General features: G+C 38.0%; 50 protein-coding genes, 1 other RNA gene and 1 pseudogene (1 of these 52 running past the window's edge). 19 read left to right on the forward strand and 33 right to left on the reverse strand.

All coding sequences use genetic code 11. From position 1 onward, the window contains the following. Both tnpA and GWI58_RS01485 read left to right on the forward strand, forming a co-directional pair. The coding region (gene tnpA, locus GWI58_RS01480; RefSeq protein ID WP_161768849.1) for an IS200/IS605 family transposase at positions 1-366 on the forward strand (366 nt) is incomplete at its 5' end. A gap of 56 nt (positions 367-422) precedes the next feature. Then, a pseudogene (locus tag GWI58_RS01485) lies at positions 423-614 on the forward strand (zinc metalloprotease HtpX); the annotation flags it as partial. 92 nt (positions 615-706) lie between these two features. On the opposite strand, the gene GWI58_RS01490 reads toward GWI58_RS01485, so the two are convergent. From GWI58_RS01490 to GWI58_RS01505, 4 genes are all read right to left on the reverse strand, one after another. Continuing rightward, positions 707-889 carry a DUF2526 family protein gene (locus tag GWI58_RS01490; RefSeq protein ID WP_110229786.1) on the reverse strand — a complete coding sequence of 61 codons (183 nt, stop codon included), beginning with the start codon at positions 887-889 and terminating at the stop codon, positions 707-709. A gap of 88 nt (positions 890-977) precedes the next feature. Next, positions 978-2207 (reverse strand): MFS transporter, encoded by a 1230-nt coding sequence (locus tag GWI58_RS01495; RefSeq protein WP_036894246.1) that lies wholly within the window; start codon positions 2205-2207, stop codon positions 978-980. Between the two features lie 189 nt (positions 2208-2396). Next, entirely contained in the window at positions 2397-3167 is a 771-nt protein-coding gene (locus GWI58_RS01500; RefSeq protein ID WP_004245036.1) for an ABC transporter permease, read from the reverse strand. Then, positions 3164-4105 carry an ABC transporter ATP-binding protein gene (locus tag GWI58_RS01505; RefSeq protein WP_004245037.1) on the reverse strand — a complete coding sequence of 314 codons (942 nt, stop codon included), beginning with the start codon at positions 4103-4105 and terminating at the stop codon, positions 3164-3166. Before GWI58_RS01505 ends, GWI58_RS01500 begins: the two co-directional genes overlap by 4 nt. Before the next feature lie 846 nt (positions 4106-4951). Here GWI58_RS01505 and can point away from each other — a divergent pair. Then, complete coding sequence (gene can, locus GWI58_RS01510) at positions 4952-5605, forward strand: carbonate dehydratase (protein WP_020945227.1); 654 nt, start codon at positions 4952-4954, stop codon at positions 5603-5605. Between the two features lie 59 nt (positions 5606-5664). On the opposite strand, the gene hpt is transcribed toward can, so the two are convergent. Then, a complete protein-coding gene (hpt, locus tag GWI58_RS01515; protein ID WP_004245039.1) occupies positions 5665-6207 on the reverse strand; it encodes a hypoxanthine phosphoribosyltransferase in 543 nt (180 codons plus the stop codon). 158 nt (positions 6208-6365) lie between these two features. Beyond that, on the reverse strand, positions 6366-7946 hold the full coding sequence (cueO, locus tag GWI58_RS01520; RefSeq protein WP_110229785.1) for a multicopper oxidase CueO: 1581 nt from the start codon (positions 7944-7946) through the stop codon (positions 6366-6368). 212 nt (positions 7947-8158) lie between these two features. Here cueO and GWI58_RS01525 point away from each other — a divergent pair, with 212 nt between their 5' ends. Then, complete coding sequence (locus GWI58_RS01525; RefSeq protein WP_004247264.1) at positions 8159-8509, forward strand: YacC family pilotin-like protein; 351 nt, start codon at positions 8159-8161, stop codon at positions 8507-8509. A gap of 84 nt (positions 8510-8593) precedes the next feature. On the opposite strand, the gene GWI58_RS01530 is transcribed toward GWI58_RS01525, so the two are convergent. Continuing rightward, a complete protein-coding gene (locus GWI58_RS01530) occupies positions 8594-9634 on the reverse strand; it encodes an AbrB family transcriptional regulator (protein WP_161768850.1) in 1041 nt (346 codons plus the stop codon). A 113-nt stretch (positions 9635-9747) separates the two neighbouring features. On the opposite strand from GWI58_RS01530, the gene GWI58_RS01535 reads away from it, so the two are divergent. Next, a complete protein-coding gene (locus tag GWI58_RS01535; protein ID WP_004245043.1) occupies positions 9748-10158 on the forward strand; it encodes a GNAT family N-acetyltransferase in 411 nt (136 codons plus the stop codon). 21 nt (positions 10159-10179) lie between these two features. Here GWI58_RS01535 and GWI58_RS01540 read toward each other — a convergent pair whose 3' ends face one another. The 3 genes from GWI58_RS01540 to GWI58_RS01550 form a co-directional block, all read right to left on the reverse strand. Next, positions 10180-11991 (reverse strand): hypothetical protein, encoded by a 1812-nt coding sequence (locus GWI58_RS01540; RefSeq protein WP_161768851.1) that lies wholly within the window; start codon positions 11989-11991, stop codon positions 10180-10182. A gap of 211 nt (positions 11992-12202) precedes the next feature. Continuing rightward, the gene (locus GWI58_RS01545; protein WP_004245045.1) at positions 12203-12835 is read right to left on the reverse strand and encodes a helix-turn-helix transcriptional regulator; all 633 of its coding nucleotides are present in this window, start codon (positions 12833-12835) and stop codon (positions 12203-12205) included. A 63-nt stretch (positions 12836-12898) separates the two neighbouring features. Then, positions 12899-13534 (reverse strand): TetR/AcrR family transcriptional regulator, encoded by a 636-nt coding sequence (locus GWI58_RS01550; protein WP_094959386.1) that lies wholly within the window; start codon positions 13532-13534, stop codon positions 12899-12901. Positions 13535-13769: 235 nt separating this feature from the next. On the opposite strand from GWI58_RS01550, the gene GWI58_RS01555 reads away from it, so the two are divergent. Together GWI58_RS01555 and GWI58_RS01560 are read left to right on the forward strand one after the other, a co-directional pair. Beyond that, positions 13770-14981, forward strand: a complete 1212-nt coding sequence (locus GWI58_RS01555; RefSeq protein ID WP_004247258.1) for a Tm-1-like ATP-binding domain-containing protein — start codon at positions 13770-13772, stop codon at positions 14979-14981. Positions 14982-14997: 16 nt separating this feature from the next. Continuing rightward, positions 14998-15825 (forward strand): phosphoenolpyruvate hydrolase family protein, encoded by an 828-nt coding sequence (locus tag GWI58_RS01560; protein ID WP_004247257.1) that lies wholly within the window; start codon positions 14998-15000, stop codon positions 15823-15825. 84 nt (positions 15826-15909) lie between these two features. On the opposite strand, the gene GWI58_RS01565 is transcribed toward GWI58_RS01560, so the two are convergent. After that, positions 15910-16809, reverse strand: a complete 900-nt coding sequence (locus GWI58_RS01565) for a diaminopimelate dehydrogenase (protein ID WP_110229782.1) — start codon at positions 16807-16809, stop codon at positions 15910-15912. 198 nt (positions 16810-17007) lie between these two features. Between GWI58_RS01565 and GWI58_RS01570 the strand changes: the two genes are divergently transcribed. Further along, complete coding sequence (locus GWI58_RS01570) at positions 17008-18348, forward strand: MATE family efflux transporter (RefSeq protein ID WP_161768852.1); 1341 nt, start codon at positions 17008-17010, stop codon at positions 18346-18348. Between the two features lie 123 nt (positions 18349-18471). Here the strand turns inward: GWI58_RS01570 and GWI58_RS01575 are convergent, their stop codons facing one another. Further along, on the reverse strand, positions 18472-19116 hold the full coding sequence (locus GWI58_RS01575) for a hypothetical protein (RefSeq protein WP_161768853.1): 645 nt from the start codon (positions 19114-19116) through the stop codon (positions 18472-18474). Positions 19117-19517: 401 nt separating this feature from the next. Between GWI58_RS01575 and pepT the strand changes: the two genes are divergently transcribed. The 3 genes from pepT to GWI58_RS01590 all read left to right on the forward strand — a co-directional run bounded on the left by pepT (position 19518) and on the right by GWI58_RS01590 (position 24088). Beyond that, a complete protein-coding gene (gene pepT / locus GWI58_RS01580; protein WP_094959390.1) occupies positions 19518-20771 on the forward strand; it encodes a peptidase T in 1254 nt (417 codons plus the stop codon). Then, positions 20768-22135 (forward strand): C4-dicarboxylate transporter DcuC, encoded by a 1368-nt coding sequence (dcuC, locus tag GWI58_RS01585; RefSeq protein ID WP_017827767.1) that lies wholly within the window; start codon positions 20768-20770, stop codon positions 22133-22135. The genes pepT and dcuC overlap by 4 nt, the downstream gene beginning before the upstream one ends. A gap of 630 nt (positions 22136-22765) precedes the next feature. Then, complete coding sequence (locus GWI58_RS01590; RefSeq protein WP_094959391.1) at positions 22766-24088, forward strand: L-cysteine desulfidase family protein; 1323 nt, start codon at positions 22766-22768, stop codon at positions 24086-24088. A gap of 172 nt (positions 24089-24260) precedes the next feature. Here the strand turns inward: GWI58_RS01590 and yjiA are convergent, their stop codons facing one another. From yjiA to apt, 7 genes are all read right to left on the reverse strand, one after another. Then, entirely contained in the window at positions 24261-25238 is a 978-nt protein-coding gene (gene yjiA, locus GWI58_RS01595) for a GTPase (RefSeq protein ID WP_004252542.1), read from the reverse strand. A 22-nt stretch (positions 25239-25260) separates the two neighbouring features. After that, positions 25261-25467 carry a YbdD/YjiX family protein gene (locus GWI58_RS01600; protein ID WP_004245057.1) on the reverse strand — a complete coding sequence of 69 codons (207 nt, stop codon included), beginning with the start codon at positions 25465-25467 and terminating at the stop codon, positions 25261-25263. A 64-nt stretch (positions 25468-25531) separates the two neighbouring features. After that, positions 25532-27682, reverse strand: a complete 2151-nt coding sequence (locus GWI58_RS01605) for a carbon starvation CstA family protein (protein WP_004245058.1) — start codon at positions 27680-27682, stop codon at positions 25532-25534. Between the two features lie 451 nt (positions 27683-28133). Then, complete coding sequence (gene recR / locus GWI58_RS01610) at positions 28134-28739, reverse strand: recombination mediator RecR (protein ID WP_094959392.1); 606 nt, start codon at positions 28737-28739, stop codon at positions 28134-28136. Continuing rightward, entirely contained in the window at positions 28739-29068 is a 330-nt protein-coding gene (locus GWI58_RS01615; protein WP_004245060.1) for a YbaB/EbfC family nucleoid-associated protein, read from the reverse strand. The genes recR and GWI58_RS01615 overlap by 1 nt, the downstream gene beginning before the upstream one ends. A gap of 54 nt (positions 29069-29122) precedes the next feature. Further along, positions 29123-31099: a DNA polymerase III subunit gamma/tau gene (gene dnaX / locus GWI58_RS01620; RefSeq protein ID WP_161768854.1), complete on the reverse strand. Its 1977-nt coding sequence runs from the start codon at positions 31097-31099 to the stop codon at positions 29123-29125. Positions 31100-31326: 227 nt separating this feature from the next. Then, entirely contained in the window at positions 31327-31878 is a 552-nt protein-coding gene (gene apt, locus GWI58_RS01625; protein WP_012367485.1) for an adenine phosphoribosyltransferase, read from the reverse strand. A gap of 137 nt (positions 31879-32015) precedes the next feature. Between apt and priC the strand changes: the two genes are divergently transcribed. After that, positions 32016-32558 (forward strand): primosomal replication protein PriC, encoded by a 543-nt coding sequence (priC, locus tag GWI58_RS01630; protein ID WP_004247249.1) that lies wholly within the window; start codon positions 32016-32018, stop codon positions 32556-32558. An 11-nt stretch (positions 32559-32569) separates the two neighbouring features. Then, entirely contained in the window at positions 32570-32725 is a 156-nt protein-coding gene (gene rsmS, locus GWI58_RS01635; RefSeq protein ID WP_004245067.1) for a pleiotropic regulatory protein RsmS, read from the forward strand. A gap of 12 nt (positions 32726-32737) precedes the next feature. On the opposite strand, the gene mscK is transcribed toward rsmS, so the two are convergent. The 3 genes from mscK to acrR all read right to left on the reverse strand — a co-directional run bounded on the left by mscK (position 32738) and on the right by acrR (position 37317). Beyond that, positions 32738-36166 (reverse strand): mechanosensitive channel MscK, encoded by a 3429-nt coding sequence (gene mscK, locus GWI58_RS01640; protein WP_161768855.1) that lies wholly within the window; start codon positions 36164-36166, stop codon positions 32738-32740. Positions 36167-36290: 124 nt separating this feature from the next. Then, complete coding sequence (locus GWI58_RS01645) at positions 36291-36644, reverse strand: DsrE/DsrF/TusD sulfur relay family protein (RefSeq protein WP_110229774.1); 354 nt, start codon at positions 36642-36644, stop codon at positions 36291-36293. Between the two features lie 28 nt (positions 36645-36672). Next, positions 36673-37317: a multidrug efflux transporter transcriptional repressor AcrR gene (acrR, locus tag GWI58_RS01650; protein WP_110229773.1), complete on the reverse strand. Its 645-nt coding sequence runs from the start codon at positions 37315-37317 to the stop codon at positions 36673-36675. A gap of 125 nt (positions 37318-37442) precedes the next feature. Between acrR and GWI58_RS01655 the strand changes: the two genes are divergently transcribed. The 4 genes from GWI58_RS01655 to GWI58_RS01670 all read left to right on the forward strand — a co-directional run bounded on the left by GWI58_RS01655 (position 37443) and on the right by GWI58_RS01670 (position 43075). Beyond that, positions 37443-38633, forward strand: a complete 1191-nt coding sequence (locus GWI58_RS01655; RefSeq protein WP_104836252.1) for an efflux RND transporter periplasmic adaptor subunit — start codon at positions 37443-37445, stop codon at positions 38631-38633. 14 nt (positions 38634-38647) lie between these two features. Beyond that, entirely contained in the window at positions 38648-41806 is a 3159-nt protein-coding gene (locus GWI58_RS01660) for an efflux RND transporter permease subunit (protein ID WP_004252548.1), read from the forward strand. A gap of 657 nt (positions 41807-42463) precedes the next feature. Next, positions 42464-42826: an Hha toxicity modulator TomB gene (gene tomB, locus GWI58_RS01665; RefSeq protein ID WP_004245073.1), complete on the forward strand. Its 363-nt coding sequence runs from the start codon at positions 42464-42466 to the stop codon at positions 42824-42826. Between the two features lie 45 nt (positions 42827-42871). Continuing rightward, positions 42872-43075 (forward strand): HHA domain-containing protein, encoded by a 204-nt coding sequence (locus GWI58_RS01670; RefSeq protein ID WP_004245074.1) that lies wholly within the window; start codon positions 42872-42874, stop codon positions 43073-43075. A gap of 399 nt (positions 43076-43474) precedes the next feature. Here GWI58_RS01670 and ffs read toward each other — a convergent pair. Beyond that, an RNA gene (gene ffs, locus GWI58_RS01675) (signal recognition particle sRNA small type) lies at positions 43475-43571 on the reverse strand. 294 nt (positions 43572-43865) lie between these two features. Between ffs and tesB the strand changes: the two genes are divergently transcribed. Continuing rightward, positions 43866-44741, forward strand: coding sequence for an acyl-CoA thioesterase II (gene tesB / locus GWI58_RS01680; protein ID WP_094959395.1), 876 nt, complete (start codon positions 43866-43868; stop codon positions 44739-44741). 43 nt (positions 44742-44784) lie between these two features. Here tesB and amtB read toward each other — a convergent pair whose 3' ends face one another. The 5 genes from amtB to GWI58_RS01705 all read right to left on the reverse strand — a co-directional run bounded on the left by amtB (position 44785) and on the right by GWI58_RS01705 (position 50691). Next, the gene (amtB, locus tag GWI58_RS01685) at positions 44785-46083 is read right to left on the reverse strand and encodes an ammonium transporter AmtB (RefSeq protein WP_161768856.1); all 1299 of its coding nucleotides are present in this window, start codon (positions 46081-46083) and stop codon (positions 44785-44787) included. Positions 46084-46095: 12 nt separating this feature from the next. Next, complete coding sequence (locus tag GWI58_RS01690) at positions 46096-46434, reverse strand: P-II family nitrogen regulator (protein ID WP_161768857.1); 339 nt, start codon at positions 46432-46434, stop codon at positions 46096-46098. Positions 46435-46653: 219 nt separating this feature from the next. Further along, entirely contained in the window at positions 46654-48441 is a 1788-nt protein-coding gene (locus GWI58_RS01695; RefSeq protein ID WP_017628273.1) for a SmdB family multidrug efflux ABC transporter permease/ATP-binding protein, read from the reverse strand. Then, positions 48428-50173 (reverse strand): SmdA family multidrug ABC transporter permease/ATP-binding protein, encoded by a 1746-nt coding sequence (locus GWI58_RS01700; RefSeq protein ID WP_161768858.1) that lies wholly within the window; start codon positions 50171-50173, stop codon positions 48428-48430. Before GWI58_RS01700 ends, GWI58_RS01695 begins: the two co-directional genes overlap by 14 nt. A 56-nt stretch (positions 50174-50229) precedes the next feature. Continuing rightward, on the reverse strand, positions 50230-50691 hold the full coding sequence (locus GWI58_RS01705; protein WP_004245080.1) for an Lrp/AsnC family transcriptional regulator: 462 nt from the start codon (positions 50689-50691) through the stop codon (positions 50230-50232). A gap of 157 nt (positions 50692-50848) precedes the next feature. On the opposite strand from GWI58_RS01705, the gene queC reads away from it, so the two are divergent. Then, positions 50849-51547, forward strand: coding sequence for a 7-cyano-7-deazaguanine synthase QueC (gene queC, locus GWI58_RS01710; RefSeq protein WP_004245081.1), 699 nt, complete (start codon positions 50849-50851; stop codon positions 51545-51547). A gap of 380 nt (positions 51548-51927) precedes the next feature. Here the strand turns inward: queC and GWI58_RS01715 are convergent, their stop codons facing one another. The 5 genes from GWI58_RS01715 to lon form a co-directional block, all read right to left on the reverse strand. After that, positions 51928-52335 carry an acyl-CoA thioesterase gene (locus tag GWI58_RS01715; protein WP_094959400.1) on the reverse strand — a complete coding sequence of 136 codons (408 nt, stop codon included), beginning with the start codon at positions 52333-52335 and terminating at the stop codon, positions 51928-51930. A gap of 211 nt (positions 52336-52546) precedes the next feature. Next, positions 52547-52921 carry a ComEA family DNA-binding protein gene (locus tag GWI58_RS01720; protein WP_004245083.1) on the reverse strand — a complete coding sequence of 125 codons (375 nt, stop codon included), beginning with the start codon at positions 52919-52921 and terminating at the stop codon, positions 52547-52549. 254 nt (positions 52922-53175) lie between these two features. Then, positions 53176-55053 (reverse strand): peptidylprolyl isomerase, encoded by a 1878-nt coding sequence (gene ppiD, locus GWI58_RS01725; RefSeq protein WP_004247230.1) that lies wholly within the window; start codon positions 55051-55053, stop codon positions 53176-53178. A 467-nt stretch (positions 55054-55520) separates the two neighbouring features. After that, entirely contained in the window at positions 55521-55796 is a 276-nt protein-coding gene (hupB, locus tag GWI58_RS01730) for a nucleoid-associated protein HU-beta (RefSeq protein ID WP_004247229.1), read from the reverse strand. 221 nt (positions 55797-56017) lie between these two features. Then, on the reverse strand, positions 56018-57671 hold the 3' portion of the coding sequence (gene lon, locus GWI58_RS01735; protein WP_094959401.1) for an endopeptidase La. The gene runs 701 nt beyond the window's last position; the window shows 1654 of its 2355 coding nt (coding positions 702-2355); the start codon falls outside the window, past its right edge — the gene reads right to left on this strand; its stop codon occupies positions 56018-56020.

A 57671-nucleotide genomic window follows, 5' to 3' on the forward strand; every position in this document is an offset into this window, starting at 1 on the left:
CACGTCCATTTGGTCTTTGTCACAAAATACCGGCGAAAAATATTTGATCAGGATGCAATTGAAAAATTGCGAGGCTACTTTGCCAGTGTTTGTGCTGATTTTGATGTTGAACTGGTTGAAATGGATGGGGAACGGGATCACGTTCATTTACTGATTAATTACCCGCCAAAACTGGCGATATCTAATCTGGTTAACAGCCTTAAAGGGGTATCGAGTCGATTACTTCGACGTGATCGTCCTGATATTGCCCAACGTGATTACTACAAGGGGGTTCTTTGGTCGCCGAGTTATTTCGCGGGGAGTTGTGGTGGCGCACCAATATCCATTATCCGCCAGTATATTGAGCAACAGGAAACACCTAGTTAGTTAAAAAACCGCGCCTTATATCCCCGACCTGAAGGACGGGGTTTTACGGTGCTTTAGATAATCAATCAATGATCAATGCACTAAAGAAAATTGCAGCACAACACGAAACTGAAAATTTTGAAGATGGCTCTACAGGACGAGCATATCGCAAAGCAGCCTTTATTTTTAATAAGGGAGACTCCCTTTTTTCAACCCATCCTTCGATTGAAAATAGAATAGCTGTGCTCGAAGGAAAAAAAACTTTTTAAACCAACAAATTAAAACAAAAGCGTTTATCCATGATTATAGAATAAATACATGAAATAAACGCTTTTTGATTATTCTATCATCATAGGATTGCTTAGCGCTGTTTTTCACCATGATGAAAAATAGCAGTACGTAGACGCTCTTGCTGTTCATAACGCTGAGCAAAGGCTATTGTGTTATCTTTACCTAATTCCACCAGCAATTCGTTCATCGTTTGTATGCTAGCACTGACAATGGCCTCATCAACCTGCTTAATCACTTCCTCATAATGAGACATAATTATTCCTCTTTTCCTATAAAATACTTATTAACTATCATATAACAAGAAAGGAGACGTTCTGTATTTTTAGTCATAAAAAAAGTGATTAAATAGAATTAAGTGGTCTATTTTTGGTTTCTTTACCTAATAACATAACCGCTAGTATCGCTATCACAATGGAAAGGCTAAAAATAAGAAAAATAGTGCTTATTTCAAATTGATATTGCACTAAATAGCCTACCATCAGTGGCCCTAATATTCCGCCAATACGGCCTATTGCCGTCGCCGTTCCAGCGCCTGTAGCTCGTATACCATCAGGATATTGTTCTGGGGTATAGGCATATAATGCCCCCCACGCACCTAAATTAAAAAATGATAACAACATACCAAATACTAATAGTGTGGTTGTGGAATCGGCTACGCTAAAATAGTAAGCGCTAATCGCGGTGCCTGCTAAATAAGTGATTAACACAAATTTACGACCATAACGTTCAATAAACCATGCCGCGGTAAAATAGCCCGGTAACTGAGCGAGTGTCATGATCAACACATATTGAAAGCTTTTAATTAAACTAAAGCCTTTTAACATTGCGACACTCGGTAGCCATAAAAAAATGCCATAATAAGAGAACACCACACAAAACCATAATACCCACAACATCAGTGTTGAACGGCGATATTGAGGTGACCAAATCAATGCCATTGATTGGCGAAGAGATAAACGATTTTGTAATAATAACTGTGTGGAACTGGGTTCTGGTAACTTTGAACGCAAATAGAGTGCATAAACTGCGGGTAGTGCGCTCAATAACATAGCCATACGCCAGCCATAATCAGGAATAATAAAATATGCTATTAACGCGGCAATTAACCACCCTACTGCCCAAAAACTCTCTAATAAAACAACAATACGACCACGCTCATGGGCTTTAACACTTTCACTCACCAATGTGGAAGCAACAGGTAATTCTCCACCTAATCCCATACCAATAAAAAAGCGTAAAATTAATACCACCATTAAGGAGCTTGCTAATGCAGTTAAACCGCAACCAAGGCTAAATAGCAGCAACGTTAAGATAAATACCGGTTTACGACCTTTTCTATCGGCCATAATGCCAAAGACAAAAGCGCCTACGGCCATACCGATAGAATTAATACTGCCAATCCAACCTAATTGCGCTGCTGTTAACCCCCAATCTTCTTTTAATGCCGTTAATAAAAAGGCGAGAAGCCCCACATCCATTGCATCGAAAGTCCACCCCATTCCGGCAATACATAACAATTTACGACGAGAAAGTACCGTTGGTTCTTTTGCTGTTTCGCTTGCCACTGCCATGCTTCTATCCTTTACCATCCCAAAGTTATTTGTTTAGTATACTAAACAAAGAAATTAAACTTGTTAATAGCAAAAGACAAATTTAAATAAAATTTAACATAACTGAATGAAATTTAGCTAAAAAAAATCGGCATCTGTTGTTGCAGACACCGATTTTAATTTTTATTACCTTAAACACTAATTTGTAGATTAGCTTCTTAAACCGCGACCTTTTTCAATTAAGTACCAGGCTACGATATAAAACACGGCAATAAACAGGCATAGTACCGTGATTGTCACCGTTAATGACACATCAGTGATCCCTAAAAAACCATAACGGAAACCGCTTATCATATAAACAATCGGGTTTAATTTAGAAACACCTTGCCAAAATGCTGGTAATAGGGAGAGTGAATAAAACACACCACCTAAATAAGTTAATGGCGTTAAAACAAAGGTGGGAATAATACTAATATCATCAAAGGTTTTCGCAAATATGGCATTTAACAATCCTGCGAGAGAAAAAACAATCGAGGTCATTAATAATGTCACCACAACCATTGTCCAAGAGTGTATCTCTAGTGGTACAAAAAATAGTGAAACCAGAGTGACCAATATCCCAACACAAATACCACGGGCAACACCACCACCCACAAATCCGGCAATAACAACATGGGTCGGTACTGGCGATACTAATAATTCTTCAATACTACGTTGGAATTTAGCGCCAAAAAATGAAGAGGAGACATTAGCATATGAGTTTGTGATCACCGCCATCATAATCAAGCCGGGAACAATAAACTGCATATAATCAACACCGCCCATATCACCAATACGCTTACCAATTAAGTTACCGAAAATAACAAAATAGAGCGACATCGTGATAACAGGAGGAATTAAAGTTTGTACCCAGATACGACCAAAACGGGTCACTTCTTTAATCCAAATCGTCTTGAGGGCTACCCAATACAACTGAATCATTCCCTCTCTCCTTTTTCTGTTTCTGTATGATCTTCATTAACTAAATGCACAAATAACTCTTCAAGGCGGTTAGCTTTATTACGCATACTTAAAACTTGAATACCTTGTGCATTGAGCTGAGCAAAAACCCCATTCAATCCTTGCTCTCTTTTCACATCAACTTCTAGTGTTGATGTATCGACTAAACGATATTGGTAATTTTGTAATTCAGGTAACGGACTTTTTGCCGCTAAGTCTAAAATAAAGGTTTCAGACTCTAATTTACTTAATAAACCTTTCATACTGGTGTTTTCAACCAGTTCACCACGCTGAATAATACCAATATTCCGACACAGCATTTCTGCTTCTTCAAGATAATGTGTGGTTAATATAATAGTGGTACCCTGTGCATTTAAATGTTGTAAAAACGTCCACATTGAACGACGTAATTCAATATCGACTCCCGCCGTTGGCTCATCGAGGATCAGCAATTTAGGCTCATGCATTAATGCACGCGCAATCATTAAACGCCGTTTCATTCCCCCAGATAAAAAACGTGCTCTATCATCTTTTTTCTCCCATAAATCTAATTGGGTTAAATACGTTTTTGCACGCTCTAATGCCACTTTACGTGGTACACCATAGTAGCCAGCCTGATTAAGGACTATTTGTAATACGGTTTCAAAAGGGTTGAAATTGAATTCTTGTGGCACTAATCCGAGTTGTCTTTTAGCATTAACCATATCGGTATCGGTGTCATAGCCAAATACTTTGACTTTACCACTGCTCTTATTCACCAAAGAGCTGATAATCCCTATGGTGGTCGATTTTCCTGCACCATTAGGGCCTAATAGCGCATAAAAATCCCCCGCTTCTACGGTTAAATTAATTCCTTTAAGCGCTTTGACACCATTATGGTAAGTTTTCGTTAACTCGGTTAACTCCAATGCATAAGTCATAAGTGGAAATTACCTTTTATCAACTGCATTATTCAGCATTGACTGAGCTGAAATCAGAAATAGCTATTCAACTAAGCCTTACTCCCCTGAGTGCAAATCAGGATAGGTATAGAAAATGGGCTTAGTTTAATAGGATCAAAATGGAATAAGATATTCTAGAGAAAAATAAGACGTAAATAAACCGTTTTACAGATAATACCTCAAACAGATAAATAAATTTTATTTAACTATTTTAATATTCAGCAGAGCGAACACTGCAATTACTGATCAATAAAAATGACGATTAATTGTAGCTATTTTCCAGTATTAATCTCAATAAAAAGCCAATAATAACTAAATGTTATTATTTAGCCTGTTTAATAGCAATAAATTTATTGGCCTTATTACTCAATCTGACTGATAGATATTATCATGCGCTTTATTACCTCAAATAATTTATCAATAAAAAACGAACAGATACTGTTAACAGGTTTTATCCTCACATTCGCCAGCCTAAAAAACATTAATATTTTTTATAAAAAAATAATTATTCTCGATTATTCAAAATAAGAATAATCGAGTTAACAATCAGTTATCTTTTCACACATTTGATTTACATCAAATAATGTGTTGATAAATTCATTAAACAAATACTGTAAAAAGTTCTATCTTATTTGAAAGCGAAAATAGACAAGCAATTAACTGTCACTTGGCTCAAAAAAAGCCTTCTGATTCATTCAAAAGTAATGGTATAAAAATACCCTTTCTTTATTGAGCTTAAACATCCAACAATAACATTAAAGCTATTTCGTGTTGGCCTACTGTCAGCGCAAATGGTGGGAAACTGAATTTACAGGCAGTCACATCATGATGAGAAAAATTGAAGAACTGTTAGCCAACAATAAACAATGGTCAGGTTCTGTTACAGAAGAAAACCCGCAATTTTTTAAAGAGCTGAGTAAAGGCCAAAAACCTCATTTCTTATGGATTGGTTGTTCAGACAGCCGCGTCCCCGCTGAAAAATTAATTAATGCCGCCCCTGGTGATTTATTTGTACACCGCAATGTGGCAAACCTTGTGATCCACACCGACTTAAACTGTCTTTCTGTTATTCAATATGCCGTTGATGTCCTACAAGTTGAACATATTATTGTTTGTGGTCATTATGGCTGTGGTGGTATTGAAGCTGCTATTGAAGGGACTGAGCTGGGCTTAATTAATAACTGGTTACTGCATATCCGTGATATCTGGTATAAACATAGCTCCATGTTAGGTGAACTCGCACCACAAGATAGATTAAATTTACTCTGCGAACTTAACGTGATAGAACAAGTTTATAACCTTGGTCACTCAACTATTATGCAAGCTGCATGGAAACGTGGACAAAAAGTGATGATCCACGGTTGGGTTTACGGTTTAAACAATGGTGAATTACACGATTTAGATATCACTTCAGATAGTCGTGAAAAACTAGAACTCTCTTATCGCCAAGCTATTGCAAAATTAAGCCATCCACGTTGATTTTCTAATATTAAACCCGCCAAAGCGGGTTTTTTAATATACGATATAAATCAACAAGATTATTCATCTAGTAGCGTTACATGACCAATATAAGGTAGGTGACGATAACGTTGTGCATAATCAATGCCGTAACCTATAACAAACTTATCTTCAATAGAGTAGCCAATCCACTCTACTGGCACATCCACTTCACGACGTGATGGCTTATCAAGTAGCGTACAGATAGCAATAGAGGCAGGCTCACGTAAACTTAAAATCTCTTTAACACGGTTTAAAGTATTACCTGAGTCAATAATATCTTCAACAATCAGAACATCTTTACCACGAATGTCTTCATCAAGATCTTTAATGATTTTAACGTCTCTTGTTGACGTCATTCCATTACCGTAACTTGATACTGTCATAAAATCGACTTCATGTGGCACTTCAATTTCACGACATAAATCCGCCATAAAAATAAAAGAGCCTTTTAATAAGCCAATTAAGACCAAATCGTGTTTTTCTTGACGAGAACGATAATGTTCTGTGATTTCACGACCTAATTCAGCAATACGCTGTTTGATCTCTTCTTCAGAGATCATGACATCAACAATATGTTTCATGATTTATTTCGATTAGGTTAACGGGGAAAGCAACCGATTGTACCAGAATTTCTATCATCATGCGACGTTGTCAATGAAGGAAAATAAGGGAATAAAATATTAGCTTTACTCCCTTTGCAAACTTTTATCGCTAATTTTGTTACTTATTAAAGTAAAAATTATCGACTCACCGTAAAGCCCGCCATCATTCCAGTATCTTCATGCTCTAATAAGTGACAGTGAGCCATAAATGGGTGCTCCTTTGTCGCTAAATGGTCAAATTTTACAAGGATCTCGCTAATTTGCCCTTCCACTCTGACAATATCTTTCCAACCTTGGCGATGTTTTTCAGGTTTACGACCATTTTCCGATAAAATACGGAACTGTGTTCCGTGAACATGGAATGGATGTAACATCATGTCGCCACGACCAGAAACCAACCAGCGTTCATAAACCCCTTGTTTAACATCAAATGCAGGTTCGGTCATTGAGAATGGGATCCCATTGATGCTATTTGCATTATAAATATCGATATCCGCAGAGCCATGACCGCAATTCATGCCGCCCCCCATCATGCCATTTCCATTGCCCTGACGCATATGACTCATACCATGGTGAATTCCCGCCAACGCTTTATCACCGTAACGCTCCGTTAGCGCCATCATACCTTGCATATCTAAACGCATATCCATTCGCAAATGTAATGATCGTGTCGCAATATGACTTAGTGATGGTAATGCAGGAATTAAGGCTAATTGATCAGGTAAAATACCCACCGCTTTTTCTGCTGAAGGCAGTAGACGTAATACAGGTAATACATTATCAAATGGTGCTAATACCATCCCCATTTGTCGGACAGGTAAAGTGACAATATCGAAATCACGTCCATCTGAGGTATCAACCAGTACTTCAAAACGCTCCCCCATTAAAATAGGGAGTTCTGTCACTTTGACTGGTTCCGCTAATAACCCACCATCGCTAGCAATTACATACATTGGTCGGCCATCACTGGTGGCTAAATTAAGACTACGTGCATTACAACCATTGAGGAAACGTAATCTAATCCAACCTTTTGGTACAATGTGTTGCGGTTGAATTGCACCATTAGTGAGCATCATGTCGCCAAACCAACCTACTGCAGCACTCATCACATCAAGTTGATAGTCAATTTGGCCGTTACTGTCTAAGCGTTTGTCTTGTAAAATAACCGGTAAATCATCCACTCCCCAGCGGTGAGGTAACTTTCGCTTGGCTGTTTCGTCATCCTCAATGATCACTAATCCCCCTAATCCCATTGCCACCTGTTTTCCGGTGATCCCATGAGTATGGGGATGAAACCAACATGTCGATTCCGCTTGATCTGGCGTAAAAGTTACTGTTCGTGATTTACCCGGCGCGATAGTCGCTTGAGGGCCTCCATCTTGTTCACCACTTATCTCAAGACCATGCCAATGCACCGTCGTAGTCTCTGGTAGCGTGTTATTGATCTCAATAGTAACAGGCTCACCACGTTTTAATTTTAATGCTGGGCCTAATAAGCTACCGTTATACCCCCAAGTAGTTGTACTTGCTGCAGCAGTAAACTGGGAAACACCTTGTTGGATATTAAGAACAATCTTTTGTTGTTTGTCTGGGCTAATTTGAGGTGGAATAGCGAGTGAAGGCGTGTTAGTTTGGGCGAATGCGAGACGGCTCCAACTTGGTAATAGTGTGACGGCGCTTAATGTTGCCCCTAATTTTAAAAATTCACGACGTTGCATAATGTATTCCTTTGAATAAAATCAATTACTCTATATTTGTCATAATTAGGTAAATAAATTTATCGATAAACTATTGAGCAATGCTAAAGTCTCCCCTTACTGGAAGGTCAAATAGAAACCACACAAAGCAACGGGTCTTTGCAAAACTTTTAACTTAATTAAGTCAAATAACAAATCTTGTGAAATCATCACATATAGGAATGTCACCACTAATGAAAAAAATGTTCGCTTTGTTCTGCACTGTTATTCTTTCTTTTGCCACGCTTTTTTCTTCTAGTGCAAAAGCACTCACTTATACTCAAGCAGAAGACTTAGCTGATTTAACCGCGGTATACCTGTTTTTAAATAATGATTGTGGTTATGAGCAGATCTCAAAACAAAAAATAGAACGAGCGCTGATTATTTTTTCACAATCTCAGCAGTGGGATGTCTCTAATTATTCAATGCTCCCAATGAGCAAGCTTAATGAAGATAGTTATCAGGATTTAAAAAATATACAAATTGCTCATAACAAAAAATGTCAACTACTGGCCCAAAAATCACTTAGCTTACTAAACTATTAATTGTATAAAAAAGCCACTCTATCAAACTGATACAGTGGCTTTTCAATTTATTATGTCTGTCGATATCTTACTGTTATTGCTATTTTACTCACGTTTTCTTTTCTGCTTTCGTTCATTGTAAAACAAGGCAATAGAAGGAATACTTTGAATGATCAACATGCGCAATATATGATTCGACATCACAAAAGCCGCATCGACATTCATAGTGATCGCGGCAAATGTCATTGCTTCCATACTTCCCGGTGCCCAAGCTAATACCAGCGTTGTCCAAGGCGCCCCTGTTAAATAAGCTGCGCTCAATGCAACGATCACCGTTAAAATAACGTTGATAATGACCACCTGCACAGAGGAAAAAGCATTTTTAATTAACGAAGCAAAAGGAAAAACCACAAAATGTGCGCCAATATTCATCCCAATTAACACCATGCTGAGTTCATTTAATAGCATTGGAAAAGCAATCGGCTCACTGACAAAAGATTGTACCAATATTGCACTGCCTAATGATGTCAACATAAACGGTGCTGGAAAATGAATTTTCTGTAATAAAAGCCCAGATACTAGCCCTAACGCGACAATTAATAATAACCACATCGATGACAACAGTGTCATTTCAGGTAATGTAAACTCCGTAAGAGTTGCTTTATCTGAGCCAACAATAAATCCAGCCATAATAATCAATACGATTAAACGAATAGTATGAGAAATAACAATTTTTTGTGGTGGTGTTTTGGTATGATCAGTTAAAGCAAGAATAGCCGCCATCGCGCCAGGTACAGCGCCTAACATAGCCTCTTCTTTTGTCCAACCAATATAACGATGAAACCATAAGAAACTGACAACAAATTGAATGGCTAAACAAATAACGAGGATAATCAAAAGAAGCACTAAATTATCCGCACTCCCTAAATGTACTTGGTTAAACATCAATCCAACAGAGGTGCCTAGGGTTAGTTGGATAAAAGTCAGTGTATGCTTAGGAACAGAGAGCTGCCATTTAAAACGATAAGCAATAATAACCACGACGATTGGCCCAAACATCAACGCCATCGGCAGACCAGATAATGTTAATAACCCACCAATTAGTGCACAAAGCAGAATTCCCGGTAGTTTTTTTAAAAATGACATGTTGTGTTATCCAGTTTTTTTAATTATGGTATTAATCCTATCACTGGTATAAATTTTTAATAAACAAATAATGATAATTTAAATATTATTTTTATTAATATTAAGAGCTAATTATGTCATTAAAAATCACCACCGCCCCGACGACGAATGAAATCAACGAAATTTATGAAGGCTTATTAACACATAACCTTCAGTATATTCAGATGGAGCAATATACGCCCTTAGCCGTTTTTAAAGAGGAAAATGGTAAAAAAATAGGTGGGATCACTGGTGATATATTAGGTAATTGGCTACGTATTCGTTATCTATGGGTTGATAAGGCCTATCGTGGTAACAATATTGGTACAGAATTACTGCAAGCAATGGAAAATACAGCTAAAAAGAAAGGTGCCAAATATGCTGAGGTGGATACTTTTAGCTTTCAAGCCCTGCCTTTTTATCAAAAGCAGGGATTTGAAGTTTTTGGCACCTTAGAAAATTATCCGATTAGTGACAAAAAATATTATTTAAACAAAGTATTATAAATATTTTACACTATAAAATATTTATTTTCCTTCTTCAGATGAGAACGCATAGTTGCTATCTATTATGCTAAGTCCATCTACATTTAATTGTGTAACTTCCTCTTCTTCCATTAATTCAAGAATATCAGCATATTTTAAATTATCTTTTTTTATATTATCTTCGTTTAAATCACCCTTATTTATATTATCTTCATCTAGTTCTGTTTCTTCCTGAATATAAGTTAAATTATATATTCCTTTCCCTATTAATTTACCTCGTTCTATCTCTTTCAGAAGAGGAATTAAATTATATATTTCGTTCAATTCTAATTTACCTAGTTCTAATCCTTTCAGAATAGGAATTAAAGTATATATTTCTTTCAATCCTAATTTACCTAGTTCTATCTCTTTCAGAATAGAAATTAAAGTATATATCTCTTTCGATTCTAATTTACCTAGTTCCATCCCTTTCAGAAGAGGAATTAAAGTATATATTTCGTCCCATTCTAATTTATCTAGTTCCATCCTTTTCAGAATAGAAATTAAAGTATATATTCCGTCCCATTCTAATTTATCTAGTTCTATCTCTTTCAGAATAGAAATTAAAGTATATATTTCGTTATCTCCTAATTTACCTCGTTCTATCTCTTTCAGAATAGAAATTAAAGTATATATTTCTTTTCCTCCTAATTTATCTATTTCTATTTTTTCCAGAATAGAAGTTAAATAGGATATTTCATCGCCTTTAACATATTTCTTTAATTTTTCCTGAATATTTTCACCTCCTTCAGAAAGATTAAGTTCAGAATCTATATTGTCTTTATTAATAGTATTATTTAGCAAAGAATCGTCCCACTGTAACTCACCCTCAAAATAAGCGACATTATCATCTGTACTTTTATCTAGTATTATATCTTCGCCATCATAAAACTTATTTATATATTTTTCAATCCAAATATCTTGCACTTTATTAAGTGAATAGTCATATACACAATCAATATTCGCGTCATTAAGAATTACACCCATTATACTTTCTTCATAAATAATTACATTCATTATTTTACGTAACTGTACTGGAAATTTTTCTTGAAGTTGCTCTACCTCTACCATAAGAGGAGGATTATATTTTGAAACACAGACTAGAAAGTTTATTTTAGACAGAAATTTTTCTTTCTCCTTATTACTTGAAAAATTAGCTAGTATTCTTTCATTACTATTTTTAAATCGAGTTTCATTATCATACCTTATCAACACTTCATTAAATATTTTTATAACATCTTCTTTTTTTATTCTTTCAACTCTTTCCTTAATAATATTTTTAAATTTATCCGCCAGATGATTATAATCTGTATTTGATGAATTTCGGCAAAAGGCCTCCGCTCGTTGCAACTCATTTAAATAATTGAAGAAACTATATCTATCTTTAAAACTTGAATTTTCATTATCTATTAAAGAGAGAAAATGGTTTAGGTTATGATATTCAGTTGCAATTGTAACTATCTCATCTTTTCCCCTATCTACATTATCTTTTTTTGTTGGTTTATTATTAAACTCATCTATCTTACACTTTAAATCTTTCACCTTACTCTCTAAATAAGTAAGTATTTCATTATATTTATTTAAATCCCCATCTCTATTACTTATTCCCATTCTACCGGTTTGGCTAATTGCAAAAAACATTGTAAATCGTTCCATCATATGAATAATTTTTTTTATAAAACTTGGCTTAGCCGTTGTATTAGAAATATCCTTTATGTTCTTTGCTAAAGTTACATAACATGATCCTAAATAGTCTTTCTTAGTAGATAACTCTATTCTCTTATTAAATACACCAAAACCATTAACTTTATCCATTTTATTGCCCTTACATTAACAAATTAACTGTTTATTTTATTCTTTTTATCAATTTATACTTACAAAAATAACACAGTAGTAATTAATTAATCATTTACAATAAAAATCACATTTAATTTAAAATATAAATAAAAAAGATATCAAAAATGATATCTTTTTTAGTTTAATGATTTGTATTCCGCTGTAATTTAAAAAATAATTTATCGTTTAATCATTCTTTTAAATCGTTATACACTGTTGCTCTTGAAACACCGAGGTATTGCGCTGTAATTTCCATTGCTTTGCGAAGTGAAAGGTAACCTTCATCCTGTAAACACAATAGCAATTCGCGTCGTTGATGCGGTTTCAATGCTCTTGGTGTCACTGAATAAGTTGCAGAAAATTCATCAATACGTTTTTTCAACGAATCTTCTGTTACTGAGCTAAAAGTTTCAATGATATGATTTCCCTCTTCAAGAGTCGAAAATTGATTTAATACCATTTGTAAACCTTTAATCATCGATATATCAATATTTAAACATAAAGCAGCAACATAATTGCCTTGTTTATCTTTAATACCTATCGATGTACTTTTAGCTGTTCTACCATCAGGAAACTGATTAGGATAGTTTGCAACAATTTGTGGAAAATCAGACGATTCAATCCTTGCCATACCTAGCTCAGTCGCTCTATCCCCCACTTTTCGACCTGATAGATTATTTTCAATCACCATAATGGTATTTTCACTATCGGTCAGATCATGAAGTACAACTTCACAAAAAGGCGATAATGTTTTACCAATGCCCTGTGCAATATATTTTAGTTGTTCTACCAGCCACTCTTGGTCTGCAGTTTTGTGTGACATAACGATCCTACAATAGCTAAAACGTAAATGATTTATACAATTTTAACCGATTTATTCAAATAATTAATCGTTATCTATCGGAAAATCTGACTTTGCCTGATTTAAAATAGCTTTAGCCATCCATTGGGTCATATCAATGACCTGCTGATCATCCATTTTCCAGATATCTTTCATTACTAAAAAAACTTCAGAACCATAAATAAGTGAGAAAGCTTTTATCACTTTATCCCACATTTCTTGCGGATAATGCGCTTTTAATGGTTCGATGACTTTAAGTAAGATCTCTTTACGATGACCACGAATAAATCGTTTTTCTGTATATTCGCTTGATTGTCGCTCTTTAGCCCACTGCTGTAATGAAACCTGCAATGCGCCACGCAACGCCCCTTCATGTTTAAACATTTGTGGATAAGCAAGATTGAGCAACGCAGTAATACGCTGTTGTGTATTATCTTCTGGAGTGGGCTGCCATGCAATGATCGGTGCTAAACTTGCATTAACAGTAGCACTAATTAAATCACTTTGAGTGGGAAAATAGCGATACGCCGTTGCCCTTGAAACACCAGCATGTGCTGCAAGCTCTGATACGGTAGGTAACATCCCTTGTTCAAAAAGTTGCAATGCCGTTGTCACCAATAATTGGTAGGTTCTTTTTCGAGTACCTGACATTGTATCTATTTCATTACGACTAAAACTCATAAAAATTCCTTCGCTATTACTCCACTTTTCGTGGCTACTATACTGATTTTAAGAACTATTCTTAATACGATTAAAGTTTACTTTAGGCGATTGAGTCTACCTAAGCGACATTTAAAAGAGAAAAAATAAAAATAATGAGACATGCGTCTCAAAATAATGCTATTATAAATGAAACTCAAGTCTCATTGTGATTATAATCTACACGTCAATAATCATAAAAGGTAAGGGAAGGCTTATGAAACAGTATGCTGGCTTCATTTATATTGCGACTACGCTTGATACTAAAAGCGCTGAAATTTTTTATGTCAGTGAATTAATAAAGAAAGCAGGCCTTCCTGTCAAAACCGTAGATTTGACAACCAAACCTACAGCATTAGAAAGAGAAGCCGACGTCACAGCTGCACAAGTTGCTAGTTACCATCCTGATGGAAAAAACGCCGTGTTTTGCGGTGACCGTGGAAAAGCTATCGCAGCAATGTCCGTCGCTTTTGAACGTTATTTAACCCACTGTGACGATGTCCTCGCTATTTTAGGATTAGGCGGTTCAGGGGGAACGGCATTGATTACACCAGCAATGCAATCTTTGCCCATTGGCGTACCTAAATTGATGGTATCGACTATGGCTTCCGGTGATATCTCCGGATATATCGGCGCTAGCGATATTTCAATGATGTACTCCGTAACAGATGTATCCGGCTTAAACCGTATCTCTCGTAAGGTATTGAGAAATGCGGCCAACCAAATTGCCGGCGCTGTTTATTTTTACCAAGAAGAAAATAGTGTTGATAAACCGGCTGTTGCATTAACGATGTTTGGTGTAACTACGCCTTGTATTCAACAACTAACTAAAAAACTTGAAAATAATTATGACTGTTTAGTTTTCCATGCGACAGGGAGTGGCGGTAAAGCCATGGAAAAACTGATAGACAGCCACTTACTTCATAGTGTTCTTGATCTAACAACAACCGAAGTATGTGATTATTTATTTGAGGGTGTCCTTGCTTGTGATGAAGATCGTTTTGGTGCCATCGCCCGCACTAAAACACCTTGTATCGTCTCTTGTGGCGCGTTGGATATGGTGAACTTTGGTCGCCCTGCTACCGTACCTGAGAAATATAAAGATCGTCATTTTTATCACCATAATTCGCAAGTCACCTTAATGCGTACAACACCAAGGGAAAATCGTCAAATGGGGATCTGGATCGCTGAAAAATTGAATCAGTGTGAAGGCCCTCTGACGTTTATTTTTCCACAGGGCGGTTTTTCTGCTTTAGATATTGAAGGGGGGCCATTCTGGGATCCTCAAGCAAACCAAGCATTTTTTGATGCATTTATAACAACATTTAAAGAGACCGAGACTCGTCAATTAGTCATCAGTCCATATCACATAAATTCTGCTGAATTTAATCAGCAAGTTTATGATTTACACCAGGAACTTATTTGCTAACCACGGAGAAAGAAGTATGACTTATTCACGTGAAGTATTACTCAAAAAATTTAATGACATGATCGCACGTAAAGAGCCTATTATTGGTGGCGGTGCGGGAACAGGTCTTTCCGCAAAATGCGAAGAAGCTGGCGGTATCGATCTGATTGTTATCTATAATTCAGGTCGTTATCGTATGGCGGGTCGTGGCTCTCTGGCAGGATTATTAGCCTATGGCAATGCCAATGAAATTGTTATGGATATGGCAAAAGAAGTATTGCCTGTTGTAAAACAGACACCTGTGCTTGCCGGGGTTAATGGTACAGATCCATTCTGCAATTTTGATAAGTTTTTAGATGACGTTAAAGCCATCGGTTTTGCTGGCGTACAAAACTTCCCAACCGTTGGTTTAATTGATGGTAACTTCCGCGCTAATCTAGAAGAAACAGGTATGGGTTATGCTCTTGAAGTAGAGATGATCCGCAAAGCACATGAAAAAGGCTTACTCACAACACCTTATGTTTTTAGTCGTGAAGATGCCATTGCAATGACACAAGCCGGTGCAGATATTATTGTTCCTCATATGGGTTTAACTACTGGTGGCAATATTGGTGCAGAAACAGCCGTTACTTTAGATGATTGTGTCGCCCTTATTAACGATTGGGCAAAAGCTGCAAAATCAGTACGTTCTGACGTGATTGTACTTTGTCATGGTGGCCCTATAGCAACACCAAAAGATGCGCAATATATCCTTGATAACTGTCCTGATTGCCATGGTTTTTATGGCGCAAGTTCAATGGAACGTTTACCAACAGAAGTCGCTTTAACTGCAACAACAAAAGAGTTTAAAAATATTAAACGCTAATCTCAAATCATCAAGTTTGCCTAAGCGTTGATCCTATTGCCCACATCATGTGGGCAATATTTTATTCGTAAGAAGCCTAACTGATTACACCAGTTTTGCGATTAATGTATTTAAATCCCCTGCTAAAAAATCAACGGGGGGAATTTCAATCACAGTATAGGCACCCGCTTGTTGTTTCATACTTGCTCTGGCTGCAGAAACCATAAATTGAGATGTTAATGCTGGATTATTAATATGCATAGCATATTCAAATAATTGATTGTGTGTTTTGCCTGACACCCCTTTATGGGTCATTTGTACTCCGTGACCAACATCTTTTAAGCTATCAACACTATCAACTTGTTTAATATGTGTTTCATCAGATGAGAAATAGCTGTCGGCCTTAATGGCTTGCTCAACCTGTGCAAAGTTAGCACCCGTTTCTAATTCAACATAAACCATACGCCGATGAATACCAGTACCTAATGGAATAGTCATTGATAGCGCATCTCTTACACCATCAATAGCTTTAGCGGCAACACTATGACCCATACTCATACCGGGACCAAAATTAGTGTAGGTAATACCTTTAGGTGACATAGCTAACATTAAAGTACGAATAATAGAGTCTGAACCCGGATCCCAACCCGCTGAAATCACTGCAACACGGTTATGCTTTTTCGCCACCTCATCCAGTTCTGTTTTTAATGCAACGATATCACTGTGGACATCAAAACTATCAACGGTATTAATGCCTAAGCTCAATATCGATTTAGCCAAATCTTTAATGGCTCTCGTTGGTGAACATAATAAAGCAACATCCACCTTACCTAAGCTTTTAATATCACTTGTTACTGTTATATTTCGCAGTTCTTCTGGAATATTTTGACTATCACGGCGAACTACCCCCACTAACTCAAAATCAGGTGCTGCAAGTACTGCATCTAGTGCAAAGCGCCCAATATTGCCATAGCCCACAATAGCGACTTTTATTTTAGTATTCATTTATTTCCCTGTTCTCGTTGTTAATCATTATTGAATGATAATAATGTTTAATAATCAATGAATAAAACATATAAAAAGTTTTTTTGCTACTGGTTCATCAATTTAGCTATTCCCTTATTCATAAAGCATGTAAAATCGCTCCACTTTCCTCTGATTATATTTACAACACTATTTCACTCGTTTTTAAGAAGGTTTTCAATGCATCAATCTGATGTAGCGGATCGCTCACTTTTTTCCCTTAGCTGGCCTATTTTTATTGATATTTTTCTTCATCTTGCCACGCTATTGATTAACACTTACATGATAAGTCATGTCTCTACTGCCTATTTAGCTGCAATGGGCGTAGGTAACCAAGTTTTTGATCTTTTTATCACCATATTTAACTTTATTAGTGTGGGATGTAGCGTTGTTATTGCTCAATATTTAGGCGCCGGTAAGCGCGATAAAGCGAGTCAAGCTATTCATATTTCTATCGCCTTTAACTTTTTGCTGGGCTTTAGTAGTGCCATTATTATTATCTTTTTTGGCTACAACATTCTAAATGTAATGAATACGCCAGAGCATTTAGTACAAGATGGCTATAACTATCTCCATATTTTGGGTATTTGTCTTATTCCTGAAGCAATTTCAATTATCTTAGCTGCCTGTTTGCGGGTTTATGGTAAATCGAAAGCGGCGATGTATGTGACGTTAATTGCCAATATTGTCACTGTTATCGGCAATATGATTGTACTATATGGTTTCTTTGGGCTTCCACAATACGGTTTAGTGGGTGTTGCATGGTCAACGGTTGTCGGTCGTATTATTGCCGTTGTCTTATTATGTGGTCTTTTATTCTATGGATTAAGAATTAAATTCGATATAAGACTATTAGTGATTTGGTCTAAAAATATGTTAGCCAAAATTCTACATATTGGTTTACCTGCTGCAGGTGAAAACCTAGTGTGGATTTTACATTATATGACCGCCTCTGCCTTTATAGGCTTAATGGGAGAAGTTCCTCTCGCCGCACAAACACTCTATTTCCAACTATCATTATTCTTAATGTTATTTGGCATTGCGATTAGCATTGGTAATGAAATATTAGTCGGTCATTTAGTTGGTGCAAAACGATTTGATGAAGCGTTTACACGGGGTTTTAAAAACCTAAAAGCAGGTGTGCTATTTACTATTGGTGTGGTGATTATTTATTGGTTTATGCGTGATCCTATTTTGTATTCTATCACCGAAGATCAACGCATTATCGACCAACTGTTACCTTTATTTATTTTATCGGTCTTTTTGGAGCCTGGGCGTACATTTAATATTGTTATGGTTAATGCGTTACGTGCAGCCGGAGATGCCAAATTCCCACTCATTACAGCCGTTTGTTTTATGTGGGGAGTTGCTATTCCTGTTGGCTATTTCCTTGGTATAAAAATGGAAATGGGGTTAATTGGGATTTGGATAGGTTTTCTTTGCGATGAGTGGCTACGAGGCTTAACGAATGCATGGCGTTGGCGCTCTCGTAAATGGCAAGCTAAGCGCTTAGATATTTGATGCTCTTTCAAGGCCTAATAATATTATTAGGCCTTGAGAAACTGGCTATAAATAAGTTAACTTGCTACATTATTCATTAATGATTTTAAATTTATTTAAGCTTTATAATTCATACTTACCATTTTATTTATCACCCTTTTTTACAAGATTTTTATCTTTAGCCAGTGAACGACTAATCGTCTCATTTATACTATTTGATAAAAAATATTCATAAGTATTAATATTTCCAAATTCAGATTTTATTTTTTCGTCTGAAGTTAATATGCTATCGATGATTGATGCTAAAAATTTATTTTTAATCTCAGTTAAAGACGAGTCATTAGTAGATGATAAAATACTTTTAAAGTGAGAATGTAATTCATCCTCAAATTGTATAATTTTTCCTTTCTCTAATGTAGGTTTTTCTTCTAAAACAGAGATAATATCATTAATGATTAAATTTATTATTTCATCAATTTTAACCTTTTTTTGTACTTTAGATAAATCTCCAAATTTATCATTATCATCTTTCATTGAGTGAGGGGTGTTTATTACTTTATTATTATCTGATTGTATATTTTCATTCTTTCCCATATTTTCAATATTAGAAATATGAACTTTAAATTCTGAATTATTTGAAGTTTTATGAAAAAATGGTTTTATAAAAGAGGATATTGTATTATAACAACTCAATATAGCTGATTTCAATTCTGTATTAAATTTATAACTCTCATTATTAATGCTTTTTAGCGATGATAAAATATTTTTAACATTATTTGAAATTTGCATATCTGCTCCCTAATAGATTTAGCAGAATTAAATATTATACTTTCACTAAATTCTATCAATAAGTAATTAATTTTTAGTTAATTACTCACTACTATCTTCATAAATAATTTTAAACATCAACAATTGCTAAAAAAATCAATAATTTATACTAGCAAAAACTTATTTTTGTTTTTTCTAAAAATAATTATACTTTAAAATATTTTTATAATTAAAAACAGTTTTTTAATAATGAGAAAACAAAAATTAAACATTGATTAACATTAAAATTTTCTTGTAAAAAAATTATTTTTTTATAATTCTTTAATGCTTTTTTTGTGATAAAAGTAACTGTTGCTCATTCTCAATAATGAGACAACAGAGTTTTATTAAATAAAATACAAAAAACACAACGGAGTCTAATCATGAACATTGTTGATCGGTTTATTTCTTACACCAAGGTGAATACTACAACAAATAGAGAAAATGGTGCTGCGGGGATTATGCCTTCATCGGAAGGTCAGCGAGTCCTCGCTTTACAATTAGTCGAAGAGTTAAAGGCGTTAGGTGTTGAAGATATCAAAATTCGCGATACCGCCATTGTTACCGCGACACTACCTTCTAACCTTGATTATGAGGTTCCTACCGTGGCTTTCTTTGGTCACTTAGATACCAGTGCAGAACAAACTAATGATACTAAAGCACAAATTTTACCTTATAAAGGTGGCGACCTTTGCTTAAACAAAGAACTTGAGATTTTTTTACGTCAAAGTGAATTCCCTGAATTAGAAAACTATATTGGTGACGATATCATCGTAACAGATGGTACTAGCTTATTAGGCGCTGACGACAAAGCGGCTATCGCCTCTATTATGGATATGTTGCAATATTTTAAACAACATCCAGAAGTGAAACACGGTACAGTTAAAATTGGTTTTGTACCCGATGAAGAGCAAGGTTTACGTGGTGCAAAAGCCTTTGATGTAACAGAATTCGGCGCAGACTTTGCTTATACCTTAGATTGTTGTGGTATTGGTGAACTTGTATATGAAAATTGGAATGCCGGTGATGTTGAAATAACCTTTATCGGAACCTCGGCACACCCTATGTCAGCAAAAGGTAAATTAAAAAACTCACTGTTAATGGCACATAAATTTATTGCGATGTTACCGGGCGGTGAAGCACCTGAATATACTGAAGGTCGTGAAGGTTATTATTGGGTCAAACAACTGGCGGGTAATAGCGCACGAACTATATTAAAAATGGATGTACGTGATTTCACAGAAGCAGGCTACGCCCATCGTATGGCATTTTTAAAACAACTTTCAGAACAATGTGAAGCGTTATGGGGTGAAGGGACTGTTGTTTGTAAGCAAGCCGATCGTTATGCAAATGTCTTTAATAGTCTACAAGGTGAAAATCGATATCCTATCGATATTGCTATTGATGCTTATAAAGCCAATGGTATTACCCCTCGTCCAATCCCTATGCGGGGTGGCTATGATGGAGCAGCATTATCGCAAAAAGGATTACCTTGCCCTAATATTTTTACCGGAGCGCACAATTTCCACTCTATTTATGAATACCTTCCTGTTAAATCGCTTTATGCTGCCAGCGATGTATTGAAATCTGTCGTTAAGATCACCGCAGAGCGCTTTGCCCCCGGAGCTAAAGCATGATCCAAATTCTTGCGGTCTTAATTGTCGTTATTATTGTCGCTAGAATGATCTTAAAAGGATATAAAGCCGAACCGGTTTTGTTAGTTGCAGGTTTAGTCTTAATGGCGCTAACAATGATATTTGGTTGGGGAGATATTTTACCTAAAAATGTCAAAACAACTGGTATTAGCTGGCTAGATCCCTTTGAGGTTATGCGTGATCTCTTTAGTAGTCGTGCTGCAGATTTAGGTCTGATGATCATGGCGCTCATGGGATTCGCCCATTATATGGATCATATTGGTGCTAATGAAGCCGTTGTACGTGTTGCAACTCGCCCATTGAAAAATATGCGCTCACCTTATGTATTGCTATTTTTCTCTTTTTTACTCGCGAGTATTTTGCAACTCGCTATTCCATCAGCAACAGGATTGGCCGTTCTACTAATGGGTACCATGTTCCCCATTATGATAGGACTAGGTTTATCTCCAGCATCTGCTGCTGGTGTCATTGCAACTTCATTAGGCGTTGCTTACACGCCAACAGCGATTGATGCTATTCGAGGTGCAAAAGCGGTTGACTTAGGCGTGGTTGAGTATGTGCTTTATTACCAAGGGCCTGCGGCGATTGCAACTGTATTGGCTGTTGGTATTACCCATATCTTCTGGCAACGCCATTGTGATCGCAAAGCGGGCTTTGTACCCCAATTAGGAAAAATAGCAGAAGAAGCCAAAAGTGATAAAAATATCCCCGGCTTTTATGCCTTACTGCCAATGTTACCTATTATTATGGCAGTAAGTTCATCAAGCCTATTTGTTGAAGGTATTCACCTTGATGTCGTCACTATTGTATTAATTTCAATGGCAATTTGTATGCTGATTGAAACATTACGCTTACGTGATTTTAAATCAGTGTGTGCAGGCTTCCAACATTTTCTAAAGGGTATGGGTTCTGCATTTAGTAATGTTGTTGGACTATTAGTTGCCGCGGGTGTTTTTGCTCATGGTATTAAAGTCAGTGGTGCAATAGACAGCCTGATCGTTATGGCGGAATCTGTTGGTCTACCACCATTTGCCATGGCATTAGTGTTCGCTATCGTGACATTGGCTGCCGCAATTATTATGGGTTCAGGTAATGCACCTTTCCTTGCATTCGTTGAACTTATTCCACAAATTGCCCATAGCATGGGGGTTAATCCCATTGCAATGATTTTACCTATGCAGCAGGCATCACATATGGGACGCGGCATGTCTCCTGTGGCGGGCGTGATTATTGCGGTTTCTAGTGGAGCTAAATTGCAACCCTTTGATGTGGTAAAAAGAACCGCTGTTCCTCTTATGGTTGGTTTTGTTTTCCACTGTGCCATTATTGCTATATTTTATTATTGAGCAACTCGCCTGAAGCATTTATTTGCTTCAGGCTATTTATAAATATTCACCATCTAAAAATTAATAGTAACTATTTTATTGTTAATCATTTTAAATAAAAAATAGTAAAGAATATTTAAATTATTATTTTACTATTATCTACATCATGCAAAATAGATAAATATATTTATAAAAAAACCTCAGATTATTCTTATACCAAAGCTGCAAAAAGTCATAATATTCACTATGTTAAATAATGATTGTAAGTGATGCTATCATCATCACTGGCTGGTCATTTATTTAACTATTCTGAGTTAGCCCACATTAAGTATGAAATTATACTAACAATAGAATGAGTCATTCATTCTATTGTTTTTTATTTTATAATCATCAGCTATCACTAAAGAAATTACTTTGTTCGACTTGATACTATTACTGCTACATCAATAAAAAATCAATTCTTCAATAATCGTCACTCATCCAAGATAAAATATTACTAGTTTAATATCTGTAAATAGTATTTTTTTCTCAAAATTTACACCCACTTAGGAAATTCAGAAAACATTTTCTCCAATAGATTCAGTATGATCAAAGCATCAAAATTACAATATAACGCCTTGAATTATTAAACTATTTATTGGACATAATGCAATGAAAGAACAATTATCTTCCTACTGGAAAATATTAATTGAAGCTGTTAAGCAACAAGTGAAGCCAGCTTTAGGTTGTACCGAACCCATTTCACTTGCATTAGCTGCTGCCACTGCAGCTCGTTATCTGCGACATAATATCACTCGTATTAGCGCAGAGGTTTCTCCTAACTTAATGAAAAACGGAATGGGAGTGACTGTACCGGGCACGGGTATGGTGGGATTATCTATTGCGGCTAGTTTAGGGGCTGTTGCTGGAGATAGTGAAGCAGGTCTAGAAGTATTAAAAAATGCCACACCAGAACAAGTTGAGTTAAGTAAAAATCTATTAAATTCAGGCATTGTCTGCGTATCAATAAAAAAAGCATGCCAAGAGGTGCTTTACTCTGAGGTTACCGTTGAAGATGGTGAAAACAGTGCCACCGTCATTATTGCAGGTGATCATACTAATATTGTTAAAATTATTCATAATGGTCAGGTGGTGCTTGATAAATTATCATCACAATCTGAACAAACGGCCTCCCCTTGCCAAATTAAGCAAGCCTTAACCAACACTAACACACAAGAAATTTATCAGTTCATTACTCAAGCTCCTGTAGAAGAAATTTCTTTTATTTTGCAATCTGCGCAATTAAATGACGCATTATCAAAAGAAGGTTTGAACAATACTTACGGTTTGCATATTGGTCAAACCTTACAACGCCAGCAACAACGTGGCTTGTTAGCTAAAGATCTGCTTTCTGAAATTATGATCCGCACTTCAGCGGCTTCTGATGCACGTATGGGCGGTGCCGTACTACCTGCAATGAGTAACTCAGGTTCAGGAAATCAGGGTATTGCAGCTACAATGCCTGTTGTGGTGGTTGCTGAATATTTACAGGTTAGTGAAGAAAAAATGGCAAGAGCATTAATGCTTTCACATTTATTAGCCATTTATATTCACCACAAATTCCCGGCACTTTCCGCACTATGTGCTGCAACAACCGCATCAATGGGAGCTGCTGGTGCTATTGCGTGGTTAATGGAAGAACGCTATGAACCCATGGCAATGGCAATTAGTAGTATGATTGGCGATATTAGTGGTGTGATTTGTGATGGTGCCTCTAACAGTTGTGCGATGAAAGTGTCGACAGGAGCAAGTGCCGCTTATAAAGCGGTATTAATGGCGCTAGATGATACCTGTGTGACAGGTAATGACGGCATTGTCACTCATGATGTTGATATGACAATCGAGAATCTTTGTGCATTAGCTAGTCGAGCAATGCAACATACTGATGTACAAATTATTGAAATTATGGAATATAAAGCTGTTGCTAATGGCTAATTAGTATAAAAAAACACCCCATAATGGTTATTATGGGGTGAAACATAAGATCCCAGGAACAGGATCCTCCTCAAGTCCAGGAGCATGATTAATATTCGTTACTGCTATTTACTGCTTACTACTTACTGCTATTACATCACTACCAACAAACACTTTTCTCAAACAATCGCTATTACTCATATTCTTTAGTGTTATGCATTAACGCATCGAAACTGGCTTTTATTTCTTCTTCTGGCAGATGAATACCAATAAAGACTAAGGTGCTTTGACGAGTTTCATTCTCTTGCCAAGGTCTATCCCAATCAGCGCTATATAATCGTTGCACTCCTTGGAATAACAACCGGTTAGGACTATCTTTAATATTTAAGATCCCCTTATAACGTAATAAGTTATCGGCAAAGCTCAATAACAAAGACTCCATAACATCAGAGACTGCTTGTAACTCAACGGGATAATCAAAATTTAGTACAATAGACTGAATATCATCTTGTTTTTCTGGCTGAAAACGAAACAGGGGTTGCTTGACCTCTAAAGTATCATTCAACATAAAGCCTTTTACGTTAAATAATAGTGCTAAATCTATTTGCCCATTGATCACCGTATAGGTAGGCGCTCTAGCATTAATACGTCTTAAACGAGCAAGTAATTGTTGGCTCGCAGGTTGAATATCTGTTTTAGTTAATAGAATGCGATCCGCATAACCAATTTGAGATTGTGCAATAGCAAATTGATCTAACTGTTGCTGAGCATGGATTGTATCAACCAGTGTAATAATGCCATCTAATAAATAGCGTTGGCAGATCACTTCATGAGAAAAAAATGTTTGTGTGATAGGCCCCGGATCAGCCATCCCTGTACACTCAATCACTAGGCGATCAAACACAATGTCACCACGATCAAGGCTATCGCAGAGATCGAGCAAAGTATCTTCAAGCTCATTCGATTTACTACAACAGATACAGCCATTGGTGAGTGTTTTTATTTGTGTTGCTCTATCACCAATAATTTCATCATCGATAGGCACTTCACCAAATTCATTTTCAATCACCGCAATTTTATAACCATGCTCCTCATTGAGCATATGGCGTAAAAGCGTTGTTTTTCCCGATCCTAAAAAGCCAGTCAATATTGTTACTGCAATAGGTTCCATTATTTGTCTCCTTTACAGATTATTAGCAACAGCGGAAACCACCTTTACCATCACCGCCACCATAACGGGCTTCCTGACGTTCACGGAAAAACTCGTTATAGGTCATCACTGGTTTATCAGGATGGTTGTCCTTCATGTGCTGCACATAGTTATCATAATCAGGAATACCTATTAACATACGAGCGGCTTGTCCTAGATATTTTCCAGCTTGCCCTAAATTACCAAACATAAGTTTCTCCTAAGCCCCGCACTCATTAAGTGAGTGCGAGGATTTTTAGCCTATTCGCCTAAGATTAATGACCTGAAGATATCTTCACATCTTTTGGCATAGGTACATATGGTGTTTCTTGTGCTGACTCTTTCGGATTTTTACGTGCTTTCATTGCGGTACGGATACCGTAGAAAATAATGCTGTAAACAACCACTAAGAACAGAATACTTAAACCTGCATTGGTGTAGTTATTAATCACAATGTGGTTCATATTGGTGATTTCTGCGGCAGTAAGATCTGCCCCACCGGCTAAGATTTTCGCTTTGTACTCATTAGCAAGATAGAAGAAACCTTCCATTTGCGGATCATTACTGAGCAGTTTTAATCCTAGCGCCCATGTTGTACAAATTAATAACCATACCGCAGGAATAACGGTTACCCAGATGTATTTCGTTCTCTTCATCTTGATTAAGATGACCGTACCTAAAACAAGTGCAACAGCCGCTAACATCTGATTGGAGATCCCAAACAGTGGCCATAAGCTCTTAACACCACCCAGTGGGTCAACAACACCTTGGTACAATAGATAACCCCATAAACCGACACAACCTGCTGTACCGATAACACCAGCAATAAAAGAGTCTGTTTTCTTCAAGTATGGGATAAAATTACCTAACAAGTCTTGTAGCATAAAACGACCAGAACGAGTTCCTGCGTCTAACGCCGTTAAGATAAAGAGTGCTTCAAACAAGATCCCAAAGTGATACCAGAAGCCCATATCTGCCGCAGGTAAAATTTTATGGAACACCATAGCAATACCCACCGCTAACGTAGGTGCACCACCAGCACGATTAAGTACAGAAGGCTCACCTATATCTTTGGCGGTTTGTAAAATCTCATCAGGCGAGATAACAAAGCCCCATGAGCTAACTGTCGCAGCCGCGTGTACGGTAACATCTTTTAATTGATCCATAATCATTGCGGTGTTTTCACCCCCTAACTCATGCAGATTTGGCATTGTAATGCCTAATCCGGCAGGCGGTGTATTCATCGCAAAATAGAGACCTGGTTCAATAATAGAGGCGGCCACTAATGCCATGATCGCAACAAATGATTCCATTAACATTGCGCCATAACCAATAAAACGCGCATCCATTTCATTAGCGATCAATTTAGGTGTGGTACCTGATGCAATCAGTGCGTGGAAACCAGAAACTGCACCACAAGCAATAGTAATAAATAAGAATGGGAATAGAGCCCCTTTCCATAATGGTCCTGTACCATCAATATATTGGGTCATCGCGGGCATTTTTAACTCAGGATTTAGAATAACAATCCCGATAGCTAAACCAACAATTACACCAATTTTTAGGAAAGTCGCTAAATAATCGCGAGGAGCTAAAATCAGCCAAACCGGCAGTAAAGCAGAGATAAACGCATAACCAATCAACCCAAAAGTAATAGTGGTATCTTTAAAGGTTAAAGCAGGTCCCCAGTAAGGATCACTCGCGATAACACCACCAAACCAAATAGCGGCAATCAGTAAAACAATACCAATAACAGATACTTCACCCACACGACCTGGGCGAATATAGCGCATATAGATCCCCATAAATAGGGCAATAGGTACTGTTGAACAAACGGTGAATACTCCCCAAGGACTTTCTGCTAATGCTTTCACTACAATCAGTGCGAGCACCGCAAGAATGATGATCATGATAAGGAAACAGCCAAACAGCGCGATAGTTCCCGGTACAGGCCCCATCTCTTTCTTTATCATCTCACCGAGAGAGTTACCATTACGGCGCGTCGAAATAAACAGCACCATAAAGTCTTGTACGGCTCCAGCAAGTACCACCCCAGCTAATAACCACAGTGTACCGGGTAAATAACCCATTTGGGCAGCCAATACTGGCCCTACAAGCGGTCCAGCACCCGCAATAGCGGCAAAGTGGTGACCAAAGAGGACATAACGATTAGTTGGAACATAGTTCAAACCATCATTATTAATCACTGAAGGAGTGGCTCGAGTAGGATCGAGCTTCATTACTTTTTGAGCAATATAAAGACTGTAATAACGATAAGCGACTAAGTAGACCGCAACAGAAGCAACAACTATCCATAATGCACTGACGTGTTCACCACGGCGTAGTGCAACCACTGACAGACAAAAAGCACCAATAATCCCGAGGATCACCCAAGGTATGTGCTTAAGAAATGTATTTTTGTTCATGAGACACCTTTTTTTCAGGCAAGACCGAACAGCCAAAGAGTAGTACGGGACAATTGATAATAATTTGAGCGAATATGAAAATAATGACCCGCAGTGACATCATATGAAGAATGTCTGATGAATAGTGTTATTAAATCGCTAAACGGTTATATAGTGAGTTAAGCGGTCTATTTTCTAAGTTGAGTGGTTTTACTGATGTTAAAAGGTGATTTTTTTGTGATCGAGATAACAAATTTATGACTATCAATAAGTTAGAAAACTATTAATTACATAAAAAATCTTTTTTATTATACAAAAAAGGGAGATTTAGATCACAAATAAGCAACAAATAGTCATTATTAATATAATTGAGGCGATATTAACAATATCAGTCAAAGTGATAGTAAAATCAAAAAAAAAAGCACCTCATTATATTGATAACAAGGTGCTTTTTTATTAAATCTTTTGTGTATTAATAGTGGATCTTCTGGCGTCCCGCGATAGAGTGTGACAACGTGGTACCATCCACCATTTCTAATTCACCACCAACAGGCACGCCATGTGCTATTCTGCTAGCAGCAACATCATATTGAGCGCATATCTCAGCAATATAGTTTGCTGTAGCTTCACCTTCCACCGTAGGATTGGTGGCTAAAATCACTTCTGATATAGGCTCTTGGCTTAAACGCTCTTCAAGTCTATCTAAGCCAATATCCATGGGACCAATGCCATCTAGCGGAGATAGATGTCCCATTAACACAAAGTATCGACCTGCAAACTGCCCTGTCTGCTCGATAGCATGAATATCTGCCGGGCTTTCCACTACGCAAATCTGACCATTTTGCTGACGTCGAGCATTAGCACAGATCGTACAACGCTCTTCTTCAGTAAATGTTCGACAATCACAACAGTGACCAATTTCAGACATTGCACGCGTTAATGCTTGTGCAAGTCGCATTCCTCCGCTTCTATCACGTTGAAGCAGATGAAAAGCCATTCGTTGCGCTGATTTTGGCCCGACGCCGGGTAAACAACGCAACGCTTCCATTAATGATTCAAGAAGAGGGCTAGTTTGCATTAGAATGGCATCTTAAAGCCTGGTGGTAATTGCATACCGTTAGAGACTGATGCCATCTTCTCTTTTTGTGTCTCTTCAATGCGACGTGCAGCATCATTAAAGGCGGCAGCAATCAGATCTTCTAACATCTCTTTGTCATCTTCTAGCAGACTAGGATCTATTTCAACACGACGGCAATTATGAGCACCATTGATAGTGATCTTCACTAAGCCAGCACCAGATTCACCAGTGACTTCTAAGTTTGCGATCTCTTCTTGCATTTGCTGCATTTTTTCTTGCATCTGTTGGGCCTGTTTCATCAGATTGCCCAAACCACCTTTTCCGAACATAATTGTCTCTCTTTGTAAAAGCTACGCTGTATAGAAATATACAACATGTTGCGATTAAACAGGCCGGATACTCTCTTCATCCAATTCAGCATCAAAATAGTGCTGTAATGTCTGAATGGTTTTATCCGTAGTAATCGATTGACGCGCTAACGCCAACTTCTCTTCATAAATGGCTTGTCGCCATTCTAACGGCGTTTTAACCGTTAGATTATCATCTTCTATAATTGTGAGTGAAATTGCTTTTCCATGCAATTCACTTAGCGCATTTGTCAGTGTTCGTAGTGCATTTGCTGAATTTAAATGTTTCTGCTTACTGCGTAAATGCAAAATGATCGTTTCTTCACCGACCGTCTCTTTATAGGCATTTAACGCTAACTGTTGCACTAACTTCGGCAATGGCATTTTAGCTATTTCCGCCGCCCACTCGTCCCGCTGTTGCGACTCTTGCGCAATTTTAGCGGCTAATTCAGGCGTTTTTTCATACTCAAGAACTTCTTTGATCTCTTTCGGTGAAGAGACCACTGGCTCTGTTACTTGTGCCTGTGGATTTTGTGGCTTCCATTGATAAGCTTCTTTTTTCTTTTTCTCGACTGCAACAGATGACCGTTTTTCATTAACCCTTTGCTGGCGTTTTTCACTGACGGCTGCTAGCCGCTCTAATGCACTAGCAGCCGGCTTAGCCTGTTTAGGCGTCGCCGGTTGAGGCTTTTTTGGTGGCGTATCTTGCTCAGCTCCCCTTATGGCTTGCCGTGCTCTTAACAGTTGTGCCGCAGGGCTATTTCCTAATGCAGCACTGTTTTCTGGCGACGGTGATACTTTGGGTGTCGCCGTTGCCATATTGCTTCTCACTTGAGGCGCCGATGTTTCAACTCGCTGTTGATTCGGCTGTGATGCTAAAGGCAATGTTTGCGCTAAAGGAGCCGTAGGGATTTCATCAATGACAGTTTTAGGATGAAAAGCAAGCGCCCTGAGAAGGGTCATTTCTACACCCATACGTCTGTCTGGCGCATAAGCCAACTCTTTTCGCCCAACTAATAAAGTTTGATAATAAAGTTGTAAATCTTGTGGCGACACTGATTTGGCTAATAAACGTAAACGCTCTTGTGTAAATTGCTCTTGGGGATTATTTTCACTCGGCAAAAGTTGTAACATCGCAATTTGATGTAATAATGAGAGCGTTTCGACTAAAAAGTTTTCCCAATCCGTTCCTCTTAAAGCAACCTCATTAACCAACGACATCACTTGTTGACCATCTGCTTTTACTAAAGCTTCAATCAGTGCTAATGGTTGTGCATCATCGATCGTACCTAGCATACGACTAACGACTTCTGTACTTACAATACCTTCGCCACTCGCAATTGCTTGGTCGGTTAGGCTTAATGCGTCACGCATACTTCCATCTGCTGCACGGGCAATTAATTGGCGTGCTCGCACATCATTTTCAATGTGTTCTGCGGATAGTACTTTCTCAAGCTGTGTCGCTATTTGGTCAACATCAAGTGCCCGCAGGTGAAATTGCAAACAACGAGATAAGATAGTAACAGGTAGTTTTTGAGGATCTGTGGTAGCCAACAGGAATTTAACGTGTTCAGGTGGCTCTTCTAACGTTTTAAGTAACGCATTAAAACTATGACGAGAAAGCATATGCACTTCGTCAATAAGATAGACTTTAAAACGACCACGAGCCGGCGCATATTGAACATTATCGAGTAGCTCTCGTGTATCTTCAACTTTCGTTCTTGATGCCGCATCGATTTCTATTAAATCAACAAAACGCCCCTGCTCTATCTCAAGGCAATTAGCACATTTACCACAAGGTTTGCTGGTTATGCCTGTTTCGCAATTCAGCCCTTTAGCAAATAGACGGGCGATCGTCGTTTTTCCAACACCGCGAGTGCCAGAAAAAAGATAAGCATGATGCAACCTTTGGTGATCAAGACCATTAGCCAATGCGGTCAAAACATGACGTTGACCGACAACATCGTTAAAAGTTTGTGGGCGCCACTTTCGGGCAAGTACCTGATAGCTCATTGATTCCGCTAAATATGAACAAGATTTATCTCTATGCTAACACAGGGATAGCCTATTGAGCGAGATCTGTAGGAAACAAATGAGATATTGATGAAATTATCCGCACACTTTAAAGCGGTGACTATTGTGCGGGCTCAATGTATTGAGTCATACATTTTGATACACCCGCACGATGATGGGCATTTACCAGCAAATGCATTAAGCATCTGATTGACACTAAAAAAGCATTAATGCCCTGGGAAATTAACTAATGTGAAGCTATGGATCCCTTCTTTTTCTAGACGTTCAATACCGCCTAAATCAGGTAAACAGATAATAAATGCAGCTTCTGTTACAGTTCCACCTAAACGACGAATAAGACGAGCAGTTGCTTCGATAGTACCACCAGTTGCTAATAAGTCATCAACCATTAATACTTTATCTTTATCCGTAATGCTGTCTTTATGGATCTCTAATGTATCTGTACCGTACTCTAGATCATAAGTTTCACTAAGCGTCTCACGAGGCAATTTACCTTTTTTACGCACTGGCACAAAACCCACACCTAAACGTAAAGCAACAGGGGCACCAAATAAGAACCCGCGGGCTTCGGTACCTACAACTTTAGTGATACCCTGACCTTGATAGTGCTCAACTAATAAATCAATCGTTGCCTGATATGCCGCGGGATTATCCAGTAATGTCGTAATATCACGGAATAAGATCCCTTCTTTAGGGTAATCAGGAATGGTTTCAATGCTGTCTTTAATAAATTGCAGTTGTTGCGCGTTAGCAGTCATAATCAGTGCCATAATAAAAAACGAAACGATAGAATCTATGCAATATGCCGTTAAAATGCAACAGAAAGCCAGTGAACAACTCTTTTTTGTTGCTTTAAGTCAATTCATGTTTTTAGCAAAACAGGTACAAAGCCCAAATGAAAAAAACAGATCCATTGAGTTTGTTTAAAAAACAGATCGACAATCTCGCCGAAACCTTAGCGCCAATTGCAAACAAAAAAATTGCAGCACCTTGCTTCGACACAGCACTATTTCACCACCGCAGTGATTCTCTTGGTGGTTATATGCAACAGATCCGCGATAATTTTACTCAGTTAATAACTTGTGTTGAGGCACAACGTAGCCAGCAAGTTAAGTTTCTGGCAACACAAATCCTACAACAAATTGAAGCATTAACTCGTGAATTATCGACACAAACACTAAGAAAGCAAGAAAACCAGCTAAGTCAACGCAAAAAAAGTGTCGATTTATACCAAAAACTTGCCCAACATCAGGATTACGAGCGCCGATTACAGTCGATGATCCAAGATAGAGAGCTTGCTTTAACTCAAGCACAAGGCTTTGTACGCCAACAAGAATTACAAAAAGAGATTGCTGCTCTTGAAAATCGCCTAGCGCGTTGTAAAAGTGCCCTAGTTTCTATAGAAAAGAGTATTGAACGACAAGAAGATAAATATTAATCGGAGCCATAATGGAATTAAAAGATGCCCCTAAATCAGTTCAGTTAGCGGTTGATTTGATTTACTTATTTGAAACCAATCATATTGATCCCAACACCGTACTTGAGGCACTGGAAATTGTGCGAGTTGATTATGAGAAAAAACGAGATAATCAAACCGCTAACTAAACATCTTACTACTTAATTAAATGGCGTATTCGCTTCAGGTGTTGAACCATCAAGAGGGCCTTTTTTTATTTCTTGCACTTCTTCCCCTTGTTTATTATGCAGATACACTTCTAATTGGTTAAACGCGATATTGATATCATTTTCATTGCAAAGTTTATCAATAGCGCGGTTGACTTCGTCGATAGCAGTATTCCTATCCCCAAGCGTTCTAACATAAAAACGTAATTCATGATTTAGCGTGCTAGCACCAAATTCGGTAAACAGCACCACAGGCTCTGGCTCAGTCATCACTTTGGGATTATCTTTTGCTGCTTTCATTAAAATGGTTTTCACTTTATCCAGATCAGAACCATAAGCAACACCGACTTGAATGATAATACGTGTGACAGTATCAGATAATGTCCAGTTGATCAGGCGTTCGGTCACAAAGGCTTTATTCGGGATAATAACCTCTTTGCGATCAAAGTCCGTTACCGTGGTTGCTCGGATACGAATACGACTCACTGTTCCAGAATAAGAGCCAATTGTCACCGTATCACCAATTCTGACCGGTCTTTCAAATAAGATAATTATCCCTGAAACAAAGTTAGCGAATATTTCTTGTAAACCAAACCCTAAACCAACCGTTAAGGCTGCCGCCAACCATTGTAGTTTTTCCCATGCTACGCCTAATATCCCCAGCGAAACAATTGTACCTATCGCAATAATAATATAGGTCAGAATAGTCGTAATGGCATAAGAAGCGCCTTGCTGTAATTTAATTCTTGAAAGAATAAGAACTTCGAGTAAACCCGGTAGGTTTCTTATCATAAACCAAGAGATAGCCATAATGGCAAAAGAGAGGAGTAAGTCCGCAACCGTCACTGCTTTAACCACATTACCTAACTCAGTAGGCAAAGTATAATGCCAAAGCGTAATACCATCTAAGTAAGTAAAGATTGTAATAAAGTCAGACCAAATACCATAAAAACTGGAAGCAAAGATAATAAATAAGATCATTGTGGTTAATCTTAATGATTGTTGGTTTATCTGCTCCATATCCATCGGTGGCTCTTGGATTGGCTCGAGAGTGTTATCGTCCCCCTCTTTTTTCTCTTTAAGCATCGCTTGTCGGCGCTCTAGCGCTCGACGATACGCCAGTCGTCTTGCTGCAACAGTAAGACCACGTAAACTCGCGTGGTAAGCAATAAACCACAACATAAGTAGATATAAACTATCAATCCAACGATTGGCTAAACGTAGTGCGGTGTAATAATAACCAAAAATAACTAACCCCATTAAAAGTAAAGGCGAGAAAGTTAATAAGGTGATAACCACTGTTCTCACAACATGATTACCCTTTTCTTGCCACATTTCACGACAAAAAGGTAATGCACACAGACTAATAAAAAAGAGTGAAATAATTGTCACTAATTGACCAATCACATCACCCACTAACAATAATGGGTTATTAATACCATAAGCGGAAAGTAAAATAATTGGCAACATGGGAAGCGATAAACGTAATAAACGTTTACGATTTTGTTGTACTCGCTCTAGGGGGATCTTAAAGTGATTAACGGCCACTCCATTATCCGACATTAAACGATAAGACCACTCAAACATCAGCCAAAATACCGCAAACTGCCAAGTAAAAGACCAGATAAACTCTTGTTGCACATTAAAGCTATTAATAAGCCAATATCCTATCGCTAACACAATACAAGAAAGGGGTAATGTTTTTAAGAAAACAATCCCTAAAGCTAATGGAGTATGTAACTGCGTATCTTTATTAAGCTTATTAATATCAGCACTTAATTTATCAAACTGCTTATCAAATTTTTTACGTTGCCAAACCAGTATGCTACTGAACAAAATTAGCGCAATCAGTACAGGATATGATTTTTTAGCCCCGGTCAACAGATTTTCATTTGACCAGTTGAGTTTAAAACTTTGAAATTCAGCCACAGCCTGATCTGGAAAGGTTGAGAACCAACTGAGGTTAATCGGTTTATTACTGCTTACCCAGAATATTTGTTGCGCTAAGGTGCTTTCTAATGAACTCACCACACTACGTAGCTGTTGCTGATCCATCTGTAAATTAATAGATTCAGAAATTTGGCTACCCAGTTGATTATTGAGCTTATCCAGTAGATCTCGTCGCGCATCAATCAGTTGTAATAATGCATTATGTAGCTCTTTTAGCTCATTTTTATCAGTAATTTCCGGATGTGTGGCTTGGTACTCTTGCATTAATTGGTCGATATAGAGATTCGGCTGAAAAATCTGATCTCTTTGTTTATTGATTTCAAACTGTTCTAAACGTAAGTCGGCAATTTTATCCGGTAACTTATTGATAAAGATATCATCAGGTAGCTCAATTTGCTCTTCAAACAGAATACGAGAGAGCAACAGACTCCCTTTCAATACATCAATTTGCTCTTTAAGATTGCGCTCTGATTGGATAGCTCTATCTAGGCGGTTTTTGACCATTAAACTATGGCGATTTAACTCATTATTATTTTGTGTAGTAATAATCAACTTATCGCTGAGTTTTTTATTAATATCAGCTTGAGCTAAATAAAAAGCGTTATTTTTAATCGCCTGATTACTCAGCTCTGCCGTCTGCGCCTCTTTGGCAACTTCTTCTGAACTGTCTAAACGTTTATCACTTAAGATCTCTTGCAGTAGTTGAGCATGCTCTTGAGAGAGGTCAATATACGCTGAACTATAATCACGCTGTAATTGTAATAAGCTTTGTAGCTGTACATTAGATTGCAGTGTTCGTTTTTGAAAACTGTTTTGTTGTTGCAAATAATATTGTTCTAATTGTAAGAGTTGCACAGAAGAAGATCGCATTTGAGCTTTATCTGCACTACTTTTATTTAATGCAATTCGTATTTGTTGCAATCTTTCTGAGTTATTAAATAAAACAGATTGCGCCCTTTCTGGTTGCGTTTGTAAAACAATAAGCTCATTACTGTAATTGGCTAAATCTTCCTGTGCTTTCGCTAAGGATTGTAAAACCTCTTCTAATTGCGACTCTAAAGTTGCAAGCGGTAGGCTCTCTAAAGATTGACGGTAGTCATCAACTTCTTTGTTCGCTATTTTCTGTTTTAATTGACTTAATTGATTTTGAATACTGCGTAGCTTTTCTGGTAATTGCTCTACTGTCTTATTATAGTCGTCTGCTTTTTTCTCTAATTGTTGAATATTATCAAGAAGTAGCAATGCCTGCTCTAGATCACCAATAGTGAGTTTATCTTCGGCACTTAAGTCACTACGTTTATTTAATAAATTAAGCTGGTTTTGAATACTTTCTTTGGTGGGTAAATTATTGCTGACTGTTTCTGCTTTAGCCGGGGTAAAAAGTATATTTCCTAACAAAACAAAGAAGATAGAGACAATAAATATTGTCGAAATAAAATGATTTAATCGAATAAAAACGTTAGATCCACGCATATTGAGCAACTTGTTCAATGAATATTGAAAAACTGCCTCTTAGTATAATCCAATTACTTGAAATTGGCAGTGTCATTAGAACAAGTCGCCTAGATGTTTCTCCCCTGAGAAAACAAAATGTTGATCAGAAAGTCAATATCTTATCCGCGTCGAGAGTCCATTGTGCTAAGTCCACCAATGTCCCAAGTTCAGCACCATCCACTAAAGGTAATTCACTGATACCACGAGTATCTGTACAGGTTTTGCATAACTTAACAGGGACGTTTTGTGCCGTTAAAATTTCTAACATTTGTTGGAGGTTGTAACCTTCTTTGGGTTGCTGATGAGCCAGTGCACCTGTTACCGCATCAGACATTAAAAAGATCTTTAATTGCGTTTCTGGATGTTGCTCTTTTAAAGTAATAGATAAACGCAGTGCGTTAAATAATGATTCATTACCGTATGCTGCACCATTTGCAATCACTAATACTTTGCTCATGAACTTCTTCCTTATGTTTAAGAATAAATTAAGATGGCGTCGATATTCTCATATTGACGCTATGCTTAATCATATCAATAAAACTATCAACCAAATATTGACTTTCCTCTTTAATAGAAAAACTTTCTGGTGAAAATAACCAATTTTCAGCAAGCCCTGTCATCATAGCTTTTAACATGATCGCAGCTCTTCTTAAATCAAGGTTGGCAGGAAGTTGTCTTTTTTCGATACAGCGAGATAAAGATTGCTCTATTCTAGAGTAATCGGCTGCACATAATTCTCGGCGGATTTCAACAATTGGTGTCATTTCACCAACAAATTCGCACTTATGGAAATATATTTCTAGAAGTGCATTATGTTTCGGATCTTCGACAATTGATGTCAATATGTAAATAAGCAATTCTCTTAATACAAATAGTGGATCATCTGGATATTTTGATTGATACTCTAATTCTAATGATTCTATTTTTAAGTCGGTGAGTTCACACGCTTCAGTAAATAAATCCACTTTATTCTTAAAGTGCCAATATATTGCACCTCGAGTTACTCCGGCCTCGGTTGCAATATCTGAAAGTGATGTGGCAGAAACACCTTGCACAGTAAATAGCCTAAGTGCAGCATCAATAATCTGCTGTCTTGTCTCTTGTGCTTGGCGTTTAGTTTTTCGTGCCATTATTCCTCGATTTTGACTGAAGTTAATTTACATACATTCATGTATGTTTGTACTATACATCGCAATCATTCATCAACTTAATTATTTTTTATCCCGGGAAACAACTTTTGAATAGAGGTTTTCTTATGCGAAAAAACAGAGGGGTTTTGCCTCTGGCTCTGTTAGTGCTTTCAGGCAGCTTGGTTATTGCTGGATGTGGCGACAAAAATCAGTCTGCTGGAGGTCCACCTCCTGCTCCTGCTGTAGGTGTTGTTACATTAGATGCGAAACCACTGACTATCACAACAGACTTACCTGGTCGTACATCTGCTTATCGTATCGCAGAGGTTCGCCCTCAGGTTGGCGGCATCATCTTAAAACGCAATTACACCGAAGGTAGTTATGTAGAAGCAGGAACATCTTTGTACCAAATCGATCCTGCTATTTTTCAAGCTACATTAAACAGTGCTCAAGCTGATTTAGCAAAAGCGAAAGCGAATGCTGAAATTGCTCGCCTGACTGTAGAGCGCTATAAACCTCTACTCGGCACCAATTATGTCAGTAAACAAGATTTTGATACCGCAACATCTCAGTACGCTCAAGCTGTTGCTGCAGTAAAAGCAGCTGAAGCTACAGTGACTAATGCAAAAATTAATCTTGAATATACCAAAGTCACCGCACCAATTTCTGGCCGTTCAGGTAAATCAACGGTAACAGAAGGCGCATTAGTTGCGCCTGGTCAGCAAGTGGCTTTAACAACCGTTCAGCAAATCGATCCGATTTATGTCGATGTGACACAATCGAGTGAAGATTATCTGAAATTAAAAAATGAAATTGAAAGTGGCATTATTCGTCAAGAGCAAGGCAAACCTGTTGTTCACTTAACCTTAACTAATGGTCAATCCTATGCTCAAAAAGGTCATTTAGAATTTTCTGATGTGACTGTTGATGAATCCACAGGCTCTATCACTATGCGTGCAATCGTACCGAATCCAAATGGTGAATTACTGCCTGGTATGTTTGTTCGTACAAAATTAGAAAATGGTATTCGTCAAAATGCTATTTTGATCCCACAACAAGCTGTTATTCGTACTCCTCGTGGTGAAGCAACAACCATGGTCGTTAATAAAGACAACGTGGTTGAAGTGCGTACTATTGAAGTATCACAAGCAGTTGGTAATAAGTGGCTAGTGAATAGTGGTGTTCAGGTTGGTGACCGCGTTATCGTTTCGGGGCTACAAAAAGCAAAACCTGAAATGAAGGTTACGCCACAAGAAGAAAATTTAGATGCAACAGCATCAACTGAAAAATCTGAACCAGCGAAGGATCCTCAATAAGGAGTCGATGATCTATGCCTAAGTTTTTTATAGACAGACCAATATTTGCGTGGGTAATTGCCATAATTACCATGCTTGCTGGTCTTTTGGCACTCATCAAACTGCCTGTTGCACAATATCCAACGATTGCACCGCCAGCAATTTCCATTTCTGCGGTCTATCCAGGAGCTGATGCAACCACGGTACAGAATACTGTAACCCAAGTTATCGAACAGAATATGAATGGTATCGATAACATGGTTTATATGTCTTCAACCAGTGATTCTGCAGGTATGATGAATATCACGCTGACCTTTGAAGCTGGTACTGACCCTGATATTGCGCAAGTCCAAGTGCAAAATAAATTGCAATTGGCAATGCCTCTTTTACCTCAGGAAGTACAACAACAAGGGATTAGTGTCGATAAATCTTCTAGTTCATTCTTAATGGTTGTAGGTTTTATCTCTGGTGATGGCTCGATGTCACAAGATGACATCGCCGACTATGTAGGTGCAACAATTAAAGATCCATTAAGCCGTGTCACAGGGGTGGGTGAAACGCAGTTATTTGGTACACAATACGCGATGCGTATTTGGTTAGATCCAGATAAACTGGTGAAATATAACATGACCACTCTTGATGTTATTAATGCGATTAAATCGCAAAATAACCAAGTGGCGGCAGGCCAATTAGGTGGTACGCCACCAGTGCCTGGTCAGCGTTTAAATGTATCTATCATTGCGCAAACTCGACTTAATACACCTGAGCAATTTGCTGATATTCTGATGAAAGTCAATCAAGACGGTTCACAGGTTAAGCTAAAAGATCTGGGTATTGTTGAGATGGGGGCTGAAAACTACAGCACGATTGCTCGCTTTAATGGCTTACCTGCAGCAGGTATTGGTATTAAACTGGCAACAGGTGCTAACGCCCTTGATACCGCAACAGCAGTACGTGCGGCACTTGCTGATATGGAGCCGTTCTTCCCTTCTGGATTAGAGGTCGTTTATCCTTACGATACAACACCATTTGTTAAGATCTCTATTTTTGAAGTGGTTAAAACGCTCGTTGAAGCCATTATGCTGGTATTTGTAGTCATGTATCTGTTCTTACAGAACTTCCGTGCTACATTAATTCCAACCATTGCTGTGCCCGTCGTATTATTAGGGACTTTCGCCATATTGTCCGCGTTTGGCTATTCGATAAATACCTTGACGATGTTCGCGATGGTACTAGCCATCGGTCTACTGGTTGATGATGCTATCGTTGTAGTAGAAAACGTTGAACGTGTGATGCAAGAGGAAGGACTGTCACCTAAAGAAGCGACACGTAAGTCTATGGGACAAATCCAAGGTGCATTGGTGGGTATTGCCCTCGTGTTATCTGCGGTATTTATTCCAATGGCATTCTTTGGTGGTTCAACGGGTGCGATTTACCGACAGTTCTCAGTTACTATTGTATCAGCGATGGTGCTGTCTGTTTTCGTGGCATTGATTTTAACCCCTGCACTTTGTGCGACATTGTTAAAACCAATCCCGAAAGGCAGCCATGGTGTACAAACAGGTTTCTTTGGTTGGTTTAACCGCGTTTTTGAAAAAAGTAGTCACCACTATACAGACAGTGTTTCTCGTACACTACGTGGTACAGGTCGTTACTTACTGATCTACGTCTTACTTGTTGCTGCTATGGCAATTATGTTTGTGCGTTTACCGGCGTCTTTCTTACCAGAAGAAGACCAAGGGGTGTTACTGACAATGGTTCAGTTGCCCGCTGGATCAACCCAAGAGCAGACACAAGACGTATTAACACAAGTCAATGACTACTTTAATACTAAAGAAAAAGATGTGGTTAAGTCGGTCTTTACCGTCAGCGGCTTTGGTTTTGGTGGTCAAGGTCAAAACATGGGGCTTGCTTTCGTCGTATTAAATGATTGGGATGAGCGTAAATCAGACCAAGACAAAGTCCCTGCTATTGTCGGTCGTGCTAACCAAGCTCTTTCTCAAATTAAAGAAGCCTTTGTTTACTCCTTTAATATTCCAGCTATTGTTGAGTTAGGCTCTGCAGGTGGTTTTGAATTCGAGTTAATCGATAATGCCAACCTGGGACACGAAAAACTCATGGAAGCAAGAAACCAATTGCTTGGAATGGCAGCACAAGAGCCACAAATGTTGACGGGTGTGCGTCCTAACGGTCAAGAAGATACCTCTCAGTATCGTCTTTATATCGACTTAGAAAAAGCACAAGCTCAAGGTGTTGCGGTCAGTGATATCTACTCAACATTAGGTACGATGTTTGGTGGTAGCTACGTTAACGACTTTATCGACCGTGGTCGTGTGAAGAAAGTTTACGTTCAAGCAGAATCACAATTCCGCATGTTGCCACAAGATATTGCTAATCTTTATGTTCGTAACAATGCGGGTCAGATGGTGCCTTTCTCATCCTTCATTGATACTAGTAAAGATCCTTGGTTATATGGCTCACCACGTTTAGAGCGTTATAATGGTTTACCAGCTGTCCAGATCCAAGGTAGTGCAACACCGGGACAAAGTAGTGGTGATGCAATGCTAATGATGGAGCAACTCGCCAGCAAATTACCAAGTGGTATTGGCTACGAGTGGACGGGTATGTCATACCAAGAACGTCTATCAGGTAACCAAGCGCCAGCACTGTATACTATTTCATTAATTGTAGTATTCCTTTGTTTGGCGGCACTCTATGAGAGTTGGTCAGTGCCTTTCTCAGTTATGTTAGTCGTACCTTTAGGGGTCATTGGTGCATTAGCATTTACTACATTGAGAGGGCTTGAAAACGACGTTTACTTTAAGGTTGGGCTACTTACCACCATTGGGTTATCGGCGAAGAACGCCATATTGATTGTCGAATTCGCCAAAGACTTAATGGAAAAAGAGGGTAAAGGGCTAGTAGAAGCGACGTTAGATTCCGTTAGAATGCGTCTACGTCCAATTCTAATGACATCGTTAGCCTTTATGCTTGGGGTTATTCCTCTGGTATTAAGTAACGGTGCAGGTTCTGGTGCGCAAAACTCGGTAGGTACAGGGGTATTCGGTGGTATGATTGCCGCGACATCCCTTGCTATTTACTTTGTTCCTATTTTCTTCGTTGTGATCCGCAGAAGGTTTGCGAAGAAAAACGAAGACTTAGAGCACCCAAACTATCCGCACCAAACTAAGTAATCATTATGCTATACCACAGCCAACATAATTTGTTGGCTACCCATCAAAAAGGTCGCTTAGCGGCCTTTTTGTTTTATTTTAATTTTTCGTGTTAATCCCGCCTCTTTATATTGTTATCAATTAAAGAAAAACATACCCCCAATCAATAAATCAGTTTAATTTTTTTCTTATATATGACTTTTTGTCAAATTTAACGCACTATTTTTTATTAATATCAGCTTATCACCAAGACTATTTAGCGATATAAGACATTTTTAGCAAACAAATACTAGGATAATCATCAAGTTAATTATCCTTACTTTTACGCTTCTCAGCTAAATTTTTACGAAAATAGACAAATTTCTATCGCTCAGATAGTGACTTATGCAATAATAGTGCTATATTAAGCGTACAGTACTTTTATTTTGTACACTTTTTCAACTTGCATTGAATGTAGTTTCGTATTTAAATACCTTTTTCAAATTACACCATTACTATGTAGAAATAATAAAAACAATTATTAAACATTATTGGTATATGAATAAAATATAAAGTTGCTGTTTATTTTAAGATTGTTTAATTAATTCATTACTGAATTAAGCCGCAAGCTTCATTAATAGCTAATTTATCAGTATTAATTATTAGTGTTTCTTTAGCATAATTCAGTCACAATAAGCTATGGACGAATATTCACCAGAAAAAATAGATTTAGCTGAATTGTCATTTTTATGTGAAGAGCTATTACAGCAAGCATTAAGCTCATTAGATAAAGGTACCGCAGTTTGGAACAATGATCTAAGTAGCACAAAAAGCGTTGACCTTAATGCCCTAATTGATCACATTATGGGTTTTAGTTGGCTGTTTAAGATAAAATATCCTGATAAACATGCTATTAACACTTTAATGGAAGAGTGCATAGAAGAGACTTATCGGTTATTCGGTAGTGACTCCATTTCCTACTCGGAATTGAATAATTGGAAAGAGTTAAACTATTCACTGTTAACGCTTATCGATAAAAATCCTAAAAGTTATATCAAGTAAATTAAATTACCTTTAGTTTTATTTAAATTATAGAGAAAAGACAACATGACTAAAACAGACTATCTAATGCGTTTAAGAAAATGCACCTCAATCGAAACCCTTGAAAGAGTGATTGAAAAGAACAAATATGAACTGACCGATGATGAGTTAGAGCTATTTTATTCAGCTGCAGACCATCGCTTAGCAGAGCTAACCATGAACAAACTTTATGACAAGATCCCAGCATCTGTTTGGAAATTTGTAAGATAATCGTATTAGCAAGTAACCATTAGTATCCTCTTATTTTTACTATCTCTTTATAGTAATTGGGTTAATAGTTCTTATTTTTAGGTATCGTTTTATTCATGCTTTTTTAATAAGTAAAATGATTACACACTATCATGCCGTGCTTATAACGGCATGACGGCATAATTCTTACAACTTCTCTTATTATTCATCTATAACGCGAAGGCGATAATAGGTGAAAGGCATTCTGTTTCTGATTAATTCACCAAACCCATATTGAGAGTAAACATAGTTAAAAAAACTATTAATTAAACAATATGTAAATAGAAATATGTTTAGATGCAAACGTTCAACGATACGATTACGATGAAGAAAGTAACTGGATAAAAAATAGCGGGATTGCAATGCAGAAATTGGGTGGGGCCTTGCCAGCGACATCCCGGCACACACGACACCTGCCATGGCTGCTTCCTTCCGGACCTGACCGAGTTAACAAGTTAGTGTTGCGGGAGAACCAACAAGACCCCATAGATTGTCTTATTGCTAAGACGATATGCATTATCTTTTAAAGCTATCCAAATAGCAAGGAAAGCCCAACCAAGTGCTGATAAATTACTCAATAAGGCCTTATTCTTTGCCAAATTCTTTCAATTTATGCCCTCTATTAGCTAACATCGCGATTGCTCCCCTATCAAATAAGGTGTTCCGGCATTTTTAGCAAAATATAAACAGCAGATTATTTTTTTATCCGATAGCGGATTGTATATAATCAAAACTATAAAACATAATCTATCCGATGATATATAGGTAAACTATGAGCCAGGCATTAAAAAAACTTATCAACTTAATGGAGCTTGAAAAAATAGAAGAAGGCCTATTTAGAGGTCAAAGTGAAGATTTAGGTTTACCACAAGTCTTTGGTGGACAAGTTGTTGGCCAAGCTCTTTATGCGGCAAAACAAACAATTGCTGATAATCGCTATGTTAATTCATTTCACAGCTATTTTTTACGACCTGGTGATAGCCATAAGCCTATTGTTTACGATGTGGAATCTATCCGTGATGGTGGCTCATTTAGTACTCGTCGCGTCAGTGCTATCCAACAAGGTAAGCCTATTTTTTATATGACCGTCTCTTTCCAAGAGTTTGAAGAAGGCTTTGAACATCAAGATATGATGCCTGAAGTCCCTTTTCCAAATGACTTGATCTCTCAAGATGAGATATTGAAAAAACTTGCCCCAAAATTACCCGAACCTCTAAGAACACTCGCATTAAGAGAAACACCTTTTGAAGCACGCCCCGTGCAATATTTTAGCCCGTTTGGTTATGAGAAAGCACCTGCGGAACGTTATGTTTGGTATCGTAGTCGCGGAGAAATGCCATCTGATCCTTTCCTACACCAATACTTATTAGGTTATATCTCTGATTTTGATTTTTTACCCACCTCACTGCAACCTTATGGTTTAGGTTTTATGGATCCGAGTTTACAAGTGGCTACCATCGATCATTCCATGTGGTTCCATCGCCCATTTCGTGTTGATGACTGGTTACTTTATGCTATTGAAAGTCCATCAGCCTCAGGTGGACGCGGATTTGTGAGAGGAAAAATATTTAATATGAGTGGGCAACTAGTTGCCTCTTCTGTTCAAGAAGGTGTTATCCGTCAAAAACGAATAAAATCTAACAAATAATGCAGTGAGAATATTCCCCCCTCAGTTGAGGGGGAATAGACCATTACTGCTCGTACGCTCTTTCGCCATGAGTGGTTATATCTAATCCATCATGTTCTTCTTCTTGTGAGACACGCAATCCCACTAGCTTATCGGCAATTTTAAAGGCAATGTAAGCCACAACACTTGACCAAATAAGCGTAATCACAACACTAAATAATTGAGTTAGCACTTGCTTACCTAACGTCATATGCTCGCTATAACCAATGCCCCCTAAAAATGAAGCCGTAAATATGCCAGTTAATAAACAGCCCGCAATACCACAAGTACCATGAATACCAAAAACATCACAGACATCATCTGCTTTTAACCAACGTTTAAGAACCACAACCCCCCAAAGCCCGATGATGCCAGCAATAATACCAATAACCAAAGCACCAATAGGGCCTACGGTTCCCGCGGCTGGGGTAATAGCAACTAATCCCGCAATACATCCTGAACAACTACCTAACATAGAAGGTTTCTTTCTCACTAGCCATTCAGCAAATGTCCACGCAAGAACTGCACCTGCGGTAGCTACAACTGTATTTAAAAACGCCAACGCAGCAATACCATTAGCACTCCCAGCAGAGCCCGCATTAAAACCAAACCAACCAATATAAAGTACCGCTGTACCAGTAAAGACCATAGGTAAATTATGTGGTTTAATCGCAGTATGTTGGTAATCACCTCGTTTACCTAGTAAGTAAGCACCAACAAGTGCTGCTACAGCGGCATTAATATGGACAACCGTTCCTCCCGCAAAATCTAATGCTCCATCATCGATAAGCCAACCACCTTCTCCCCATACCATATGGGCAATAGGAATATATGAAAAAGTAAACCAAATAACAGTAAAGATAAGCAGTGCTGAAAAACGAATACGTTCACCTAATGCGCCAACAATGAGGGCCACGGTGATCACCGCAAAAGAGCCTTGAAATACAACATGCACATATTGATTAATTTCACCAGCAACAGAATCGACTGAAATATTATTTAGGAAAGTAAGTGACCACCCACCCCAAATCTTATTTCCAGCAGTAAACGCTAAACTATAGCCAAACATAATCCAAAGGATAATCACTACACTGAAAATCAACATCACTTGCGTCATTAGTGATAATACATTCTTACTGCGTAGTAACCCGCCATAAAAGAGTGCGATACCGGGAATAGTCATAAAAAACACCAATGCACTACAGATCAGCATAAAACTGTTGTCCGCTTTATCTATGTCTATTGTGGTGGCTCCGATAGCTAACTGAGGTAATAAAAAGTATGTAAGTGCTAACGTAAAAAAATAACTAATAAATCGTTTCATTTGTTAGCTCCTCTACAAGGCTTCTTCACCAGACTCTCCTGTACGAATACGGATCGCCTGCAATAACTCTAAAACAAAAATTTTGCCATCTCCTACTTTACCAGTATCAGTAACTTGGCTTATGGCTTGTAGCACAGGCTCTAATTGCCCATCACAAACCGATAATTCTATTTTTACTTTAGGAAGAAAGTTAACCTCATACTCAGCTCCCCGATAAAGCTCGGCATGTCCTTTTTGTCGCCCATATCCTTTTACTTCACTGATTGTCATTCCGTTAATCCCAAGCTCAGAGAGTGACTCTCTTACATCTTCTAATTTAAATGGTTTAATAATCGCGATGATATATTTCATATAATTGCTCCATACGGTTTTAGAAAGCGCCATACTGATAGAGCAAGAGATATGCCAATACTTATTTCATTGATAAATAAATAAAAAATAAATATCACTCACTAACTTAGTGCAATAAATGCTCTTATCATGTCCACAATGCTAAAAATTGGGGCAAAAAGTTGAGGCAATAAAAAACCCAGCATTGGCTGGGTTAGGATAAATGGAATTTAGATTATATCACTCAACAACGGCTGGCTCTTGAACTTGTAATGACTCTTTAACTTGTTGTAATTGGTACATATTGTAATAGCGACCTTTTTGTGCCAATAGTTGTGCATGTTTACCTTGCTCAACAATCTCACCACGATGAAGCACAACAATTTCGTCAGCATCGATAATGGTTGAAAGGCGATGAGCGATAACAATTAATGTGGTTTTTTCTCTTATTTCCGTAAGGGCTTTTTGAACAGCTTGCTCTGTACCCGAGTCGATATTTGCCGTTGCCTCATCTAAGATAAGAATACGGGGTGGAAATAATAATACTCGAGCTAATGCTAATAACTGTTTTTGTCCCGCGGATAAGCGACTACCCTGTTCACCTAAGGGGGTTTCTAAACCATCAGGTAATGTTTTTACCCAGCTATTTAATTGTACAGTTGCTAATACTTGCCATAAGTGAGCTTCAGAGCAGTGGCGCCCTAAAGTAATATTGTCACGCAAAGTGCCTGATAATAAAACAGGATCTTGCTGTACCATCGCAATACCGCTTCTTAATGCCTGATGAGAATAACATTCTAATGGATGGTTATCTAAGTAGATATGTCCTTTCTGCCATGGATAATTTCCCATAAGCAAACTGGCTAAGGTACTTTTTCCACTGCCAGTATGCCCCACAAAAGCGACAAAGTGGCGAGCAGGTATATCAAGATTAATCTCTTTTAATACCCACTGCTGTTTTAGATACGCAAACCACAAGCCGTTAATGGCTATATCTCCTTGGTTAATGGTATAGCTTGCATTGCCATATTGCTGCATCGGGGCGTCCATTAACTCAAAGACTCGTTCTCCGGAAACAACCGCTTGTTGTAATAAAGATTGCTGAGACGTCAGAGTAATAAGAGGTTCATTAAGACGACCTAAATAGCTGATAAAAGCATAAATTACTCCAACACCAATCACAGCACTACCTTGATATCCAAACAGTATCAATAAGCCACATAGCACCAATGCAGAGAGCATACTGAGTAACGGGCGCAATAATAACCCGTCAAGTTTTAGTGCTTTCATTCGTGCTTGATAATGTTGCCAGCTATCATCTGACATTCTCTTACCGAAGCGAGCTTGTTGACGAAATTGCTGGATAACCGACATACCATTAATCACTTCATGAAAGCCATCATTAATATTGGCGAGATAATGACGCACATTGCGTACAATCGGTGTACTTAGCCGTTGATAAAGCATCATCACACCAATAACCGCAGGGAAAATCGTCATCGCCACTAATGCCATTTGCCATTCGAGTAGAAACATAGCGATTAACATCACAACCACCAATGCTATAGCACGAAATAGAGCAGGAAAGACGTTAACAAATAGATCTTTGATAGTTTCTGTATCATTGGTAACACGAGAAATCAGCTGTCCTACAGGCTGATTATCAAATGCACTTAATGGCTGTTTTAGCGCAGCACTCATCACATCTGCTCGTAACTGTTGTACCACCCCAACAGCGGCATAATTAAAGACGATTGTTTGGTAATAGTGCAATAGTGCCGCAATAATTTGTAATAGAATAAAAGCAGCAGCAAGACCTAATGCGCCTCGCCATTCAACTTGATGAGTCGCTACTTTAGCATCAATAAAATAACTAATAAGTAAAGGTCCCCCCACTTCTGCAATCGCTGCCACCCATAACATCACCACACCTAATGTCATCGGTTTGCGATAGGTTTTGCCATAAGCTAATAATCTTTTTAAGGCCGGCAATAACGTTTTAATGGATTTATTATTATTTATCGTCATCTAATGCCGCCTCGAGTTGTTGATAATGGTACATATCTTGATACCAACCTGGCACTGCAATAAGTGTTTGATGAGTACCTTGCTCTATGATTTCGCCTTGTTTTAATACCAATATATTTGTTGCATCAACCAGTGCAGATAAACGGTGAGCACTAATAATAATGGTTTTCTCTTTACGCCATTGAGCCAGATTTTGTAAAATCTGGTATTCAGTTTGCCCATCAACGGCTGATAACGCATCATCTAATAACAAGATTTCCGCATCTAACAGTAAAGCTCGAGCAATGGAAATACGTTGCTTTTGTCCCCCCGAGAGCATGACCCCTTTTTCACCAACTTGAGTCAGATATCCTTCGGGTAAATTTAAAATATCATCGTGAATATTGGCGATTTTGGCTACTGCCTCTATCTCTTCTTTGGTAGCATCAGGGCGTCCTAAGGCTATATTTCCGGCAATCGTATCCGAAAAAAGAAACGGTGTTTGGTTAACAACAGCAAGTCTTCCCCGCCATTCATCCAATTTTAATTGGTAAAGGGGTACAGATTGAAAACGAATATCCCCTTCACTGACATCATATAAGCGCTGGATCAGCGCTAACAAAGTGCTTTTCCCCGCCCCAGTCATACCGCAAATACCCAACATCTCCCCTGGAGAGAGTGTAAAATGAATGTTTTTTAGTACATCAACTTGCTGTTTGGGGTAATGAAACGCTTTAATATCTACCGCTAAAGTTCCTTTTTGATGCAGTGGCGATAATTGACCATCAACCATAGCCGGTTGCTCATTAAGTAATGCATTGATCCTGCTATAAGCCGCACTACCACGTTCAACAATATTAAACATCCATGCCAGCGCTAACATAGGCCAAATCATTTGCCCTAAATACATTACAAAACTGGTTAATTCTCCCAATGTCATCGTGCCATTGAGAACAAAATAACTTCCTCCCGCCACAGCAAGTAAGTTAGCAAAACCAATTGCCATAAAAATCGTGGGGTCAAACAATGCATCGACTTTTGCCACTCGCATATTTTGTCGACCCGTCTCTTTTGCAACCGTTTCAAAACGTGAAGCATGTTGCTGTTCAAGACCGAAAGATTTGATCATACGAATGCTACTTAAACTTTCTTGCGCTTGATTATTCAATGAAGAAAATAGTGCTTGTGCACTTTTAAAGCGGTGATGTAGTTTATCGCCATAGCGTTTAATTAATATTGCCATTAATGGCATAGGTAACAATGAGATAAGTGTCAATTGCCAACTTAACTGAATACTCATCATCACTAACACCGCAAGTCCCATTACCATAGAGTCAACAAGGGTTAACACCCCTTCCCCTGCGGCGAAAACGACTTTATCAACATCATTAGTGGTACGTGCGATTAAATCACCCGTGCGATAGCGTTGATAAAAAGCCGATGATTGAAGACTAAGTTGGCGATAGATTTGCATACGTAATTTCACCGCCAGTTGGTAAGAAGCACCAAATAACCACAGACGCCAAATATAACGTAATAAATAGACAGCAAGGGCGATCAATACCATGATCCCGATCCACCCCATAATTTGCTGAAAAGACAGGCTATGGCTATCAACACCATCAACAATAATCCCGACGATTTTCGGAGGGATCACTTGTAGAACGGCGATAACCATCAATAAGAAAATAGCACCGACATAACGACGCCATTCGCTGATAAAATACCAACTGAGCTGTGAAAATAGAGCCACGCCTTAAATCCTAAGGTTGTACAAAAAATAAAAGTGCCAGTTGGTAAAGAGGGATCTTATTCAGGTATCGGCATTGCCGTTGTGTATTTAATTTTTTCCATTGCAAAGTTAGAAGTTACGTCAATAAGCCCAGGAACGCCGTTAACCATGCGTTTGTAAAATTGGTCATAACTTTTCATGTCTACAACTTCAACATGCATTAGATAATCACACTCACCCGCCATTCGATAGAATGTCAGTACTTCTGGCATTTGCTTAACGAATGATACAAATTGTTCATACCACTCGCTATTATGTTGCTGTGTTCTTATCATAACAATAACTGTTAAGCCAAGCCCAATTTTTTCGCTGTCGAGTAATGCAACACGTTTACGAATATACCCTTCATCCTCGAGTCTTTTCAATCGTTTCCAGCAAGGTGTTGAGGTTAGGTTAACCGCCTCTGCCAAAGTATTCAGTGAGAGGCTTGAATCTTCCTGTAATAGCGTTAATAGTTTTCGATCAATCTTATCTAACATAAATACTCCTTTAACATATGCCCCTACAAAAAATAGTAATAATCTACCCCTGCTATAAGAATAATCTCTTACTGATAATTTGGTGATAACTTGTCATAATATCTGCAATATTATGCGTATTAATCCTTAAAAAATATCAATATTCAGGAGTATTCTGATGAAAAAAACGGTCGTTGTCTTTAGTGGTGGACAAGATTCGACAACCTGCCTAATCCAAGCACTAGAGCAGTATGATGAAGTTCATTGTATTACATTTAATTATGGACAACGTCATAAAGAAGAAATTGAGGTAGCACAAAGAGTCAGTCAATTATTAGGTGCAACCGCACATAAAGTTTTGGATGTCAGTTTACTCAATGAACTCGCTATCAGCAGCTTAACACGTGACAATATTCCAGTGCCTGATTTTAAACAGAGTGAACAAAGCGATATTCCTAGTACCTTTGTACCTGGTAGAAATATTCTATTTCTTACATTAGCCGCCATTTATGCTTATCAGATTGGTGCTGAAAGCGTTATTACCGGCGTATGTGAAACTGATTTCTCAGGTTATCCAGATTGTCGCGATGAGTTTGTTAAGGCTCTAAATCATGCGGTAAATTTAGGTATTGCTCGTGATATTCAGTTTATCACTCCGTTGATGTGGTTAGATAAAGCGCAAACTTGGGCACTCGCTGATTATTACGGTAAGTTAGATTTTGTGCGCCACAACACCTTAACTTGTTATAACGGTATTCAAGGTGATGGTTGTGGTCAATGTGCAGCTTGCCATTTAAGAGAGCGTGGACTTCATGGCTATTTACAAGACAAAAATGCCGTCATGGACGCCATGAAGAATAAAGTTGGCCTTAAATAATCTGTCAAAAATGTGTTAGCTTTGTTTTCTGTGCGTTTAAACGCGTAGCTGTTATTTTTAATTCATGACCTGTTAGGTTGCTAATAAAGTCGTCGAAGCCGTGATAACTAATTAACCAGTTTTACCCTGTTTTCCCCTGTGATTTTCTCCGCCCTGAAAACAACAGAGCGGGGAATTATTCTATACCAAAACCAATTGACCTCCTCCATGCCCTAAAGGACGTGGCTCCCTACAGCGGTTCAGACCACAGTCTGACCCGCCTCGGTGAGTTCCTGCTTCAGCTGACTACTCCCCCTTTCCACAGGCAAGCACGGTATATCCTGCCGCTAATATGTTACGAGTACCGATAAAATTAGACGGTTGAGCGGATAACATCAATGCTAATCAGCAGACTGGCGTACATACTCCAATTTTTCTCGTAACTGATCTGTAAGTGTTAATGCTTTTTTAGTATTGATATCAACGAGTACAAAAGTCACTAATGCATCTGAAATCAATGCACCATCTTGTTTTCTAACTATTTTTTGAGACAACACACCACTTTTAATACCGACTTCTGCAATATCACAACTAATGGTTAGTTCATCGCCTAAATTAGCGGGCAAACGATAGTTGATATTAATATTCGCGACAACGAGTGCAAGACCATGCCGTTTAAACCAAGCGAGATCTAAGTGTTGTTCAATCCAATCCCATCTTGCTTGTTCTAAAAATTCAAGGTAACGCGCATTATTCACATGCTCAAAAACATCTAAATGGAATCCATAAACTTTAATTAATGTACTCATATGACTTTATTACCTCTTGATATCCCTAACAAACTTTAGCTAAGAGAAATTTCTATGTAATATCTTAAATATAGTCAAAAATATCAAATAGGGTATATTTCATCCGATTATTTATTACCCAAATTAAAATACCATCTGATTATTAATATTATATAAAGGCAATTCTGTACCCCTTTTTGATCACAAAAAAGGGCACAGTATTATCGAGTAATTAGTTGATAATAATCAGATCTTTATTTTGTTCAATAAGCTTCATACCAATACCAAAGACCTTGGCGAGATCATCAAAAGAAGCAAAACGCCCCACTTTTTCTCGATAATCGATAATGGCTTGCGCTTTTGCTTTTCCGATCCCTTTTAGCGTCATTAATTCATCAAGTGTTGCACTATTAATATCCAACTTTCCTTGTGCACTAGCGTTTACCTCACTGACAGCACTCTCTTTTTGATCCCCTTTTTCAATCAACATGGTTGATGTTGAAGGCGATATATCATCGGCATAAGAGAGTGGTGATAACCCTAAACCTAATGTTAAACATATTGATGCCATAAATGCTGATAGTGTTTTTTTATCCATTTTAATCATCTCCTTTTTGTAAAAATAACTGTATATTCAACAGCAAACAGCGATTACTGAATGCCATCAAATAATGCCAAGCCTTAAATAATTCAGCAATTAGCAACCATATGAATTACGAGAGAGTAAGAAAAATAAATTGAATAAAAAAATAGCGTTACAAAAAATGACGTGACTGCTCGCAATTTCTAATCTTGAATGTAATTTTAGTCATAAAAAAACCCAGTCGAAACTGGGTTTTTATTCAATCAATCTAAGATAATTTATTGATAATCTTTATCAAAAATCTCGATTTTTGCTTTTTCTCTTAAATCGCTGAGCATAAGTTGTAAAGCTTCTTCTCCCATTTGGGCGCGATAGAGATTAGTCATAAATTCAAGCTGTTCTGCCGTTGGCTTACCATCAGTGACACTATCTAGTTGGATTAAGACCACTTTTGAACCCGGTACATTAGACATACCGTACTCTTTTTTACCTTCTGCTGGTTTTGGCATAGCAAAAATAGCACTTTGTATTGGATCTGTTGCTGATGAATGAACCACGCTTTCTACCTCACCAAACGAGATATTTGCTTCTTTCAATGCCGCCTCTCCTTTACCTTCTTTTAAGGCTGCAAGGAGTTTCTGAGCTTGCGCATTCATCGCTTGAGAAGCTTTTTGCTGTTTGACCAGTGTAATAACCTTGTCACGTACTTTATCTAATGGTTGGGTTGATGCAGGTTTATATCCTTCGACACGAACAATATAAGCACTATCATTACCAAGGGTAACCATATCTGAGTTCATGCCTGTAGGGCCATTGTCATCAACCAGTGAACCACCAAAGATAAGCTGTGTTAACTTTTCGTTATTCAAGGCTGCTGGTACATTGTTTTCATCAAACCAATCTGTATTGATTACAGTGACGTTCCCTGCTTTTGCTGCTGTCGCTAGCGTGTCGTTATCATTTGAAGCGGCTTGACTCACTTTTTGCTGCAATGCGAAGAAATCATCAATGGCTTTGTTTTCACGCATTTTTACTAATAAGTCAGCTTTAATGTCATCAAAAGGTTTTACCACCGAAGGTTTAATATCATCAAGACGGAAAATAGCATAACCGTTGCTGATTTTAACTGGCTGTGAAATTTGCCCCTTCTCAGTCAAACTCGCATTTGCTAATTCTGGTAGCTCTTGACCAATAGTGATCCAGCCTAATGAACCATCTTGTTTAGCAGAAAAAGTATCAATGGATTTTTCTTTTACTAAAGTGACGAAGTCAGCGCCATTTTTCAACGCATCTTCAGCTTCTTTCGCAGCGGTTTCATCTGCTAAGACAAGTAGACTGTATTTTTTTTGTCCGGGGACAGTAAATTCACTGATATTACTATCGTAATAAGCTTTAACTTCATCATCTGAAATAGTGATATTGCTTAAATCTTTTTGGGCTTCTAACTGAATATAGCTCACTTTAACTTGTGCTGGAGCGATAAACATAGAGGTATTTTGGTCATAAAAGGCTTTTAATTCTTCATCTGATACCGTCTCTTTTTCAAGGAATGGCTGAATATCTAATGAAGCGAGACGCACATTACGACTTTGTAGCATTAAGCCGGCAAAGTCTTTAACTTCGCTCTCTAAAGCAAAGTCAGTGCCTTGAATAGAATAACGTAATTGTTGATTAATCAGATTTTGACGAATTCCTTCAGCAAAGGCATCAGCGTCAATATTATTCGCCGTTAATAACTCAACGTATTTTTTGTTATCAAATTTACCATCAGTTTGGAAATAAGGTAGCGCAAAAATCGCGTCTCTGATTTGCTGGTCGCCAGCAGAAATACCTAACTCTTGAGCAAATTGATCCAGCAAAGCTTGGTTAATCAGCACATTCAGTGCTTGTTGGCGGATCATTTTTTGTCCCTCATCTGATGATGCGAGGGAAGCAAAATTGTCACCCATATCTTTTTGTAATTGTGCTCGGCGTTGTTGATAAGCTTGCTCTAACTGAGCACGACTTATTTTATAACCGTTAACTTCAGCGGCATCATTAACACCAGAACTAAAGAGATATCCGCCCACACCAGTTAGGACGAAAGAGAGGATGATCACAGCTAATAGTATCTTAATAAAAGGATTATTAGCAGTTGAACGAATGTTGTCCATCATAACGAGACTAGGCTCCGTTTGGTGAAAAAATTATTTTTTATTGGTGTTACACGACTATTTTGAGCACAGCTAATTTAACATGCTCATCGCTGGCTTAATATCAAAATGTCGCAACACGCGACAATCCTTAGAAATAGCCAATCCCGTATAAAATTTGAGTCTTAACACACATCTTACAGATACAAAATAAACAGCTCTAATTGACTCATTGGTCAGTTAAGTCTTTAGCTAACCATGAGATGCTTTCATGTTGTCTATTTCAGTTATAGAACAACGCACTATTCTATCAAATGACTACTTTAGTTTCACGTCTTATCACCAGAGAATACTCGGTTTAATCCCCTTTTCTGTGGTAAAAAAGAAAAGCGCATCCTTTAAAGATGCGCTTTATTTCTTAATCGATTCGTTTTCTGTTTATCCATAACGTCAACCCAATAACACATTAGGCAGAAAAACGATTTACTCAATTATTGATTTACTGCGTCTTTTAGACCTTTACCCGCACGGAATGCAGGCACTTTAGCAGCAGCAATTTGAATCTCTTTACCTGTTTGTGGATTACGGCCAGTACGTGCTGCGCGATCACGTACGGTAAATGTACCGAAGCCCACTAATGCAACGTCATCACCTTTTTGTAAAGATTCAGTGATTGAAGCTACCATTGCATCTACAACACGACCCGCTGCCGCTTTAGTGATATCTGCATTCGCAGCAATTTTGTCGATCAGTTGAGTTTTATTCACGCTTTTCATCCCCATAATTTATGCGTTATTTTTTACCATTAATGGCAAATTTTGCAAACGTCGTTATATCAAGCCTTTTTATATATAGCAAGACTGATAAAACAGGACTATTAATTAATAAACCCCATTAAATTAACGACACAAAAAAAGACTGGCAAGCTTTTATTGCTTATCCAGCCTTTTTTTTAGTGAAATATTATGATTCACATCACGATTTAGTGTTATTTGTTAGTCACTACTTCGATGCCAAATGGCGATTTCTCTAGGGCTAACGTTAAAACTTCCTCAATTGTTTTCACTGGGTGAATATCCAGATCAGCAACAATGTTTTCAGGAATTTCTTCTAAATCACGTTTATTTTCATCAGGGATAAGAACTGTCTTAATTCCGCCACGATGTGCCGCAAGTAACTTTTCTTTTAATCCACCGATTGGCAATACTTGACCACGTAAGGTAATTTCACCCGTCATTGCAACATCTGAACGAACTGGATTACCCGTTAAACTGGAAACCAACGCGGTACACATTGCAATACCCGCACTTGGACCATCTTTTGGCGTCGCGCCTTCTGGTACGTGTACATGAATATCACGTTTTTCATAGAAGTCGCCATTAATGCCCAGTTTGTCAGCTCGAGCACGAACCACAGTCATCGCTGCTTGAATCGACTCTTGCATAACTTCACCTAACGAGCCAGTGAAGGTCAGTTTACCTTTACCCGGTACACTTGCCGTTTCAATCGTCAGTAGGTCACCACCAACTTCTGTCCAAGCAAGCCCTGTTACCATACCAATACGATTTTCTGTATCAGCACGACCATAATCGACTTTACGTACACCTAAATAATCTTTCAGATTATTTTCATCGATTTCAATATGCTTGATAGTACTTTCCATCAGCAGTTGTTTAACCGCTTTACGACATAATTTAGAAATTTCACGCTCTAAGCTACGCACACCCGCTTCACGCGTATAATAGCGAATAATGCCCATAATCGCGCTGTCGTGGATTGTTAACTCATTCTCTTTCAGTGCATTACGTTCAATCTGTTTTGGTAACAGATGCTGTTTTGCAATGTTGAGTTTTTCATCTTCGGTATAACCCGATAAGCGGATCACTTCCATACGATCGAGTAATGGCGCCGGAATGTTCATGGAGTTAGATGTCGCCACAAACATAACATCGGATAAATCGTAGTCCACTTCAAGATAGTGGTCATTAAAGGCGATATTTTGTTCTGGATCTAACACCTCTAACAGTGCTGAAGCTGGATCACCGCGCATATCTGATGACATCTTGTCGATTTCATCTAATAAAAATAGCGGGTTTTTAACACCAACTTTGGCCATTTTTTGGATTAACTTACCAGGCATCGATCCAATGTAAGTACGACGGTGACCACGGATTTCAGCTTCATCACGCACCCCACCTAATGCCATACGTACATATTTACGACCTGTCGCTTTCGCGATAGATTGACCTAGCGATGTTTTACCTACCCCAGGAGGCCCTACCAAACACAGGATTGGCCCTTTAATTTTACTGACACGAGACTGAACCGCGAGATATTCAAGAATACGCTCTTTCACACGTTCTAAGCCATAATGATCCGTATCAAGTACTTCCTGCGCTTTCACTAAGTCTTTTTTCACTTTGCTACGGCTATTCCAAGGAACTTGTACCATCCAATCAATATAGCTACGGACTACTGTTGCCTCAGCAGACATTGGCGACATCATTTTTAATTTCTGAAGTTCAGCTTCTGTCTTTTCTCTCGCCTCTTTAGGCATTTTCGCCGCTTCAATTTTGCGTTTTAACGACTCCATTTCATCAGGTGCATCATCCATCTCACCTAATTCTTTTTGGATCGCTTTC

Origin of the sequence: Proteus sp. G2674 (assembly GCF_009915195.1) — a bacterium.
Lineage (GTDB): Bacteria > Pseudomonadota > Gammaproteobacteria > Enterobacterales > Enterobacteriaceae > Proteus > Proteus mirabilis.

Bases quoted from the DNA above. Each gene is read 5' to 3' on its own strand.
- pepT (WP_094959390.1), top strand. From the start codon at position 19,518: ATGAACATTGTTGATCGGTTTATTTCTTACACCAAGGTGAATACTACA.
- GWI58_RS01705 (WP_004245080.1), bottom strand. From the start codon at position 50,691: ATGTTAGATAAGATTGATCGAAAACTATTAACGCTATTACAGGAAGAT.
- tesB (WP_094959395.1), top strand. From the start codon at position 43,866: ATGAGCCAGGCATTAAAAAAACTTATCAACTTAATGGAGCTTGAAAAA.
- GWI58_RS01715 (WP_094959400.1), bottom strand. From the start codon at position 52,335: ATGAGTACATTAATTAAAGTTTATGGATTCCATTTAGATGTTTTTGAG.
- GWI58_RS01605 (WP_004245058.1), bottom strand. From the start codon at position 27,682: ATGAACAAAAATACATTTCTTAAGCACATACCTTGGGTGATCCTCGGG.
- GWI58_RS01545 (WP_004245045.1), bottom strand. From the start codon at position 12,835: ATGTCACACAAAACTGCAGACCAAGAGTGGCTGGTAGAACAACTAAAA.
- cueO (WP_110229785.1), bottom strand. From the start codon at position 7,946: ATGCAACGTCGTGAATTTTTAAAATTAGGGGCAACATTAAGCGCCGTC.
- GWI58_RS01600 (WP_004245057.1), bottom strand. From the start codon at position 25,467: ATGTTTGGTAATTTAGGGCAAGCTGGAAAATATCTAGGACAAGCCGCT.
- GWI58_RS01615 (WP_004245060.1), bottom strand. From the start codon at position 29,068: ATGTTCGGAAAAGGTGGTTTGGGCAATCTGATGAAACAGGCCCAACAG.
- queC (WP_004245081.1), top strand. From the start codon at position 50,849: ATGAAAAAAACGGTCGTTGTCTTTAGTGGTGGACAAGATTCGACAACC.
- mscK (WP_161768855.1), bottom strand. From the start codon at position 36,166: ATGCGTGGATCTAACGTTTTTATTCGATTAAATCATTTTATTTCGACA.
- GWI58_RS01575 (WP_161768853.1), bottom strand. From the start codon at position 19,116: ATGCAAATTTCAAATAATGTTAAAAATATTTTATCATCGCTAAAAAGC.
- GWI58_RS01530 (WP_161768850.1), bottom strand. From the start codon at position 9,634: ATGTCATTTTTAAAAAAACTACCGGGAATTCTGCTTTGTGCACTAATT.
- GWI58_RS01535 (WP_004245043.1), top strand. From the start codon at position 9,748: ATGTCATTAAAAATCACCACCGCCCCGACGACGAATGAAATCAACGAA.
- GWI58_RS01540 (WP_161768851.1), bottom strand. From the start codon at position 11,991: ATGGATAAAGTTAATGGTTTTGGTGTATTTAATAAGAGAATAGAGTTA.
- dcuC (WP_017827767.1), top strand. From the start codon at position 20,768: ATGATCCAAATTCTTGCGGTCTTAATTGTCGTTATTATTGTCGCTAGA.
- GWI58_RS01495 (WP_036894246.1), bottom strand. From the start codon at position 2,207: ATGGCAGTGGCAAGCGAAACAGCAAAAGAACCAACGGTACTTTCTCGT.
- GWI58_RS01645 (WP_110229774.1), bottom strand. From the start codon at position 36,644: ATGAGCAAAGTATTAGTGATTGCAAATGGTGCAGCATACGGTAATGAA.
- acrR (WP_110229773.1), bottom strand. From the start codon at position 37,317: ATGGCACGAAAAACTAAACGCCAAGCACAAGAGACAAGACAGCAGATT.
- GWI58_RS01655 (WP_104836252.1), top strand. From the start codon at position 37,443: ATGCGAAAAAACAGAGGGGTTTTGCCTCTGGCTCTGTTAGTGCTTTCA.
- yjiA (WP_004252542.1), bottom strand. From the start codon at position 25,238: ATGGAACCTATTGCAGTAACAATATTGACTGGCTTTTTAGGATCGGGA.
- priC (WP_004247249.1), top strand. From the start codon at position 32,016: ATGAAAAAAACAGATCCATTGAGTTTGTTTAAAAAACAGATCGACAAT.
- GWI58_RS01695 (WP_017628273.1), bottom strand. From the start codon at position 48,441: ATGACGATAAATAATAATAAATCCATTAAAACGTTATTGCCGGCCTTA.
- recR (WP_094959392.1), bottom strand. From the start codon at position 28,739: ATGCAAACTAGCCCTCTTCTTGAATCATTAATGGAAGCGTTGCGTTGT.
- rsmS (WP_004245067.1), top strand. From the start codon at position 32,570: ATGGAATTAAAAGATGCCCCTAAATCAGTTCAGTTAGCGGTTGATTTG.
- ppiD (WP_004247230.1), bottom strand. From the start codon at position 55,053: ATGATGGACAACATTCGTTCAACTGCTAATAATCCTTTTATTAAGATA.
- GWI58_RS01555 (WP_004247258.1), top strand. From the start codon at position 13,770: ATGAAACAGTATGCTGGCTTCATTTATATTGCGACTACGCTTGATACT.
- GWI58_RS01690 (WP_161768857.1), bottom strand. From the start codon at position 46,434: ATGAAATATATCATCGCGATTATTAAACCATTTAAATTAGAAGATGTA.
- GWI58_RS01525 (WP_004247264.1), top strand. From the start codon at position 8,159: ATGAAAAAAATGTTCGCTTTGTTCTGCACTGTTATTCTTTCTTTTGCC.
- dnaX (WP_161768854.1), bottom strand. From the start codon at position 31,099: ATGAGCTATCAGGTACTTGCCCGAAAGTGGCGCCCACAAACTTTTAAC.
- can (WP_020945227.1), top strand. From the start codon at position 4,952: ATGATGAGAAAAATTGAAGAACTGTTAGCCAACAATAAACAATGGTCA.
- GWI58_RS01590 (WP_094959391.1), top strand. From the start codon at position 22,766: ATGAAAGAACAATTATCTTCCTACTGGAAAATATTAATTGAAGCTGTT.
- GWI58_RS01500 (WP_004245036.1), bottom strand. From the start codon at position 3,167: ATGATTCAGTTGTATTGGGTAGCCCTCAAGACGATTTGGATTAAAGAA.
- GWI58_RS01505 (WP_004245037.1), bottom strand. From the start codon at position 4,105: ATGACTTATGCATTGGAGTTAACCGAGTTAACGAAAACTTACCATAAT.
- amtB (WP_161768856.1), bottom strand. From the start codon at position 46,083: ATGAAACGATTTATTAGTTATTTTTTTACGTTAGCACTTACATACTTT.
- hpt (WP_004245039.1), bottom strand. From the start codon at position 6,207: ATGAAACATATTGTTGATGTCATGATCTCTGAAGAAGAGATCAAACAG.
- GWI58_RS01720 (WP_004245083.1), bottom strand. From the start codon at position 52,921: ATGATTAAAATGGATAAAAAAACACTATCAGCATTTATGGCATCAATA.
- GWI58_RS01660 (WP_004252548.1), top strand. From the start codon at position 38,648: ATGCCTAAGTTTTTTATAGACAGACCAATATTTGCGTGGGTAATTGCC.
- GWI58_RS01560 (WP_004247257.1), top strand. From the start codon at position 14,998: ATGACTTATTCACGTGAAGTATTACTCAAAAAATTTAATGACATGATC.
- GWI58_RS01490 (WP_110229786.1), bottom strand. From the start codon at position 889: ATGTCTCATTATGAGGAAGTGATTAAGCAGGTTGATGAGGCCATTGTC.
- apt (WP_012367485.1), bottom strand. From the start codon at position 31,878: ATGACTGCTAACGCGCAACAACTGCAATTTATTAAAGACAGCATTGAA.
- GWI58_RS01565 (WP_110229782.1), bottom strand. From the start codon at position 16,809: ATGAATACTAAAATAAAAGTCGCTATTGTGGGCTATGGCAATATTGGG.
- tomB (WP_004245073.1), top strand. From the start codon at position 42,464: ATGGACGAATATTCACCAGAAAAAATAGATTTAGCTGAATTGTCATTT.
- GWI58_RS01670 (WP_004245074.1), top strand. From the start codon at position 42,872: ATGACTAAAACAGACTATCTAATGCGTTTAAGAAAATGCACCTCAATC.
- GWI58_RS01570 (WP_161768852.1), top strand. From the start codon at position 17,008: ATGCATCAATCTGATGTAGCGGATCGCTCACTTTTTTCCCTTAGCTGG.
- GWI58_RS01550 (WP_094959386.1), bottom strand. From the start codon at position 13,534: ATGAGTTTTAGTCGTAATGAAATAGATACAATGTCAGGTACTCGAAAA.